The sequence below is a fragment of the Actinomycetes bacterium genome (assembly GCA_036000965.1).
Lineage (GTDB): Bacteria > Actinomycetota > CALGFH01 > CALGFH01 > CALGFH01 > DASYUT01.
Genome location: DASYUT010000124.1, coordinates 54,346 through 112,016, shown reverse-complemented (window position 1 = coordinate 112,016; position 57,671 = coordinate 54,346). Strand labels below are relative to the sequence as shown.

At 73.5% G+C, this 57,671-nt stretch carries 44 protein-coding genes and 2 pseudogenes (2 of these 46 only partly in view); 17 read left to right on the top strand and 29 right to left on the bottom strand.

Annotated features, from left to right (window positions below; translation table 11 throughout):
- On the bottom strand, positions 1-890 hold the 5' portion of the coding sequence (locus VG276_10700) for an alpha/beta hydrolase (protein ID HEV8649849.1). The gene continues 169 nt to the left of window position 1, outside the view; the window shows 890 of its 1,059 coding nt (coding positions 1-890); it begins with the start codon at positions 888-890; its stop codon lies beyond the left edge, outside the window.
- A gap of 239 nt (positions 891-1,129) precedes the next feature.
- Here VG276_10700 and VG276_10695 point away from each other — a divergent pair, with 239 nt between their 5' ends.
- On the top strand, positions 1,130-1,861 hold the full coding sequence (locus tag VG276_10695; protein HEV8649848.1) for an MBL fold metallo-hydrolase: 732 nt from the start codon (positions 1,130-1,132) through the stop codon (positions 1,859-1,861).
- Positions 1,862-1,988: 127 nt separating this feature from the next.
- On the opposite strand, the gene VG276_10690 is transcribed toward VG276_10695, so the two are convergent.
- Complete coding sequence (locus tag VG276_10690) at positions 1,989-2,759, bottom strand: dihydrodipicolinate synthase family protein (protein HEV8649847.1); 771 nt, start codon at positions 2,757-2,759, stop codon at positions 1,989-1,991.
- Positions 2,760-3,712: 953 nt separating this feature from the next.
- Here VG276_10690 and VG276_10685 point away from each other — a divergent pair.
- From VG276_10685 to VG276_10665, 5 genes are all read left to right on the top strand, one after another.
- Complete coding sequence (locus VG276_10685; protein HEV8649846.1) at positions 3,713-4,327, top strand: glycosyltransferase family 4 protein; 615 nt, start codon at positions 3,713-3,715, stop codon at positions 4,325-4,327.
- A 234-nt stretch (positions 4,328-4,561) separates the two neighbouring features.
- The gene (locus tag VG276_10680; protein HEV8649845.1) at positions 4,562-5,356 is read left to right on the top strand and encodes a ParA family protein; all 795 of its coding nucleotides are present in this window, start codon (positions 4,562-4,564) and stop codon (positions 5,354-5,356) included.
- Positions 5,316-6,056, top strand: a complete 741-nt coding sequence (locus tag VG276_10675; GenBank protein HEV8649844.1) for a hypothetical protein — start codon at positions 5,316-5,318, stop codon at positions 6,054-6,056. The genes VG276_10680 and VG276_10675 overlap by 41 nt, the downstream gene beginning before the upstream one ends.
- A gap of 927 nt (positions 6,057-6,983) precedes the next feature.
- Positions 6,984-7,541 carry a rhodanese-like domain-containing protein gene (locus VG276_10670; protein HEV8649843.1) on the top strand — a complete coding sequence of 186 codons (558 nt, stop codon included), beginning with the start codon at positions 6,984-6,986 and terminating at the stop codon, positions 7,539-7,541.
- 688 nt (positions 7,542-8,229) lie between these two features.
- Positions 8,230-9,189 (top strand): CapA family protein, encoded by a 960-nt coding sequence (locus VG276_10665; GenBank protein ID HEV8649842.1) that lies wholly within the window; start codon positions 8,230-8,232, stop codon positions 9,187-9,189.
- Between the two features lie 14 nt (positions 9,190-9,203).
- Here VG276_10665 and VG276_10660 read toward each other — a convergent pair whose 3' ends face one another.
- Both VG276_10660 and VG276_10655 read right to left on the bottom strand, forming a co-directional pair.
- Positions 9,204-9,923 (bottom strand): polysaccharide deacetylase family protein, encoded by a 720-nt coding sequence (locus VG276_10660; protein HEV8649841.1) that lies wholly within the window; start codon positions 9,921-9,923, stop codon positions 9,204-9,206.
- Between the two features lie 169 nt (positions 9,924-10,092).
- The gene (locus VG276_10655) at positions 10,093-11,961 is read right to left on the bottom strand and encodes a hypothetical protein (protein ID HEV8649840.1); all 1,869 of its coding nucleotides are present in this window, start codon (positions 11,959-11,961) and stop codon (positions 10,093-10,095) included.
- Positions 11,962-12,258: 297 nt separating this feature from the next.
- Between VG276_10655 and VG276_10650 the strand changes: the two genes are divergently transcribed.
- Together VG276_10650 and VG276_10645 are read left to right on the top strand one after the other, a co-directional pair.
- Positions 12,259-13,347: a Glu/Leu/Phe/Val dehydrogenase dimerization domain-containing protein gene (locus VG276_10650; protein HEV8649839.1), complete on the top strand. Its 1,089-nt coding sequence runs from the start codon at positions 12,259-12,261 to the stop codon at positions 13,345-13,347.
- Between the two features lie 110 nt (positions 13,348-13,457).
- Positions 13,458-14,486, top strand: coding sequence for a patatin-like phospholipase family protein (locus tag VG276_10645; GenBank protein HEV8649838.1), 1,029 nt, complete (start codon positions 13,458-13,460; stop codon positions 14,484-14,486).
- A gap of 187 nt (positions 14,487-14,673) precedes the next feature.
- On the opposite strand, the gene VG276_10640 is transcribed toward VG276_10645, so the two are convergent.
- Together VG276_10640 and VG276_10635 are read right to left on the bottom strand one after the other, a co-directional pair.
- Complete coding sequence (locus VG276_10640; GenBank protein HEV8649837.1) at positions 14,674-16,500, bottom strand: ABC transporter ATP-binding protein; 1,827 nt, start codon at positions 16,498-16,500, stop codon at positions 14,674-14,676.
- Entirely contained in the window at positions 16,497-18,371 is a 1,875-nt protein-coding gene (locus tag VG276_10635) for an ABC transporter ATP-binding protein (protein ID HEV8649836.1), read from the bottom strand. The genes VG276_10640 and VG276_10635 overlap by 4 nt, the downstream gene beginning before the upstream one ends.
- Positions 18,372-18,775: 404 nt before the next feature.
- Between VG276_10635 and VG276_10630 the strand changes: the two genes are divergently transcribed.
- Positions 18,776-21,304, top strand: coding sequence for a hypothetical protein (locus VG276_10630; GenBank protein HEV8649835.1), 2,529 nt, complete (start codon positions 18,776-18,778; stop codon positions 21,302-21,304).
- A 244-nt stretch (positions 21,305-21,548) separates the two neighbouring features.
- A complete protein-coding gene (locus tag VG276_10625; GenBank protein ID HEV8649834.1) occupies positions 21,549-21,923 on the top strand; it encodes a PaaI family thioesterase in 375 nt (124 codons plus the stop codon).
- A gap of 204 nt (positions 21,924-22,127) precedes the next feature.
- Here the strand turns inward: VG276_10625 and argS are convergent, their stop codons facing one another.
- From argS to VG276_10590, 7 genes are all read right to left on the bottom strand, one after another.
- Positions 22,128-23,867, bottom strand: coding sequence for an arginine--tRNA ligase (gene argS / locus VG276_10620; GenBank protein HEV8649833.1), 1,740 nt, complete (start codon positions 23,865-23,867; stop codon positions 22,128-22,130).
- Positions 23,860-24,846, bottom strand: coding sequence for a glucokinase (gene glk, locus VG276_10615; protein HEV8649832.1), 987 nt, complete (start codon positions 24,844-24,846; stop codon positions 23,860-23,862). Before glk ends, argS begins: the two co-directional genes overlap by 8 nt.
- 419 nt (positions 24,847-25,265) lie before the next feature.
- Positions 25,266-26,168 (bottom strand): sucrase ferredoxin, encoded by a 903-nt coding sequence (locus VG276_10610; GenBank protein HEV8649831.1) that lies wholly within the window; start codon positions 26,166-26,168, stop codon positions 25,266-25,268.
- On the bottom strand, positions 26,161-27,375 hold the full coding sequence (locus tag VG276_10605; GenBank protein HEV8649830.1) for a cupin domain-containing protein: 1,215 nt from the start codon (positions 27,373-27,375) through the stop codon (positions 26,161-26,163). Before VG276_10605 ends, VG276_10610 begins: the two co-directional genes overlap by 8 nt.
- Positions 27,376-27,404: 29 nt before the next feature.
- Positions 27,405-27,644 carry a hypothetical protein gene (locus VG276_10600; GenBank protein HEV8649829.1) on the bottom strand — a complete coding sequence of 80 codons (240 nt, stop codon included), beginning with the start codon at positions 27,642-27,644 and terminating at the stop codon, positions 27,405-27,407.
- Between the two features lie 83 nt (positions 27,645-27,727).
- Positions 27,728-28,384, bottom strand: coding sequence for a cysteine hydrolase (locus VG276_10595; protein ID HEV8649828.1), 657 nt, complete (start codon positions 28,382-28,384; stop codon positions 27,728-27,730).
- Positions 28,381-29,862 (bottom strand): cytosine permease, encoded by a 1,482-nt coding sequence (locus VG276_10590; protein ID HEV8649827.1) that lies wholly within the window; start codon positions 29,860-29,862, stop codon positions 28,381-28,383. Before VG276_10590 ends, VG276_10595 begins: the two co-directional genes overlap by 4 nt.
- Positions 29,863-29,981: 119 nt before the next feature.
- On the opposite strand from VG276_10590, the gene VG276_10585 reads away from it, so the two are divergent.
- On the top strand, positions 29,982-32,255 hold the full coding sequence (locus VG276_10585) for a trehalase family glycosidase (GenBank protein ID HEV8649826.1): 2,274 nt from the start codon (positions 29,982-29,984) through the stop codon (positions 32,253-32,255).
- 1 nt (position 32,256) lies between these two features.
- Positions 32,257-32,970: a GntR family transcriptional regulator gene (locus tag VG276_10580; protein HEV8649825.1), complete on the top strand. Its 714-nt coding sequence runs from the start codon at positions 32,257-32,259 to the stop codon at positions 32,968-32,970.
- Positions 32,971-33,134: 164 nt separating this feature from the next.
- Here the strand turns inward: VG276_10580 and VG276_10575 are convergent, their stop codons facing one another.
- The 8 genes from VG276_10575 to VG276_10540 form a co-directional block, all read right to left on the bottom strand.
- The gene (locus VG276_10575) at positions 33,135-34,295 is read right to left on the bottom strand and encodes a M20/M25/M40 family metallo-hydrolase (GenBank protein HEV8649824.1); all 1,161 of its coding nucleotides are present in this window, start codon (positions 34,293-34,295) and stop codon (positions 33,135-33,137) included.
- 130 nt (positions 34,296-34,425) lie between these two features.
- Complete coding sequence (gene menC / locus VG276_10570; GenBank protein HEV8649823.1) at positions 34,426-35,538, bottom strand: o-succinylbenzoate synthase; 1,113 nt, start codon at positions 35,536-35,538, stop codon at positions 34,426-34,428.
- On the bottom strand, positions 35,535-36,503 hold the full coding sequence (locus VG276_10565) for a GNAT family N-acetyltransferase (GenBank protein HEV8649822.1): 969 nt from the start codon (positions 36,501-36,503) through the stop codon (positions 35,535-35,537). Before VG276_10565 ends, menC begins: the two co-directional genes overlap by 4 nt.
- A 137-nt stretch (positions 36,504-36,640) precedes the next feature.
- On the bottom strand, positions 36,641-37,891 hold the full coding sequence (locus VG276_10560; protein HEV8649821.1) for an ABC transporter substrate-binding protein: 1,251 nt from the start codon (positions 37,889-37,891) through the stop codon (positions 36,641-36,643).
- Positions 37,892-37,912: 21 nt separating this feature from the next.
- On the bottom strand, positions 37,913-38,986 hold the full coding sequence (locus VG276_10555) for a branched-chain amino acid ABC transporter permease (protein ID HEV8649820.1): 1,074 nt from the start codon (positions 38,984-38,986) through the stop codon (positions 37,913-37,915).
- A 118-nt stretch (positions 38,987-39,104) separates the two neighbouring features.
- Positions 39,105-39,986 carry a branched-chain amino acid ABC transporter permease gene (locus VG276_10550; protein ID HEV8649819.1) on the bottom strand — a complete coding sequence of 294 codons (882 nt, stop codon included), beginning with the start codon at positions 39,984-39,986 and terminating at the stop codon, positions 39,105-39,107.
- Positions 39,987-39,996: 10 nt separating this feature from the next.
- Positions 39,997-40,710, bottom strand: a complete 714-nt coding sequence (locus VG276_10545) for an ABC transporter ATP-binding protein (GenBank protein HEV8649818.1) — start codon at positions 40,708-40,710, stop codon at positions 39,997-39,999.
- A gap of 144 nt (positions 40,711-40,854) precedes the next feature.
- On the bottom strand, positions 40,855-41,619 hold the full coding sequence (locus VG276_10540) for an ABC transporter ATP-binding protein (protein ID HEV8649817.1): 765 nt from the start codon (positions 41,617-41,619) through the stop codon (positions 40,855-40,857).
- Between the two features lie 273 nt (positions 41,620-41,892).
- On the opposite strand from VG276_10540, the gene VG276_10535 reads away from it, so the two are divergent.
- Complete coding sequence (locus VG276_10535; protein HEV8649816.1) at positions 41,893-42,378, top strand: hypothetical protein; 486 nt, start codon at positions 41,893-41,895, stop codon at positions 42,376-42,378.
- A gap of 28 nt (positions 42,379-42,406) precedes the next feature.
- Here VG276_10535 and VG276_10530 read toward each other — a convergent pair whose 3' ends face one another.
- The gene (locus tag VG276_10530) at positions 42,407-43,342 is read right to left on the bottom strand and encodes a sigma-70 family RNA polymerase sigma factor (protein ID HEV8649815.1); all 936 of its coding nucleotides are present in this window, start codon (positions 43,340-43,342) and stop codon (positions 42,407-42,409) included.
- Between the two features lie 84 nt (positions 43,343-43,426).
- Here VG276_10530 and VG276_10525 point away from each other — a divergent pair.
- Positions 43,427-43,647, top strand: a pseudogene (locus tag VG276_10525) (glyoxalase).
- A 5-nt stretch (positions 43,648-43,652) separates the two neighbouring features.
- Here the strand turns inward: VG276_10525 and VG276_10520 are convergent.
- Positions 43,653-45,044 (bottom strand): NAD(P)/FAD-dependent oxidoreductase, encoded by a 1,392-nt coding sequence (locus VG276_10520; protein HEV8649814.1) that lies wholly within the window; start codon positions 45,042-45,044, stop codon positions 43,653-43,655.
- 67 nt (positions 45,045-45,111) lie between these two features.
- Positions 45,112-45,513 carry a nitroreductase family deazaflavin-dependent oxidoreductase gene (locus VG276_10515; protein HEV8649813.1) on the bottom strand — a complete coding sequence of 134 codons (402 nt, stop codon included), beginning with the start codon at positions 45,511-45,513 and terminating at the stop codon, positions 45,112-45,114.
- Between the two features lie 184 nt (positions 45,514-45,697).
- Here VG276_10515 and hrpA point away from each other — a divergent pair, with 184 nt between their 5' ends.
- Both hrpA and VG276_10505 read left to right on the top strand, forming a co-directional pair.
- Positions 45,698-49,609 carry an ATP-dependent RNA helicase HrpA gene (hrpA, locus tag VG276_10510; GenBank protein ID HEV8649812.1) on the top strand — a complete coding sequence of 1,304 codons (3,912 nt, stop codon included), beginning with the start codon at positions 45,698-45,700 and terminating at the stop codon, positions 49,607-49,609.
- Positions 49,610-49,637: 28 nt separating this feature from the next.
- A complete protein-coding gene (locus VG276_10505; protein HEV8649811.1) occupies positions 49,638-49,934 on the top strand; it encodes a DUF6069 family protein in 297 nt (98 codons plus the stop codon).
- A gap of 221 nt (positions 49,935-50,155) precedes the next feature.
- Here VG276_10505 and VG276_10500 read toward each other — a convergent pair.
- The 5 genes and pseudogenes from VG276_10500 to VG276_10480 all read right to left on the bottom strand — a co-directional run bounded on the left by VG276_10500 (position 50,156) and on the right by VG276_10480 (position 56,166).
- A pseudogene (locus tag VG276_10500) lies at positions 50,156-51,170 on the bottom strand (acetamidase/formamidase family protein).
- Positions 51,171-51,186: 16 nt separating this feature from the next.
- A complete protein-coding gene (locus tag VG276_10495; protein HEV8649810.1) occupies positions 51,187-52,245 on the bottom strand; it encodes an APC family permease in 1,059 nt (352 codons plus the stop codon).
- 158 nt (positions 52,246-52,403) lie between these two features.
- Positions 52,404-53,714: a Na+/H+ antiporter NhaA gene (nhaA, locus tag VG276_10490; protein HEV8649809.1), complete on the bottom strand. Its 1,311-nt coding sequence runs from the start codon at positions 53,712-53,714 to the stop codon at positions 52,404-52,406.
- A 251-nt stretch (positions 53,715-53,965) separates the two neighbouring features.
- Complete coding sequence (locus tag VG276_10485; protein ID HEV8649808.1) at positions 53,966-54,814, bottom strand: SPFH domain-containing protein; 849 nt, start codon at positions 54,812-54,814, stop codon at positions 53,966-53,968.
- Positions 54,811-56,166 carry a nodulation protein NfeD gene (locus tag VG276_10480; protein ID HEV8649807.1) on the bottom strand — a complete coding sequence of 452 codons (1,356 nt, stop codon included), beginning with the start codon at positions 56,164-56,166 and terminating at the stop codon, positions 54,811-54,813. The genes VG276_10485 and VG276_10480 overlap by 4 nt, the downstream gene beginning before the upstream one ends.
- 411 nt (positions 56,167-56,577) lie before the next feature.
- On the opposite strand from VG276_10480, the gene nhaA (VG276_10475) reads away from it, so the two are divergent.
- Positions 56,578-57,671, top strand: partial view of a Na+/H+ antiporter NhaA gene (gene nhaA / locus VG276_10475; GenBank protein ID HEV8649806.1) — the 5' portion only. 268 nt of this gene lie beyond the right edge of the window; 1,094 of the gene's 1,362 nt are visible here — the first part of the coding sequence; it begins with the start codon at positions 56,578-56,580; its stop codon lies beyond the right edge, outside the window.

The window sequence follows — 57,671 nt, the reverse complement described above, 5'->3', positions numbered from 1 at the left end:
GGCTGGGGCGGGAACACGTCCGGCCCGGGCCATCCGGGCACCGCGCCGAGCGACCCGAGCGTGCCGAAGTCGAACATGGACTGGTCGGAGATCACCTGGTCGGCGTCGCCGCGCAGCCACAGCACGGGCGGCTTGTCCGCGATCCCGGCGAAGGCGCTGGTGTCGCACCACCTGGCCGAGAAGGCGTTGTTCACCCCGCTGACGCCAGGCGCCACCCCCGGCCAGTTCGGGGAGGTGGCCAGGTCGCCGGGGTAAGCGGTGTCCCCCACCGCGGTGAGCAGCACCTCGGCGATCAACTCGTCCTCGTCGGGCGCCTTGTACGCCGGTGACCAGAAGAACGTGCGCATCACCACCCGCGGGCTGGAGACTGGCTCCTCCTCGGAGTCGTCGCCGGCCGCCAGGCGGCGCACGAAGTCCGGCGCGGCCGTGCCCGCCCCGCTACCGGCGTAGTCGTCGTAGCAGGGGGTTCCCTCGACGTCCTTGGTGCCGCCGAACCCGTACGGCGACAGCGGCGCCACCAGGAGGATGCTGGCCAGCTCCTGGCCGTGGTCGATGGCGTACTGCTGCAGGACGCCGCCGCCGTTGGACCAGCCGGCGGCGTGGACCCGGCCGCTCCCGGCCCAGCCGAGCGCCTCCACCAGCGCGTGGAGGTCGTCGCTCCAGTCGCGCAGCCCCCGGGTCGCGTCGATCGGCTTTGCCTCGGTCCGCCCGAAGCCCCGCAGGTCCGGCGCGACCACCCGGTAGCCACCGGGGAGCCCCGTGGTCACGTCCTGCCAGAAGCGGCCGGTCGTGAGGTTGCCGTGGATGAGCAGCACCGGGATGCCGTCCTCTGGGCCCTGCACGAAGCAGTGCGTCCGGATCCGGGCGGTGTCCACGACGACACGCTCCATCCCCGCACCTCCTGACCGACTCCGCCCTGCGCTCGCGCGATACCTTACGGCAGATCGCGACGGCAGATCGCGGGACGCTCGCCCCGCCGAGACCCTTGCGGACCCTCGCCCCCCGCAGGCCCAGGCTCGCAACCAGCACTGGCTGTGGCTGCACCCAGCGGCTTCCCCCGACCGGCGCGCCCTTCACTCGTCTGGAATATGCTCGCCTCGGTCTGGGCGCTCGGTCGGGAGGGGATGACATGGAGGTCGCCGAAGGCGTGCACCGGCTCACGCAGGGCGTGGTGAACTTCTACCTGGTCGAGGACGGGGGGAAGCTCGTGCTGGTCGACGCCGGGGCGCCCCGCGACTGGGACCTTCTGGTGCGCACCGTGGCCGCCCTCGGCCGCGGGCTGGACGACCTGGAGGCCGTGCTCCTCACCCACGCCCACCCCGACCACATCGGGTGTGCCGAGCGCGCCCGCACGACGGCCGGCGCACCGGTCTGGGTCCATGACGCGGACGCCGAGGTGGCCAAGGGCGCAACGCCCGGGAAGAACGACGGCAAGGCCAGGTCGTACCTGCTGCGGGTCGAGTTCTACCGGACCCTGTTCTCGCTCGTGCGCCGCGGGGCCGCCAGGATCGTCCCTGTCCAGGAGGTGTCCACGTTCGCCGACGGGGAGACGCTGGAGGTGCCGGGACGCCCCCGTGCCGTGCACGCGCCCGGGCACACCCCCGGCAGCGCCGCCCTGTTCCTGGAGGGACGGCGCGTGCTGCTGACCGGAGACGTGCTGGCGACCAGGAACCCCCTCACCGGCCGGATCGGCCCGCAGATCATGCCGTCGGGCCTCAACCGCGACACCCCGCAGGCGCTCAGGTCGCTCGACGTCCTGGACAGTGTCCCGGCCGCCGTGCTCCTCCCCGGCCATGGCGAGCCCTGGACCCAGGGCGCGGCCGAGGCCGCGCGCCTGGCCAGGGCGGCCGGTCCCTCGTAACCCGGCGGAGAAGGCGCGCAGCTCCTGGCCGGTCTGGCCCGGCGCCTCCCGGGGCGGGAAGCGGCAGCGGTCCAGGCCCCGAGGTCCGGTCTCGGCCTCCTCCCAGCCGCGTGGTCCGCCTCGGGCCTCATGCCAGCCGTGCGGTCCGGGAGGTCCCGAACCGCTTGGCGACCAGGTCCTTGAGGCCGTGGGGGAAGTCGCGGCGCGCGGCGACGTGGCTGCTGACCAGCTCGAGCTGGGCGCTGGTGTCCCCGGCGAACGCGGTCGCGCACAGCTCGGGCACGACGTTGGCGAGCGCGACCACGGCGCCCGGGCAGCCCAGCGGCCCGGCGTAGGCCAGCAGCGCGGATGAACCGACGTAGACCCAGCCCTGGAACCCGTTCAGCTCCGCGAGCAGGCGCTCCGGGTCACCCGAGGAGTCCTTGACGCCCTGGACGGCCAGCTCCGGCAGCAGGTCGACGGGGACGCCGGGCGACGACGCCTCGGGGAAATGGTAGGCGAGCACCGGACGGCCCGCGGCGGCGCCCGCCACCGCCTCGTAGTAGGAGCGCGGGTCCCTGACCCGCGAAGGCGAGAGCGCGAGCACCGCGTCGGCGCCGTGCTCGACGGCCGCCCTGGTCAGCGCCACGGCCTGGCGGGTGGCCGGGGCGCCGGTGCCGGCGACCACCGGGATCGTGGCCGGCACGGCCCGCCGGACCTCGGCGAGCAGCTTGGTGCGCTCGTCGAAGGTGAGTGCGGCGGCCTCGCCGGTCGAGCCCGCAACCACGATGGCGCGCACGCCGAGCTCGGCGACCCGGGCGGCGTGGTCGGCGGTGGCCTTGGCGTCGACCTCGCCGATGGCGTCGAACAGGGTGACCAGGGCGACGGCGACGCCGGTGAACAGCGGGGGCGCGGTCATGCCCGTCCGTCCGGGCAGAAGCGGCGCCGGGCGGCGCCGGCGGGCGCCTTCGTCTCGGGTCGCGGCACCGGAGACCTCCTTGCGGTGGGTGAGGGCGCGACAGCGCTAGGAGAATACCGCTCGCTGCCATGGTGGCTTTGCGCCCGCACCCGGGCTTGGGTAGGTTGCGCCCATGAGCCCCGCACGCCAGCCCGCTGCCCGCAGGGTGGCCATGGCGCTGTTCTTCTTCCCGCGGGGCGGCTCCGCCTACGTCGCCCGCCACCTGGCCCGGCTGCTGCCCGCCGCCGGCTGGGACGTGACGCTGGTCGCCGGCTCGCTCGGCGCCCCAGGCGACCCCACCCACGCGCCCGACTTCTTCGCCGGGACCCGCGTCCGGCCGGTCGACTACACCGCCGCGGCCGACCTCCCCGACCCGGTCGAGGCGGACGTGCCGTTCCAGCCCTCCTACGAGGACCGCCCGGGCGCGCCCGACCGCGTGTTCGCCCCGGTCGGCGACGGCGCCTACGAGCGGCTGGTCTCGGCCTGGGAGAAGGAGCTCGGGCAGGCCGGCGCGGCCAGCGCCGACGTGCTCCACCTGCACCACCTCACCCCGGCCAACGAGGCAGCGGCGCGCTCGCTTCCCACCGTCCCGGTCGTCGGCCACCTGCACGGCACCGAGCTGCTCATGCTCAGGGAGATCGAGGCCGGCCCGCCGCCCCACTGGACCTACGCCCGGTCCTGGGCCGAGCGGATGGGCCGGTGGGCCCGGGACTGCGACCGGGTCATCGTCCAGTCCCCCGACGCCGCCGCGCAGGCCAGGAGCCTGCTCGGGGTCGACCCCGCCCGGGTGACCTGCGTGCCCAACGGGGTGGAGGTGGCCCGCTTCGACCGCCGCCCCGCGCGCGGCGACGACCGGGTGGCGTTCTGGCGCCACTGGCTGGTGGAGGACCCACACGGGGTGGGACGGGTCGGGCGTGCCTGGCAGCGTCCGCTACGCAGAACGCGACCTGGACGCCTTCCGGGAGGACGGGCCGGTGCTGCTCTACGTCGGCCGGTTCACCGCCGTCAAACGCGTCGGCCTGCTGATCCGCGCCTACGCCCTGGCCCGGCACCAGCTCCGCGTCCGGGCGCCGCTGGTGCTGCTCGGCGGCCACCCCGGCGAGCTGGAAGGACGGCACCCCCTCGACGAGGTCCGCGACGCCGGCGTGCCCGACGTGTTCCTGGCCGGCTGGCGGCCCCAGGACACCCTGCCCGGCGCCCTCAACGCTGCCGACCTGCTGGTCCTGCCGTCGGTGCGGGAGCAGTTCGGCCAGGTGCTGGTGGAGGCGATGGCGTGCGGGCTGCCGGTCGTCGCGGTGGACGCGCACGGCCCGGCCACCATCGTCGAGCCGGGCCAGACGGGTTGGCTGGTGCCTCCCGACGACCTGGAGGCCCTCGCCGCCGCGCTGGTCGCGGCGGCGAACGACCCAGCCGGGCGGGCCCGGATGGGCGAGGCCGGCTGGCACGTGAGCCGGGCCCGCTACTCCCTGGAAGCGGTGGTAGCCGGCGTGACCGGCGCCTACCAGGAGACGCGCCCGGCCAGGCCATGAGGGCGCGCCGGCCGTCAGGCCCCCGCCAGTACCCGCGGCCGGCCAGGCCGTCAGGCCCTCGCCAGTCCCCCGCGGCCGGCCACGCGCCGGGCCGTCAGTGTCGAACGCCTGCGGGTACCCTGACCCTCGATCCTCCAGCACGCTTGGCAGAAAGCCACGGTTCCGGCCACGCGACGGCATCGTCGTGTTGTAGGCTGCCGACCCGTAGGAAGCCTCTCCACAGGTGGTAGCCCCGTGCGGCGAGTCGCTGTCGCGAACCAGAAGGGCGGAGTCGGGAAGACGACCACGGTGGTCAACCTCGGCGCCGCGCTCGCCGAGCTCGGCCGCCGGGTCCTCGTGGTCGACCTCGATCCGCAGGCCAACGCGAGCACCTGGCTCGGCACCGTCGACGCCCGAGCCCTCTACGAAGTCTTCGAGAACGGCGCGCCCCTGGACGGCGCCGTCCGGCCCACCGAAGTCAAAGGCCTCGACCTCGTCCCCTCCTCATCCTGGATGACCAGAGCCGAACGCAACGCCGCCACCCAGGCCGGCGCCGAGATGATCCTGCGCCAAGCCGTGGAAGAGCTCCCAGCCGGCGCCTGGGACGTCATCCTCATGGACTGCCCCCCAGCGCTCGGGCTGCTCTCCTACTCCGCCCTCGCCGCCTGCGACGAGGTCCTCATCCCCGTCCAGACGCGGGTCATGCCACTCGGCGGCCTGGTCGCCCTCAACCAGACCATCGACACCGTCAAGGTCCGGCTCAACCGGCGGCTGCGCCTGTCGGCCGTCCTCCCCTGCCAGGTCGACCGCACCACCCTGTCCCGGGAAATCGGCGACGCGCTCCGCCAGCGGTTCGGCGACATCGTCATGCAGACCAGCATCCGCGACAGCGTCCGCGTCGCCGAAGCACCCGGCCACCGGCAGCCGGTCACCACCTACGCCCCCGACAGCGCCGCGGCAGCCGACTACCGCGCCGCCGCAGTCGAGTTCGACGCGAGGAGCGCTGCGCATGGTCAGGCGCAAGCGGATGGGCGCGTACAACGCGCTTGACGACCTGCTACCCGGACCGCCAGCAGCACGGCCCGGCGCCGAGCGGACCCCCCATCCCGCGCCAGGCCCGCCCAAGCGGACCACCAGGCCCAAGCGGATGGGCCTGTACAACGCGCTCGACGACCTCCTTCCCGGACCCGGGTCCGGACCGGAGCCAACCGGGCTCGACTGGTCCTCACTCGACTGGGCCGGGCCCGACCGGGGCGAGCCCGACCGGGGCGAGCCCGACCGGAGCGGCGCCGCCCCACCGGCACCATCCGCCCCGCCAGCCCGTCCGGGAACCACCCGCGCCCGCCGCAGCAGCAGCCCCGAGCCGTTCCACGACCTGCTCCCCGGCCCCCCGGCTCCGCCCGCACGCGCGGCCGGTGCCGGCGGGCCGGGGACCGGCACCGGCGCCCGGGGGACCGGCGCCCGCGGGACCGGCACCGCCGGGACCGGGGGAACCGCGATCTTCGACGCGCTCGACGACCTGCTCCCCGGCCCACCGGCCCCGGCCGCGCGGCCAGCCCGCGTGCGGGCCAGCTTCTCGCTGCCCCCCGACGTCCTCGACGCCCTCCGGGACGCCGCCGCCCACCTGTCATCCGGCCCAGGCCGGATGACCCTGGCCGAACTGGCCGAGCAGGCCCTGCGCACCGAGGTCGACCGGCTCGCCGACCAGCACAACCGCGGCCGCCCCTTCCCCCGCCGCCCCGGCCGATAGCGCCCCGGGCTGAGGGCGGCGCACCAGTCCGGACCGGTGTGCTCCAGGTCGACGCGGCCTCCGGTCCACCCTGGCCGGGCGGTCAGCCGCGCCGGCAGCGTCACAACTGGCGTCAAGGGTCCGTGCGTAGCAGAATGCCTCGACCAGCACGGCCGGGAGCCCCGGACGTTAGGTGCCCGGGGCGAGAGTTGCAGCTCTCCCCCGGGCGTGGCCGACCTCTCGCAGGAGGCCGACCTATGAACTCTAGCCTGCTCTGGATGGGTGTGGCAGCCGCGTTGCTCGCCATCCCGCCACTGCTCCTGATGGAGCGACCCAGGCGAAGGCCTGGACGATGACCGCCAGGCACGGCGAGATCAGCATCCTCGACCTGGCGGTGACCGCCAAGGCGGCCGCCCAGCTCCTGTTGCGCTGGAGTACGGCGGCCGCTTGGTCAGGGTCCCGCCCCCACCCGAGGTCCGATCGGCGTCCTGGGCGCTGCTCTTCTGGTCGATGGACCTGGCCGCAGTCGCTCGCGCCTAGGCGAGAAGCCGGGGGGCGGGTGTCGCAGCGCCGCCTCCCGGTCAGGGGAGGGACCACCCCGGCCGGCCGGTGCTTGCAGCCCGGCCGGCCGGGGCCTCCCCGACCTGGGGTTCCAACGGCGACCAGGACGGCGGCCTGCGACGCGATCGGCGCTGCGGGCCAGCTTCACCTGCCGCCGACGTATCAGGGCAAGGCGTCCTGGCTCTTCCTGGCAGGCGGGGATCCACGACGGGTCCTCGATCTCGATACCGACAAGGCCGGCGGCTGCTGCACCGATGTTGCGTGGTCGGCGCGACAGGGATGTTGCGTGGACCACGCGACAGGACAGGGCCCACCGACGTCGAGCGGCCCGGACGACAGGACCGGACACGACAGGACAGGAACAGGACAGGAACAGGACAGGACCCGATGCAGCTGATCACCCGAGAGGAACTCAAGGGCAGGCTGGACGCGAACCAGGACGTGAAGCTGGTCATGGCCGTTGGCCCCTGGGAGTTCCGCGCCAAGCACATTCCCGGCTCGCTCGGCTTTCCCAGCCCCCGGTGCGCACTCCGCGAGCTCCAGCGCGACGACGAGATCATCGTCTACGCCAACAACCATCATCGCATCAACACCACCGCCGCCTACCACGCCCTCAGCGCCCACGGCTACCGCAATGTCTGGTGCTACGCGGGTGGGCTGGTCGACTGGGAGGACGCCGGGTACCCAGTCGAGGGCAACACCGTGGGCGCCGCTGCCGACCGTCGCTGGCCACACGGGCACAGCCCGCGCGGGCGGGAGCTGAACGGTGCCTGTCCTCACTGCGACAACGGCTGGTCCGGGCACGGCTGGCCCCCAGCGCCAGGCCAGCTCAGCCAGCCAGACGACCAGCACAGCACGGCCAGTGGCCCGCCAGCCACGCCATCCGCTCCCGTTCCAGCCGGCGGTGGATCCTTCCCGGTCGAGGCCGCGCTCATCGGCCGATAGCCCACCGTCGCTGACGACCTCACCCGGCGGCGGCTGCGGGCGGCCTCGGGGTGCGGGCCCGAGCTCGATGTCCAGCCGCGCCCTCATGCCGCTGGTCGTTCAGGGCTGGCCTTGGCGACCGCCTTCGGCGACGGCGTCGCCAGCGTCCACCAGCCGGACATCGCCAGCGTCTACCAACCGGGCGACGTGATCTTCTCGGCCACCTGGTACCGCAGGGAGACCGACCTGGCCGTGTACGCTCGACCGTGTCGTCGCGTCAGCGCCGGTAGCGGTAGGAACGGGGAGGGCCGACGAGCACGAAGGCGCGCGCAAGCAGATAGGCGAGCGTCGCCACGAACAGCAGCGTGCCGAGCAGCGTCACGACGTCCATCTCGACCTCCCTTGCTGGGTCTACTGGTTGTCTGCGCGTGTTCGCGTCGTGACCTACCCATGGCCACATCGGCCCACACCGAGCTGCGCAGTTCTACTGATCTTCGTCCCGCGGCGTTTACCCTGTCCCATCGGTCGGCGCCCACCGCGCCGCGTCACGGGCGCCTTCACCTCCCGTCCTCAGATTCCCGGTTCGTGCCGCCCTGGCTACACTTCGACGTGGCGCCGGTACTCGTCGAGGCGGGGGCGCACAGCGCGAGCCTCAGTCCTGACCGCAGCGACCTCGGACCGGAGCGGGTCGCCCTGGGGAGGTACCGGCTTGCTTCTCGCCCTGGCCGGGGACACGATGCTCGGCCGCAAGGTCGCGGCGGCCCTGGCTGGGACGCCGCCGGAGGTGCTCGTGGCACCCGAGGTGGCCGAGATCGCGCGGTCGGCCGACCTGTTCGTGCTCAACCTCGAGTGCTGCGTGTCGGAGCGGGGCAGCCCCTGGCCGGCGCCTGGCAAGCCGTTCTTCTTCCGGGCCCCGCCGCGGGCGGTCGAGACGCTGGTGGGGCTGGGCGTGGACTGCGTGACCTTGGCCAACAACCACGCGCTCGACTTCGGCGTCGAGGCCCTGCTCGACACGCTCGACCACCTGGGCCAGGCCGGCATCGCGGTGGTCGGGGCCGGGCCCGACGCCGACCGGGCCAGGCGCCCGGCGGTGCTGGAGGCAGGCGGGTTCCGCCTGGCGGTGGTCGGCGTGACCGACCACCCGGCCGACTTCGCGGCCGGGCCTGGTCGGCCCGGAGTGGCCTGGGCCGACCTCGCCCGAGGGGTGCCAGGGTGGCTCGCGGGCGCGGTCCGGCACGCCGACGCGGACGCCGACGCGGTGCTGGTCACCCCGCACTGGGGCCCGAACATGACCACGGCGCCGCTCCCATACGTCCGCCGCTGCGCCGCGGAGCTGCTCAGGGCGGGCGCGGCGCTGGTCGCGGGCCACTCCGCGCACGTGTTCCATGGGGTGGCGGGGCCGGTGCTCTACGACCTGGGGGACTTCCTCGACGACTACGCGGTCGACGCCCGGCTCCGCAACGACCTGGGGTTGCTGTTCCTGGTCACGGTCGACCAACGCGGCCCGGTCCGTCTGGAGGCGGTCCCGCTCCGCCTCGGCTACTGCCGCACGACCCTGGCCAGCGGTCGGGACGCGGCATGGGTGCGGCGGCGGTTCCACCAGGCGTGCGCGGCCTTGGGTACCGAGGTGGCCGAGTCGGGCGGCCGCCTGGTGGTGAGCTGGCGCTGAGGCCGGCGCCGGCGTCAGCCCGGCCGGGCGAGCCCGTGGTCGGCGAGCGGCCCGGCGACCAGGCCCCGGCGGTGGAGCAGTTCGGCCAGGCGGGGCAGGGCTTCCAGGGTGGCCCGCCACGACCCGCTCCTCGCGTAGTCGTGGAGCAGGATCGTGGCGCCTGGGGCGAGGTGGGCGGCCACGTCGGCGATGATGCTGGTGGCGGTCGCCTCGGCCCGCCAGTCGCGTCCCTCGGTGGTCCACAGGACCGGCTGGAGGCCGAGCAGGCGGGCCGCGAGGGCGGCTGTCCCGGACAGCAGGCCGTAGGGCGGGCGGAACCAGGCCGGTTCGGTGCCGGTGGCCGAGGCGACGGCGTCGCAGGCCCGGCGGAGGTCTTCGAAGGTGGCGGCCGGTGGCCGCCGGAGCAGGTTGCGGTGCTGGTCGCCGTGGACGGCGGCCTCGTGGCCGGCGGCGACCACCTCGGCGGCCAGGCCTGGCGACCGCCGTACCTCCTCGCCGAGCATGAAGAAGGTGGCGCGCCAGCCCAGGTCGCCCAGGACGCGCAGGAAGGCGGGGGTCGATGCTGGGACGGGACCGTCGTCGAAGGTCAGCGCGACATGGCCGGGTGTGCCGCTGCCGGCCAGCCTGGGGGTTGCCCGCCGCCGCACGGGCTCGAAGGCGGTGAGCGCCGGCGCAAGGTGCGCCGCCGCTGCCGCCAGACCGGCCCCGGCGAGCAGCGCGACCGCCCGCGCCATGTCCACCTCCCCGCTGGCGCATCCCTGTTGGCGCATCCCTGCCGGGCCCAGCATAGGAGAAGCGGCCGGGCCTTCCACCCGGGTCCCGGCCGCCCGCCGTGAGCAGCCGGCGCCCACCTGCCCGTCGGCACCACCGGCCGGCTACCACCGCCGGTGCGGTTCGCGCTGGTCAGAGCTGGTTGAGCTGCTGGAGGGCGGGCCAGAACGAGGGTGCGGTGGTGCGGTAGTCGTACAGGCTGCCGCCGTGGGCGCGGGCGTCGCGGGCGCCGCGGACGAAGTCGCTCACGCCGGTGGTGCTGACGGCGTCGCCGATCCCGCCGATGACGTGCACGGGCAGGCCGGTGGAGCGCGCCGCGGCGGCGACGTTGCCAGTGGTGTACTGGTAGGGGCAGTGCCGAGGGTTGGCCGGGCAGTCCCTGCGGTAGGACCAGTAGCCCATCGGCTGGACGACGTCGGCGTAGCGTCCGACCGCCGCCCACGGGAACCCGGACCAGGCGGCCGGGTTGAGGGCCATGCCGAGCGGCGCGGGCACGATCGCCCCGATGGGGTAGCTGCCGCCGAGGTTGGCCCGGACCCGGGCCAGATGGGTGGTGACGCCGGCGTTGAACTCGGCCGGGCCGCTGCTGGCCGCCTGGTACTCGATGTCGACGGCGAGGGCGTCGAACCGCTGCCCGGTGGGGCTGCGGAAGCGGGCCACGGCCAGGGTGCGGCGCACGTCGAGGTCGAGGTACTCGCTGTAGGCCGGGAAGTACCAGCCGACGACCTTGATCCCGGCGGCGTGAGCCCGCTCGATCCACTCCCCCACCTTGGCCGGGAAGAGGATGTCGCTGGTGCTGTTGTAGCGGGCGGTCTCGAGGTAGAGGGTGCGCACGCCGTTGGCGGCCATGTCGCGCACGGCGGCGGCCGGGTCGAGGCTGTAGTCGAGGTAGTCGACCCAGGCGCCGAGGCGCCGGAACGAGGCGGTGCCCGGCCGGGCCTGGGTCTTGGCCCACAGGCGCGCCGTTTCGGCGCCGAGGACGGTGGCGGTGCCGGCGGAGGAGGCCACGGCCAGCGCGGTCTCGGGGGTGCCGGCCGCCGGGGTGACGTCGCTGCCGACCCAGTTGCTGCCGCTCCGCTCGGCCAGGAAGACGTGCGGCGGCTTGCCGGTGCGGGCCATCGTCCAGGCCAGGTGCACCCGGCTGGCGGAGACGGCCAGGCTCGGTCCGGCGCCCGGGGTGGCGAACGTGTGGGTCCGGAAGGTCCCGGTGCCGTTGTCGGTGTGGACGATCCGGGTGCCGCGCTGCCAGGCGACGTGGGTGGTCTGCCCGGCCATGGCCAGCGAGGGGCTCCGCGAGGCCCCGTCGGTGGTGAGCGAGCGCCACTGCCACGCGCTGCCGGGGTTGCGGCCGATGATCAGGTCGGAGCGCCGGGTCGCCGGGTTGGTGCGGTCGAACACCAGCACGGCGGTGCCGCTGGCCGCCCTGGCCAGGCTCGGATGGCCGTCGACCGTGGCGGAGACGGTGACGCGCTGCCGCGCCACCGCGGCGCCGAGCGTCCTGGCCTGGAACAGGGAGACAAGGCCGCTGGCGCTGGTGCGCTCGGTCCACACCGCCCACCAGCGCCCGCCGGCCGCGACCAGGTCGCCGGCCAAGGCGGCGGTGGCCGACAGCTTGGTGCTGGGGCCGAACGCGCCCGCGCGGGTGGCGGCGGCCAGGCGGGTGCCGTCCGCGGCGGCGTAGAGCACCCAGGTGGAGGCGCCGTCGTCGGCGGCCGCGAGGACCCGGCCCTGGTAGGGCGCGACCCGCTGCCGCCAGTGCCCGCCGGGCCCCTCGAACCAGCGCAGACCGGCCGCGCCGGGGCAGGTGCCGCCCTGGAAGCTGGCGAAGCCGCGGACCACGCCGTCGGGGCCGGCGGCGGCGTCGCCGGCTGTCCGGGCCGGGCGGCACCCGGACGGCGCCACCGTGGCGGCCGGGCCGACCGTCCAGCTCGCCTGGGCGGGCAGGGCGAACGCCGCGACCAGGCCGAGCGCCATGACCACGACGAGCGTTCGGCGCGCCATCCCCGCATCCTCCCTCCGCGATTCGGAGCAAGCTATCACCCCGGTCGAGCCGGTGACCACCGGCTGTGGGCGAGCCGGGGCTCCGGCATGGCCTGCCCGTCGATGCCGGTCGTGCGGCGCCCCTGCCGGCGCCTGGCCACGGCCGCGCCCCCGGCCGGCGTCTGAGCCAGGGGCGGAGGGTCCGCCGGGGACCGCTGCCGGTTTGCCTCCGGCTCGGGCCGGGCCCGAGAATCAGTGGTCGTGCCGGAGCACCGGCGCCCTGGACGCGACGAGAGGCGAAGGAGCACGCGCGTGACGGTGTTCGATCGGCAGACCGGGCACGAGCAGGTCGTCTTCTGCCAGGACCCCACGACCGGCCTGCGGGCGATCGTCGCGATCTTCTCGACGGCGCTGGGGCCGGCGCTGGGCGGCACCCGCTTCCACCCCTACCGGTCGGAGGCTGACGCCCTCGCCGACGTCCTGGACCTGTCCCGGGCCATGGCCTACAAGGCGGCGTGCTCAGGGCTGGACCTGGGCGGCGGCAAGGCGGTGATCCTCGGGGACCCCGCGACCGACAAGTCCGAGGCGCTGCTCGAGTCCTACGGGCGCTTCGTGCAGTCGCTCGGGGGACGCTACCTCACCGCCTGCGACGTCGGCACCTACGTTGAGGACATGGACGTGGTCGCGCGCGAGTGCGCGTTCGTCACCGGCCGCTCCCCGGCGGCCGGGGGTGCGGGCGACTCCTCGATCCTCACCGCCCTGGGGGTGTTCCAGGGCATGCGGGCGGCCGCCGAGGCGGTTTGGGGCACGCCGACGCTTGCGGGCCGGCGGGTCGGGGTGTCCGGCGTCGGCAAGGTCGGCCGCCGCCTGGTCGGGCATCTGCTCGCCGGCGGCGCGTCGGTGGTGGTCGCCGACGTCAGCGCCGCGGCCGTGGCGCGCGTTCGGGCGGCCTGCCCCGAGGTCGACGCGGTGGCCGTGGACGCGCTGCCGGGGCTCGCGCTCGACGTGTTCTCGCCCTGCGCGCTCGGCGGCGCGCTCGACGACCAGACCGTGGCCGCGCTTCAGGCCCGGGTGGTCTGTGGCGGGGCCAACAACCAGCTCGCCGCCCCGGGCGTGGAGAAGCTGCTCGAGGACCGGGGCGTGCTCTACGCGCCCGACTACGTGGTGAACGCCGGGGGGTTGATCCAGGTGGCCGACGAGATCGGCGGCTACTCCGAGCCACGGGCCCGGGCCCGGGCGGCCGGGATCCTCGACACCACCCGCCGGGTGCTGCGGCTGGCCGCCGACGAGGGGGTCCCCCCGGCGGTCGCCGCCGACCGGCTCGCCGAGCGCCGCATCGCCGAGGCCCGGGCCCGCGCCGGCGGGCGCATCCACCTGCCCGCGCCGACCCCGAGACGCGCACGCTGACCCGTGGTCGGGTGCCGCGGGCGCCGGCCCGGCCGGTCGTGTGTATCAGGGCGGCGCCGTCAGCCTCTCTCCACCCAGGACAGACTGTCCACGCACGATGGGAGGCTGGCATGGAACGGGCGGACCTCGTCCTCGAGGGTGGCGGTGTCAAGGGGATCGGGTTGGTCGGCGCGATCAGCACGCTGCGCGAGGCCGGGTACGAGTTCCCGCGGGTGGCCGGGACGTCGGCCGGTGCCGTGGCCGGGTGCCTGGTCGCCGCAGGGATCGAGGTCGACGAGCTCGAGCGGCTGATGCGCGAGCTCGACTACCGGAAGTTCCGCGACGAGACCCTTCTGAGCCGCTTCGGGGTCCTTGGCAAGGGCGCGAACCTGCTGCTCAGGAAGGGCATCTACAAGGGAGACTGGCTCCACGACTGGGTCTCGGCCCAGCTCGCCGCCGCCGGCAGGCGCACCTGGGGCGACCTCCGGATCACCCCCGAGGAGGACCCGCGGAGCGCGCTCCGGCCCGAGCAGGCCTACAAGCTGGTCGTCATCGTCTCCGACGTCTCCGACAACAGGCTGCTGCGGCTGCCCTGGGACTATCACCTGATCGGGACGCCGCAGGACCAGGTCGACGAGCTGCCGGTCGCCGACGCGGTGCGGGCGTCGGCGTCGATCCCGTTCTTCTTCCAGCCCTGCAAGCTGCAGGTGGCCGGCCGCAACGGCCCGGTCTACCTCACCGACGGCGGCATGCTCTCCAACTTCCCGATCGACGTGTTCGACCGGCGGGACGGCCAGGATCCGCGCTGGCCGACCTTCGGGGTGAAGCTGTCGGCCAGGCCGGACGCCAACCTGCGCGCTGACCCGCCGCACATCGACGGTCCCCTCGAGCTGGCCATGGCCCTGGTGGGCACGATGTCCACCGCTCACGACCAGATGCACCTGGACGACCCGGCGGTCGTGGACCGGACGATGTTCGTTGACAGTCTCGGCGTCAAGGCGACTGACTTCGACATCGACGAGGACACCCAGGACCGGTTGTACGAGCAGGGCCGCAAGGCCGGCACCAAGTTCCTGGACCGCTGGAAGTTCACCGACTACTTGCAGAAGCACCGGCGGGCGGCTACTGGCGACCAGGCGGGGGCCGCGATCCCCGCCTGAGCGGCCGACCAGGTCAGGCGGTCGCCAGGCTGGTCGTGGTCAGGTCAGGCCGGACGGTGGCCAGGCCAGGCGGTGTTCAGGCCAGGCCAGGCGGTGTTCAGGCCAGGCGGTGTTCAGGCCAGGCGGGACGGTGGCCAGGCCGGGCGGTCGCCAGGCCAGGCCGTGGTGAGGTCAGGCGGTCGCCAGGTCACGCCAGGCTGTCCAGCCAGGCACGGCGCAGGTCGGCGTAGCGGCCCGGGCCGGCGAGCAGGCCGGCCGGGGTGCCGTCCTCGACCACGCGACCGCCGTGGACGACCAGCACCCGGTCGGCGATCTCGACCGTGGACAGGCGGTGGGCGATGATCACGGCGGTCCGGTCGGCCAGGATCGTGCGCAGGGCGCGCTGCACCAGCCGCTCGCTCGGCACGTCCAGCGAGGAGGTCGCCTCGTCGAGGACGAGCACGGCCGGGTCGGCCAGGAAGGCGCGCGCGAACGCGACGAGCTGGCGCTGGCCGGCGGAGAGGCGGCCGCCGCGCTTGCGCACGTCGGTGTCGTAGCCGTCGGGGAGGGCCGCGATGAAGCCGTGGGCGCCGATCGCGCGGGCCGCCCGCTCGACCTCGGCCCGGGAGGCGCCCGGGCGGCCGAAGGAGACGTTGTCGGCGACCGTGCCCGAGAACAGGAAGCTCTCCTGGGTGACGATCACCACCGCCCGCCGCAGCTCCTCCTCGGCCAGGTCGCGCAGGTCGACGCCGTCGAGGGTGACGCGGCCGGCCTGGGGGTCGTAGAAGCGGGCGAGCAGCCGGGCGACGGTCGTCTTGCCCGCCCCGGTCTCCCCCACCAGGGCGACCGTCTGCCCGGCCGGGATGTCGAGGTCGAGGTGGGGCAGGACCGGCCGGTCGCGGTAGCCGAAGCGCACGCCTTCGAAGCGGACGGCACCCCGGGCCGCCCTCGACCTGGACACCGGCTGCGGCGGCTCCGGCACCGACGGGGGCTCGTCGAGCACGCCGGCGAGCTTCTCGAGCGCGGCCGCGCCTGACTGCAGCGAGTTGTAGAACTGGCTCAGCTCCTGCATCGGCTCGAAGAAGCGCCGCAGGTAGAGCAGGAACGCCGCCAGCACCCCGACGGTCATCTGCTGGTCGAGCGCGCGGACGCCGCCGTACAGGAGCACGACCGCGACGGTGGTGTTGCCGAGCAGCTTGATGGTCGGCCCGTAGACGGCCAGGAGCCGGAACGACCGCATGGTGGCGGCCTGGTAGTCGCGGTTCAGCCCGTCGAAGATCTCCTGGTTGCGCGGCTCGCGCCGGAACGCCTGCACCGCCCGGATGCCCCCGAGGGACTCGGTGAACCACACGATCACGAGCGCGACGGCCTCGCGGGTGCGCCGGTAGGCCGCGGCGGACCTGCGCCGGAACCAGCGGGTGAGCAGCAGGAGCAGCGGGAACACGCAGAGGGTGACCAGGCCGAGGGGCCAGTCGAGGAGCAGGATGATCACGCCGATGCTGGCGACCGACAGCACGGCGGTGACGACCTCCTCGAGGCCGCCGTCGAGCACCTCCGCGATGGCGTCCATGTCGGAGGTCAGGCGCGAGATCACCCGCCCGGAGGTGTACCGCTCGTGGAACGAGAGGCTGAGGCGCTGGAAGTGGTCGAACACCCGGGTGCGCAGGTCGTACAGGAGCTGCTGGCCGAGCCGGCCGGCCTGCACCAGGAAGACCCGCAGGGTCACCGCCTGCACCACCGCGGCCAGCACCAGCAGCGCCACGATGGCGGCCAGCGGGCCGGCGCCGCCGCCCCGGGTGACCGGGGGGATGCCCCGGTCGATGCCGAGCTTGACCAGGTAGGGGCCGGCCATGGCGGCGGCGTTCTCGACCAGCACGACCGCCAGGAGCAGCCCGAGCCGCCGCCGGTGGGGGCGGAGCAGGGAGCCGAGCAGCCGCCTGCTGCGCGAGCGCAGCAGCGCCGAGACGCCGCTTGGCACCTCATCGGCCTGCTCGGCGGCGACCCCCCGCCACTGGCCCAGGCCCTGGGCGCTCACGAGGCCCGCGCCCCGGTGTCGCCGGGCACCCGGGCCCCGGTGTCCCCTGGCACCCACGCCCCGGTGTCCCCTGGCACCCGCGCCTCGGTGTCGCCTGGCACCCGCGCCCGGCCTGGGCCCGGCGTCCCGGCCTCCTGGGAGAGGATGGCGCGGTAGGACGGCACGGACGCCATCAGCTCGCCGTGGGTGCCGACCGAGGCGATGGTGCCGCCCTCGAGCAGCGCGACCCGGTCGGCCAGGGCCAGCGTGGACGGCCGGTGCACCACCACCAGCCCGGTCGTGCCGTGCAGGACGCGGGCCAGGGCCTGCTCGACGAGCGCCTCGGTGTGCACGTCGAGGGCGGAGAGCGGGTCGTCCAGGACCAGGACGCGGGGGCGGGCGATCACCGCGCGGGCGAGCGCGAGCCGCTGCCGCTGCCCGCCGGACAGGCTGAGGCCCTGCTCGCCGATGCGGGTGTCCAGCCCCCAGGGCAGGTCGAGCACGAACTCGGCCCGGGCCACGGCGAGCGCCTCGGCGACCGCGTCCTCGCTCGCGCCGGGCGCGCCGAGGAGCAGGTTCTCCCGGACGCTGGCCGAGAACAGGATCGGCTCCTCGAATGCGGCCGCCACGTGGGCGCGGAGCGAGGACAGCCGCAGGTCGCGCAGGTCGACGCCGTCGAGGGTGATGCGGCCCTGGCTGGCGTCGTACAGGCGGGGCACCAGCGAGGCCAGCGTGGTCTTGCCCGACCCGGTCACGCCGACCAGCGCCACGGTCTCCCCCGGGCGCACGTCGAGGGTGACGTCGTGGAGCACCGGGCGGTCGGCGCCCGGGTAGCGGAACCCGACCCGCTCGAAGCGCAGGTGCCCGCGGGCCCGGGCCAGGGCGGCCGCGCCGGGCCGGTCGACGATGTCGGACCGGGTGTCCAGCACCTCGTAGACGCGCTCGGCCGCGGTGGCCGCCTCCTGGCCGTTGGCCAGCAGCCAGCCGAGCGCCTCGACCGGCCAGACCAGCAGCAGCTGGAGCGACATGAAGGCGATCAGCCCGCCCAGGCTGAGGCTGCCCTGGGCGACGGCCAGCGCCCCGACGCACAGCACCACGGCCAGGGTGAGGCTCGGGACGAGGTCGAGCACCGCCCAGAACCGGGCCCGCAGGCGGACGCTCTCCAGGGCCGAGTCGTGGAGGCGCCGGGCGCTCCGGCCGAACCGCTCGCCGACCAGCCCGCGGCGGCCGAACGCCTTGATGACCCGGATGCCGGTGGCCGACTCCTCGACCAGGGTGGTGAGGTCGCCGAGCTGGTCCTGGACCCGGCGGGAGACGCCGATGTAGGCCCGCTGGAAGCGGGCGGACAGCCACACGATGGGCAGGGCCGAGGCGAGCACGAGCAGCCCCAGCGGCGGGTACAGGCGCACCAGCAGGACGATCACGGTGACGAAGGTGAGCGCGTTGACCACCATGAAGATCACGCCGAAGCCGATGAACCGGCGGATGACCGAGAGGTCGGCGACCGCGCGGGACAGCAGCTGGCCGGACTGCCAGCGGTCGTGGAAGGAGACCGGGAGCCGCTGCAGGTGCCGGTACAGGTCACTGCGCATCGCAGCCTCCACGCCGAGCGCGGCCGACGACTGCGCCCAGCGGCGCACGAACGTGAGCAGCGCCTCGGCGGCGCCCAGGCCAAGCGCGAGCAGGCTGAGGGGCAGCAGGCGGGGCCGGTCACCACGGGCGATCGGCCCGTCGATCACCGACTTGGTCACCAGCGGGATGGCGATCCCGGCTCCGACCCCGAGCAGTGCGGCCGCGGCCATGGTGACCATCTGGGCCGCGTAGGGCCGCACGTAGGAGCGCACCCGCCACAGCGAGCGCAGCCGTGCGAAGCCCCCCGGTCCTGACGCCATCCCCCGACCATAGCGGCGCGCCCTGCCAGCCGCATCCGAATTACCTGCCTTGCCCGCTCTGCCAGGTCTGCCGCGACTCGGGGTGCCGGCCGGCACCCCGACCCGGACGGCGGAAGGCGCCCCGGGCCCGGACGCCGGAAGGCACCCAGCCGCTGGATCTGCTGGACCGTGGCGCCCGAGCGCTCCACGAGCTCCAGCTCGGACAACTCGTTCATCGTGGCGGGCGCGCTGGATATGGGGTACGGCCCCATGCAACAGCGCCCCCAGGGGACCCGAAGATGCGGGAAGTACCCAGTCATCGCTGGGCGCTTTTCGGCGCCGAAGATGAGCACAAGACCGGCTGGTGAGGGCGCCCGGCGATGATCATCCTGTGGAGCAGGGATGGCCGAGCGAAAGGACCGGGCATGACTGATGCGGAGCATGCAGCCACAACACGATGGTGCCCGCGTTGCCTGCGCCTCACCGGTGAGTCCGCCCGCTGTCCCTGGTGTGGGCTGCAGCAGCTCGGCGCCGACGCCGCACGTCTGCGCGTGGTGGTGCACCGCCTCGACGGGATCGGTGAGCAGCAGCGGGCGCTGGCGGCGGAGGCCGCCTCCCTGCGGCTCGAGCAGAGCCGTCTGCTCCAGGTGCTGGCTTCCGAGACCGCCCGGGCCGCACCCGGCCCTCCGCGCGAGTGGCGTCCGGAGCTGGTGCGCGGTGTCCTGCTGTGGCTCGGGTCGGTCCTGGTGGCGCTGGCGGCGCTCATCTTCGCCGTGGTGGCGTGGATCCGCCTTGGCGACGCGGGCCGCGCCGGGCTGCTCGCCGGCGTCACCCTTGTGGCGGCGGTGGGCGCCACAGCCACCCGTCGTCGCCTGCCCGCCACTGCCGAGGCGCTCGGCGGGCTGGCTCTGGCGCTCTGGCTGGTCGACTGGTACGCGGTCCGGCGCGCCGGGGTGGCGGCCGCCTGGTCGGTGCCGGCGTGGTGGGCGCTTGGCACCGGGATCGGCGCGGCGGTCGCGGCGGCTGCGGCGCGGTGGCTGCGGGTGCAGCGCCTCGCCGCGGCGGTGCTCGCCCAGGCGTGCGCGGTGCTGGTCGTCGCGACGGTCGCCGACGCCCCTTGGACGGTCGGCGTCGGGCTGGCGCTGGTGGCCGCCGCGTCCGCCGCGGGGGGTGCCACGCTGGCTGAGAACAGGGCGTGGCGCTTGGCCGCGGTTGCGCTCGGCGTCGGCGCCGTCGTGCTCGAGTTCGCCGCCCTCGGCGCCGTCTTGCAGTCCCCGCCCATTGGGGACGCCGCAAGCGCGGCCGGGCCCGCGGCGGCCCTTGCCACAATGGCGCTGGCGCCTGCCGCGGCCCGCGCCATGCTCATCGGGCGGGTGGGCCGTGCCGCGCTGGACGGGCTGGTGGCGGTCGCGGCAGGGGCGCTGCTCGCCAGCGGCGGCATCCTTCTTGCGGCGGAGTGGAGGTCGTGGGCGCTGCTGGCGGCGGTGGCCGTGCTCGGGGCTGCCGCCGTCGGCCTGGGTCGCATGCTGCCGCGGGCGCTTGAGCGTGGTAACACGCTGGCGGCTGGCGCCACCCTCGCCGTGGGCGTGGTGGGCCTGCTCGGACCGCTGCTTGAGGCGCTGGTCGCCCCGCTGGCGTGGGCCACTGACCCGTGGACGGCGCGGCTCACCTCGGACGCCTCCGACGCGGTCGAACGCCTCTGGTCCGCCGAGGGCGGTCTCGGCGGGGGCTACCCGGCCGTCATCACACTGCTGGCTTGCGCCGGCGCAGCTGGCCTCGCAGCCGCGCCGGCACGCGGGTCGCGGGTCATCGCGCCCCGACTGGCCGGCATGGTCGTGTCGGCCGCGGCCGTGGGCATCGTGGCCGTGCTCCCGCTGGCGGCCGGATGGCCGCTGTGGACGGCACTGCTCCTCACGGCATCCGCCTCGCTCGCGGGAGGAGCTGGGGCGGTGCTGGTTGACCGGGGTGAGGGGAGCCCGGCGGCCCACACCCTTGCAGGCTGCGCAGCCGTGCTGGTGGTTCTGGCCACCTCGTGGGCGCTCGCCACCGAGGCCGGCACGCTCGGGTTTCTTGGTGTGCTCGCTCCCGCGGCGGCGATCGCTGCCGGGGCGTCCCGAACCCCGTGGCTGCGCCGCGGCTACGCCGCTGTCGCAGCCGGCGCCGTGCTCGGCGAGAGCGCGGCCACGGTCGTGAGCGCGGGCGGGGGAGCACCCGAGGCGGGCTTGGCGGTAGCCGTCGCGGCGGGCGCCGTGCTCGTGGCCGGAGCACTCTGGCGGCAGGGCACGGGGGAAGGTCCGGTCGCCGAATCGCTCGGCCTTGCCGGCCTCGTCCTGGGCGTCCTGCTCACGGCTGGGAAGGAGCGCTGGCTGGCCAGTGCGCTGACCGCGGCCGTCCCGATGCTGCTTGTCGCCGCGGTGCGGCCTGCCCGCCGCGGCTACCTGTGGTGCGGCGCGGCGGCGGCGGTGGCCGCGACCTGGGCATGGTTGTCCGTCGCCGACGTGACCCTCCTGGAGGCGTACACGCTGCCGGCGGCCGCCGTCGCCCTCGTCGCGGGTGTGGTGGCGCGCCGAGGTCGGACGCAGCTCAGTTCGTGGCTTGCCTTTGGGCCTGGGCTCGCGGTGGCGCTCCTGCCCAGTCTCGACCTGGTGATCGACCGGGGCGGCGTGGCCCGCCCGCTGCTGCTCACCGGTGGCGCGCTGCTGGTCGTGCTGGTCGGCGCCCGCGCCAGGCTCCAGGCGCCGCTGGTGCTCGGCGCGGTCACGCTCGTCGGGCTGGGTGTGGACACCGTTGCGCCGGTCGCCGCCCAGCTCCCACGCTGGGTCACGATCGGCGCCGCCGGCCTGCTGCTGCTGTGGCTCGGGGCGACCACAGAGCGTCGGCTCACCCAGCTCCGCGAACTCCGCAGGCGGCTCCAGGACCTGGAGCAGGACGGCACCTTCGACGCCCCCCATTAGCACGCTGGTGGCGCTGTCGCAGTGGTGGCCACGGGAGGAGCCGGCGAGATGACGAAACGAACGGGGTGCGCGGAGCTGGCGGCGGGGCCGCAGCCCTTCGTCGCGACCAGGACTCGGTCAGGCCGGCACCCAGGGTTCACCCAGGGTAGCCTCGGTGACAGGCGACAAGCATTCGAAACGTAAGGAGCCGATAGTGGCAGCATCGTCGGTCACCACGACGGAGCCGGAGGGACAAAGCGCGTTCATGCGCCTGCTCGGTGCGCACTTTGACGAGGAGCGCGGAGATTACGTGACTGGCTGGTTCGAGGTCGGGGCCGACCATCACCAGCCATGGGGCTTGGTGCACGGCGGTGTGTACACCGCGATCATCGAGACCTTTGCCACCACCGGGGCCTACCAGGCGATCAAGGATCGCGGGCAGCTCGCTGTCGGCGTCACCAATGTGACCGACTTCCTGCGTCCCGCACGTGAGGGACGCCTCAACGTTGTTGCCGAACCGATCCAGCAAGGCCGCACCCAGCAGCTCTGGCAGGTCGTCATCACCCGCGCGCAGGACGGCAAGGCTGTGGCTCGCGGTCAGGTGCGTCTGCAGAACGTTGACGCACCTGGCCAGGCCTGAGAGTCCTACGAATCACTTGCAAAGCAGTGCGTGGCACTCCGGAACGACGTACCAGAGATCAACGGGGTCTCTTTGGTTTCGTATTCTTGGGCCAGTGGACGATCATCGGGTCGGCCATGCCGCTCTGGCGCACCTCACGCTCCATTTCTTCAGCGGGTGTTGCCGGCCCACGTCCAGCCGATCTTGGTTCATGAGGATGCCGGGCTACATCTCTTGCGGAGCTTCGATGCCCAGCAGGTCAAGACCCTTTTCGAGAATTCTGGAGGTCAGGGCGCACAGCCCCAGGCGGGAGCGGGTGACAGATTCCTGCTCGGCGCCGAGCACCGGACAGCGCTCGTAGAACCCGGTGAAGTCGGTAGCCAGCTCGTGGAGATAGGTGCACAGCCGGTGCGGCTCGAGGGTGTCGGCCGTATTCCACACGGCATTGTCGAAGCCGAGCAGCCTGAGGGCGAGCGCCCGCTCGGCCGGGTGACCAGGCACGAGCTGGGTGCTTGCGATCTCGCCTGGGTCGCTGCCAGCCCGGCGGAAGATCGAGTGAATCCTGGCGTTGGCATACTGGAGATAGGGAGCCGTGTTGCCGTCGAGGGAGAGCATGCGCTCCCAGTCGAAGACGTAGTCACGTTCGCGGTGGTAGGACAGGTCGGCGTACTTGATGGCCCCGATGCCGGCTGCCCGTGCCACAGCGGCCTGGGTCTCGGAGCTCAGCTCCGCGCGTGCAGCGAGGAACTCGGCGGCCCGCTCGACCGCCTCGTCCAGCAGGGCGGCAAGCTTGACCGGCCGACCGCTCCGGGTTCGCAGCATCTTCCCGTCAGTACCAAGAACTGAACCGCAAGCGACATGTTCGGCGCGGCCGCGCTCGGAGTCCAGCCACCCGGCCTGGCGTGCGACCGCGAACACCATAGCGAAGTGCAGAGCCTGGGGCGCGCCGACGACATAGACGAGCCTGCCCGCGCCCAGCTCACGGACTCGGAAGCGCACGGCGGCGAGGTCAGTTGCGCTGTAGCCATACCCGCCGTCGCGCTTCTGGATGATGAGGGGCAGCGGCCTGCCGTCACGGCTCGAGAAGCCAGGAGGAAACGCGCACAACGCCCCCTCGCTGACGGTGGCCAGCCCGGCTGCTTGGAGCTCGGCGGCGACCTCCGGCAGCGCGGGGTTGTAGAAGCTCTCCGGGTCGCTGTCGGCTCGCGTGAGCAGCACTCCAAGCCGCTCGTACACCGTGGTGAAGTACCGCTCGGAGCCCTTCACAAGGACCAGCCAGAGCCGGAGCGTCGCTGGCTCACCCCGCTGCAGCGCCACGACACGGCGCCTGGCACGGTCGGCAAAGGCCTCGTCGGCTTTGAACTTGGCGCTCGCCTGCTGGTAGAAGGCAGTGAGCTCGCCGGTGGACAGCTCGGCGGCCGCCTGCCCCTCGCCGACGTCGACGAGATGCTCGATGAGCATGCCAAACGGCGTCCCCCAGTCACCGATGTGGTTCTGGCGAATGACCCGGTGGCCGAGGAAGCCGAGCACGCGCGTGAGGGCATCGCCGATGATCGTGGTGCGAAGGTGGCCAACATGCATTTCCTTGGCCACATTGGGAGCGGAGTAGTCCACGACAATTGTCTCCGGCCTCGTGGCCGGCGAGACTCCGAGGCGAACGTCGGCGAGCAGCTCGCTCGCCCTGCTGGCGATCCAGTCATCTCGCAGCGTCAGGTTCACGAAGCCCGGGCCACTCACCTGCGCGGTCTCACAGATGTCGCCGACATCCACGTGGGCCACGATCTGGGCGGCCACGTCCCTCGGAGCCCGTCCAAGCGTCTTCCCGAGCCCCATCGCAACGTTCGCCTGGTAGTCGCCGAAGTCCGATTGGCGGACGACCGGGTCGACGCCGGCCCATTCGTCTCCGAACGCGTCCACGATCGCGGCGGCAAGGCGAGCTCCAAGCTCGACCTGCGGATCAGCCATCGCGCAGGCCCGCGGTGGCGGCGCCGACGAGCGCGGCGTGGCCGGTCACGACATGGACCGGCATGGCCGCCACCACCTGGGTCAGCCGTCCCTTGGCGTGCAGGCGGGGCAGGAACGGGCCGTTGCGGAGCAGCGGCAGGATGGCCGGGGGGATGCCGCCGGCGAGGTAGATCCCGCCCCGGGCCAGCACGGTGAGGGCCAGGTTGCCCGCCTCCGCCCCAAGGATGCCGGCGAACATCCGCAGGGTCTCGGCGCACAGCGCCGACCCCGACCCCGGGTCCATGCCAGCCTCCACGATGGCGCGGGTGCGGTCCGGGGCGGTCGCGAGCCTGCCGGCCACAGGTTCGGCCTCCCGCGCGAACCCGGTGCCGGCGAGGAAGTCGTAGAGGTTGGGGATGCCAAGGCCCGAGCAGACCAGCTCCCAGCTGACGTGGCCATACCGCCGGCGCAGGTGGCGGAGGAGGTCGGCCTCGCGCTCGTCGGCGGGCGCGAAGTCGCAGTGGCCACCCTCGGACGGGTGGGGGACGTAGCGGTCGGCCTCCCAGGTCAGGAACGCCTCGCCGAGCCCGGTACCCGGGGCGACGACCGCGATCGCGCCGCCCGGGCTGGGCTTGCGCCGATGCAGCGTGCGCAGGTCGCGGGGGGGCAGCTCGGTGATGCCCAGCGCGATCGCCTGGAGGTCGTTGAGCAGCCTGACCCGGCGCAGCTCGAGCACCCCCGCCAGGGCGGGCTCCGACAGGGGCGTCCAGGGAAGGTTGGTCAGCTCCGCGCGGCCGGCCGTGACCGGACCGGCCACGTCGAAGCAGGCCCGGTCGACCCGTACGTGGACGGTGGCGAGGAACTCCCGGACGATCGCGTCCAGTGATGGGTACTTGGCGGACGGATAGGTCTTGATGGCCAGCGGCCGTTGCGGCCCACGGTCCTCGGCATAGATCCCAAGGACCGTCTTGGTGCCACCCACGTCGCCGGCGAGCAGCATGCTGTCACCCGCGGGCTGTGGCGCCCGCCCTGCCGTCATGCGCCACCGGTGACGGTGGTGTGGCTGGTTGGCCGGTTCGTCATGGCCTGTTGCCTCTGCTTCGACGTCCTCGAGCAGCTCCACGCAGCATGCACTTTATTTGGTTCTGCACGTGCTGGTGGTCCGCCTCCATGATCATGTGCCGTTCCACAGGGCCTGAGCAGGGGGCACGGTGGCCTGGGGGCGTCGAAACACCTCGGAGACGGACCACGGAGACGGACCTCGGAGACGGACCTCGGAGACGGACCACGGAGACGGACCACGGAGACGGACCACGGACACGGACCACGGACACGGACCACCAGGTATTGAAGGGGCGTGAGCACGCAAAGGCTGGACTTCCTCCAGCGGTTACCGGGAAACTCGGGCTACGTCCTTGCTCAGGGGGTCGTTTCCAGGCCTACCAGGCGGTACCGGGGCGGGTGGGACCAGGTAGAGGCACTGCAGGAGAGGAGCTGGCCCTCCGGGTCGGGGCGGACCTCGACGGTGGCGGTGAGCCGCCGGCCGGACCGGTCGGTGAACGGGACCACCGCGTTGCCCGCGTCGAGCCCGACGCGCCGCTCCCAGACCAGGTCGTCCAGCCCGAGCAGACCCTCCCGCTCGCGCACGAAGAAGTCGGCCGCCTGGACCACGAACGGGTGGCAGGAGCGGCCGCGGTAGTGCTCCAGGTCGATGCGCCCCTCGGCGTAGGCGGCGGCGACCCCCGGCCCTCGCTCGGGCTCCACCTGCCCGTAGTACAGCCCATGGTGCAGGCAGATTAGGCTGCCGGCGAAGCGGTCGCCGCCGAAGTGGGAGGACTCCCAGAGGCCGTCGCCGACCGCTGGCGCGAGCGCGGCGGCCAGCCGGCGGCCCCGCTCGGCGCAGCACAGGTCGTGGCGCCCGTTGGTGCACACCAGGTACACGGGCCGGCTGACCGGGTCGCCGCCGACCGGCCCGTCACGTACCAGCGGGGCCCAGTCGAGGTCGAGCAGGTCGGCGGCGGTGCGGAAGACGAACCGCTCGACCCGGCTGGTGTCCACCGTGGTGCAGGCGACCAGGCAGGTCCGCTCGGCCGGGTCCGACCGTCCGTGCCTGCGGATGAGCAGGACCCGGGCGCCGAGGGCCTGCGCGAGCGCCTTCAGGGCCGGCCCCGCCCCGCCGAGCAGGCGGCTGTCGCGCACGGCGTCCCGGCCCCACGGACCGGGCTCCTCCACCAGGATCCAGCGCCGGACGGTCGAGGCGGTCCCGTAGCGCGGCTCGTTCTTGGCCCGTGACACCTCGGAGCAGCGGAACCGCTCAGCCACCGGCGACCGTCAGCAACCCCTCGCGGACGAGCCGGCGGACCAGCACCAGCCTGCCTTGCAGGTCGAGGTAGGGTGCCAGCTCGCCCACGCGGAAGCTGTCCCGGCTGGCCACGACCCGCATGGCCGGCTCCAGCGTCGACGGCATGCGCAGCTCGCGGTCGCCGAGCAGCACGGTGAGCCGGCCGTTGCCCGCCATCAGCTCGCACGCCGACCCGGCGCGGCGCGCGAGCCGGGCACCGTCGTCGATCCGGTCGAGCTCGAGGAGCTGCTGCAGGTGCCCGGTGAGCACCGGCGCCCGGCCCGACCAGAACCGGCGCGACTCCGCGCGGGCAGCAGCGCCCGCGTCGGCGCGGGCGACCGCCTCGGCCAGCGCGGGCAGCCGGGCAGCGGCCAGGCCTGCCAGGGCCGCGGGGTCGTGCGCGAACCCGGCCGGGAGTGGCTCGTCCAGGTCCGGGTCGTCGAGCGCCTGGTCGAGCAGCCGCCGGGCCACGTCCCGCCAGACCACGGTACGGATCCCGATGGTCAGGTGCACCGAGGCCACGTCCACGGTGCGGGCGGCGTGGGACGTGCCCTTGGGCAGGTAGAGCGCGTCCCCCGGGACCAGCTCGACGTCCAGCGCCGGGGCGGCGCCGGCCGCCGCACGCGGCCCTGCCTCATGGGTCACGCCTGCCTCATGGGTCACGCCTGCCTCGTAGGTCACGCCTGCCTCGTAGGTCACCCACTGCTTGCGGCCGAAGGTCTGCAGCGCGAAGACGTCGTGGGGGTCGTGGTGCACCTTCAGCCCGGTGGCGACGGGCGGGGTGATGTAGGCGTTGGCCTGCACCGGGTGGGTGAGCGCGAGCTCCAGGTCGCGGCAGAAGCGGGTCACCGGCTCCCAGTAGCGGTGCAGGCCTTGCAGGACGATGGTGGCGCCGTCGTCGAAGTGCCGGTAGACCCGGCCCACGTCAATCAGGTCGTCGATCGACCGTGAGCCGACCCGGGCGGTCTTGGTGTAGGAGGCCCGCTCGAGGGTCTGCCCCTGCTTGACCAGCCGGAAGGCCGGCGCCCGGAGCGCCATGGTGGCGACGATGTGGTCGACGTGCTCGAGCGAGAGCAGGTCGGAGAAGTCCTCGCCGCGGTGGTGGTGAACGCGCCGGGCCCAGCGCTCACCAACGAAGCGGTCGACGTCCCCGACGCAGCGCCGCAGCGCCGCGGGGCTGTTCGGCACGGGGCGCCGTGGGGTGGGGGACCGGATCGCTACGCGTCCCGGCCGTCGGCGTCGCCAGCGTCGCCAGCGTCGCCGTCGGTACCGTCGGTCGCGTCGCCGTCGGTGCCGTCGGCGGCGTCGCCGTCGGTGCCGTCCGCGTCCTGCGCATCGTCGGCGTCGGTGCCGTCCGCGTCCTGGGGGTCGGCGACCGTGGCCACGGTGCCGGTGCCGCCGGTCCAGACGGTCTCGATGTCCTCGTCGACGACCCGTGTGGTGCTCTCCTCGTCCATAGTGACCTCCATGCTCGACCCGGGGTGGGACCATAGCGCGGCTCACCCGGCCAGGCAATCGGAAGCAGCGACCCTTCGAAGCGTCACCCGCTTCCTGGCGGGCCAGGCGACAGCTCCCCTTCGACCGTGGTCAGCTCCCGCTCGACCGTGGTCAGCTCGATCTGGGGCGGGAATCCGGCCATCACGGCCAGGGCACGCTCGTGGGCGGCGGCGTCGACCCCACGGCAGGCGTCGGCGACCACGCGCACGTACATGCCGGCGTCGGCCGCGGCCATGGCGGTGGCGATCACGCAGCAGTCGGTGGCCACCCCGCACAACACGAGTGTGCCCGACTCCCCCGCCAGGGCGCGCAGCTCCGGGCCCCACTTGGAGAAGGTCGGCTTCTCGACCAGCGGGTGCGGGGCGCCGGCGAACGGCGGCACCAGGTCGAGCAGCGGCGCTGCCGCGGCCTCGCGGGCGAACGGCCACAGCTCGTAGTAGCCGGTCCAGCTTCCCTCGGGGACCTCGGGGACCAGGAAGCGGGTGAACGCGACCCGGTGCTCGAAGACGGCCACGAGCTGGCGCACCGGCTTCACGACCGAGTCGAACCCGGGCGTGTACCAGGGGCTTGACGGCTCGCCGAACACCCGCTGCATGTCGACCACCACGAGCAGCGGGCCAGCCCCGCCGGGCGCGCCCGCCGTGGGGCCTGGCGCCCCCGCCGGCCCGAGCCCCTCCCCGGATGCGCCCGCCGTGGTCATCGGGGGGTGGCGGCGGCGCTGCGGCGGCTGCGGGCCGCGAGCGGGCTGAGCACGGCGTAGAGGATCCCGGCGACCACGAAGCCCACGAACAGGCCGATGCTCGAGCCGCCGAGGGCGCCGTCCCGGCCGCCCACGAAGCGGAGCAGGTAGCCCACCCACGAGAAGACCGGGCTGGTGGAGTTGACCAGGCCGAGCCCGACGAAGGTCGCGACCAGGAAGGCGCCGATGCCGGCCGGGTTGAACGCGCCGTGCCGGCCGTTCGGGTCGTAGAGGTCCCGCTCGTCGTAGCCGACCCGGCGCCGGATCGTCCACACGTCGACCAGGAAGATCGCGGCCCAGGCGGCCAGGGGCACGCCAAGGGTGACCAGGAACCCGATGAACGGGGTGACGAAGTCGTTGGCCCGGAACAGGATGTAGACGCAGCCAATGACCATGAGGATGCCGTCGATGGCCACCGACTTGTAGCGCTCGAGCCGCACGCCGAGGGTGAGCAGGTTGAGCCCGCTGGAGTAGATGTCGAGCAGGGCGCCGCCGACCAGCCCGCCCACCGCGACCAGCAGGTAGGGCACGAGGAACCAGGTCGGCAGGGGCTCGGCCAGGTCGCCGATGGGGTTGGAGGAGCTGGCCAGGTCGGCGTTGTTGGCCGCGAGCAGCACTCCGAACGCGATCAGCAGCACCGGCGCGACGCTGGCGCCGAAGGTGGTCCACCACACCACCGACCGGGAGCTCGACGACCGGGGCAGGTAGCGGCTGTAGTCGGCGGCGGCGTTGACCCAGCCGATGCCGAGGCCGGCCATCACCACCGACATCCCGCCCACGAACCCCGACCACAGGTCGCCCGAGGGCAGGGAGGTCACCTTGCCCCAGTCGATCTCGGGGAGCTGGAGGATCATGAACACCACCGTGAGCGCGGCGAACGCCCAGGTGAACCAGGTCTGGATGCGCACGATCGTGGCGTGGCCGAGCAGGCCGACGGCGATGGTGACGGCCGCGATGATCACGAACGAGATCGCCAGGGTGGCGGTCCCGGTCTCGACCCCGAGCCGGCCGAGCAGGGTGTCGGCGGCCAGGGTGGCCAGGGCGACCAGGATCGTTTCCCAGCCGACCAGCGAGATGTAGCTGATGAGCGTGGGGATGGCGTTGCCGACGACCCCGAACGCCGCCCGGGACAGCACCAGGGTGGGCGCGCCGCCGAGCTTGCCGGCCAGGCTGACGTAGCCGACCAGCAGGAACGACAGGACCGCACCGAGGGTGCCTGCGAGCAGCGCCTGCGGCAGGTTGAGGCCGTAGAAGGTGACCAGGTAGGTCCCGTAGGTGACCCCGAGGATGCTGATGTTGGCGGCGCACCAGACCCAGAACAGCTCGACGGGCCGGCCGTGACGCTCGCTGTCGGAGATGGCGTTGATCCCGTTGGTCTCGATACTCCAGACGCGGTCGCTCTGCGGCTGGCTGGTGCCCTGTCCCTCGACCGTCTGCATGACCTGCTCCCCTTCTGCTGGGCCGGACCTGCGCGGCGAGCGGCCCACCCGACGTCGGGACCCGACGAACACGGATGGTATATCATCTGAGGTTGGGCTGGTAAAGGCGGGAGGGTCCGGTGGCACCCGAGCTGGCATGGAACACCTGGGACGCGGACCATCCTGCGTGCTGGATGCACCTGCCGAGCGGGCTGGCCGTGCGCGTCTCGGCCTTCAGCACCCGCACCGGGCGTGCCACCGAGTTCCCGTTCGGCCCCGGGACTCGCCTCGGCCCGCATCTGGCCGGCGGCCAGGGCTACGCCGAGGCCGAGCTGTCCCACGACGGCGCCCGCCTGCGGGTGCGGTTCGCCGGGACCCGGGGCGGCGGCGCGGCCGGGGACGTCGAGGTGCTCGAGACCCGCGAGTGGGGGCTGCGGTTCTGGTTCCTGGTCGAGGTCGGCTTCGGCGCGGACGCACCCGGTGGCGGGCGCGCACCCGCAGGCGGGGTGGTCCGCCTCCGCGAGCCGGAGGGGGCCGCCCGGTACGCGGACCCGCCTGTGGCCGTGGCCGAGTGGCCGGGCGGTGCGCTCGCGTTCGCCCCGTCGACCCGGCCGGTCGCCGCCCACCTCTACGACGACCGGCGCGAGGCAGCCGCCGAGCTGGAGGCGCACGGCTACTACCACCGGCCGCCGGCCCGGCCCGAGGGGCGCTGGGCGGTCTACCGGTTCAACGCGGTCACCCCCAAGGTCGCGTTCGCCGTGGCCCCCGGCCCGGACGCGGGCGCGGCAGCGGCGGAGCTGGGCGCGCGGGCCGAAGGCGCGCCCGGGGTCCTGGCCGAGCGGGCGGCCGTGGCCGGGGAGCGGACCCGCGCGGCGGCCATCCGCGACGTGGTCGCCTGGAACACCGTCTGGGACCCGGTCAACGCCCGGCCCTACACGGCGGCCACCCGGGCCTGGGTCAGCGGGAAGTTCGGCGGCTGGGTCGTGTGGCAGCTCGACGCCTTCTTCAACGTGCTCCTGGCCGCCCGCGCCGGCGACCAGGCCACGGCCCACGCCAACCTCGACGCGGCGCTCGCCCTGGCCACCGACCGGGGCAACCTGGCCGCCCTGCGCAGCGGGCGCACCGACTGGGTGGACCGCTCCCACCCCCCGATCGGGGCCCTGGCCGCCTGGTCGCTGCATGAGGCCACCGGCGACCGCTCGGTGCTCGAGCGCGCCTACCCGGTGCTGGCCCGCGCCCACCGCTGGTGGTTCGAGGCCCGGGACGGCAACCGCAACGGCCTGCTCGAGTACGGCTCCTCCCCGGTCGGCGACGGCCACTTCGTGCACACCAAGCTCGCGGCCATGGACGAGTCCGCGATGGACAACTCCCCCGTCCACGACGAGGCCGGCTTCGACCCGGGCAGCCACACCCTGGACACCGAGGACGTCGGGCTGAACAGCCTGCTGGTGCTCGACGGGGAGCTGCTGGCCCGGATCGCCGCCCTGCTCGGCCGGCCCGGGGAGTCGGCGGCGCTCGCCGCCGGCGCCGCCGACCTCGCCGCCAGGGTCCGGGCCACCCTGTGGGACGCCGGGCGGGGCATCTACGCCAACCGGCGCTGGGACGGCCGCTTCGCCCGCAGCCTCGCCCCGACCAGCTTCTACCCGCTGCTGGCCGGCATCGCCACCCCCGAGCAGGCGGCCGCGATGGTGCGCGGGCACCTGCTCGACCCGGGCCGGTTCGGCGGCCCCTGGCCGGTCGCCGGCACCTCCCACGACGACCCGGCCTCGCTGGACAACGTGTACTGGCGTGGCCGGGTCTGGCCCTGCTTCAACTTCCTCGTCTACCGCGGGCTGCGCCGCTACCGGTTCGACGAGGCCGCCGCCGGGCTGGCCGCGCGCAGCGTGGCACTGTTCGAGCGGGGCTGGGCCGAGCGGCGCTCGTTCGAGAACTTCAACCAGCGCACCGGGGAGGGCGGCGACTCGGTGGACGCCGACCCCTTCTACAGCTGGGGGGCGCTGCTGCCCCTGCTCGGCGAGCTGGACCTGCTCGACCAGGACCCGTGGGACGGGCTGGTGGCCGGCAGCGCCGGGGCCGGGCCGGGACGGGCCGAGCTGCCCGCCCCTGCCGGCACCTGGCGGGTCGAGCTGGCCGAGGACGCCACCTGCCTGCGGCTGGACGGGGAGGTGGTGCTGGAGGCGGGCTTCCGGGGCCGGCTCCGGCACCTCCGGCTGGCCGGCGGCGACGCCCGCCTGACCGTCCCGCCCCTGCCCCGCCCGGGGGTCCTCCGGGTCCGGGTACGGGGCGAGCTGGCCGAGGCGACGCTCCCGCCCAGCCCGGTCGAGCGGCAGCTGCGGCTGGGTCGCGACGCCGGCTCGACCCGGCTCGAGGTCGTCGACGAGGCCCGGCTCGAGGTCGTCGAGGAGGCGCGCTGACATGCCGGACGGGGAGGCGGTCACGCCCGGTGGTGAGACAGTCACGCCCGGTGGAGAGACGGTCACGCCCGGCGGGGAGACGGTCACGCGGCCCGGGGAGCTCGGCCGGTGCGGCAGCAAGGCCGACGAGGTCGCGGCCGCCCTCCGGGAGCTGATCGTCCGGGGCGACATCGCCCCGGGCGCGCCGCTGCGCCAGCGCCACCTGGCCGAGCGGTTCGGCGTCAGCCCGACCCCGGTCCGGGAGGCGCTGCGCCGGCTCGAGTCCGAGGGGCTGGTCCACAACGACGTCAACCGCGGCTCGACCGTTGCCAAGCTCGACCCGAAGACCGTGGAGGAGAGCTACCAGATCCGCGCGGAGCTGGAGGGGCTCGCGGTCCGGCTGGCCGCCAGCAAGCTGACCGCCACCGACCTGCGCGACGCCCGGGCGATCCACCTCGAGCTGGGCGCGAGCCGCGACCTCGACCCGAGAAGGCACGGGCTCAACCGCCGGTTCCACTTCCGCATCTACGAGTGCGCCGGCTCGCCCCTGCTGATGTCGATGCTGAGGCTGCTCTGGCGCTCGTTCCCGGGCGGCCCGCGGGTGTCCCGCCCCCACCAGGAGTCGACGGCGCAGCACGCCGCGATCCTCGACGCCCTGGAGGCGGGCGACGCCGACCTGGCCGCTGCCCGAACCCGCGACCACATCCTGCGCGCCCTCCCCTACGTCGTCAGGTAGGCCGCCCGGTCGCGGGGCGCCTCGGCCCGCTTGGACGGCGCCGACCTCGGGTCTGGGTGAACCCGGGGCCGGCCGGATTCGTCACGGGTCACCGCGATCGGCGGGACCACACGCGCAGTCTGCCATCCGTCGGCCGCGACTCCAGGCCCCGTCTCGCCGGGGCGTCACCCGGGCCGGTCCGGGCACTCCTCGACCAGGGCGGCGAGCAGGGCCGCCCGCTCGGCCATGGCAGGGACGACCACGTACTCGCCCTCGGCGTGGATGTGGTCGCCGACCGCGCCCAGGCCGTCGAGCACGGGCGCGCCGGCGGCCGCGGCCCGGTTGCCGTCCGACCCCCCGCCCACGGTCACCCCGTCGAGCGTGCCCAGGCCGAGCGCCTCCCCGAGCCGGCGCGCCACCGGGTAGAGCTGGCGCGACGCGGCCGGGGGGAGGGGCGGGCTGCTCGGCCCGGGCACCAGCTCGAGCCGGGCGCCGGGCAGCTCGGGCCGGAGCGCGCCGAGGTCGCGGGCGACCCGCTCGTGCTCGCCGGGGTCAAGGAAGCGGACGTCGAGGTGGACCTCGGCCTCGGCCGGGACCGTGTTGGTGGTGGTGCCGGCCGTGGCCACGGTGGGGGTGACGGTCGTGCCCAGTCCGGGCCGGGCCAGCCGCTCCACGGCGGGCACCTGGCGGGCCAGCTCCACCAGCGCGTTCACGCCCAGCTCGGGCTCGTTGCCGGCGTGGGCGGCGCGGCCGTGGACGCGCAGCCGGTACACCGCGAAGCCCTTGCGCGCGGTCTTCAGCGCGCCGGTGCCGCCCTGGCTGGGCTCGAGCACCAGCACCGCCCTGGCCTCCTGGCTGGCCGCCTCGATGAGCTCCGAGGAGGTCGGCGACCCGACCTCCTCGTCGGAGTTGACCAGCAGCTCCACGCGGTCGAGCCGGTCCAGCGCAGCCAGGGCGTGCAGGGCCTGCACGATGCCGGCCTTGGTGTCGAAGGCGCCCGGGCCGGTGAGCCGGTCGCCGTCCCGCTCGACCGGCCAGCGGTCGATGGTGCCGAGCGGCCAGACGGTGTCGAGGTGGGCGAGCAGCAGCACCCGCGGCGCGTCCCCGAAGCCCCAGCGGAGGTGGGGCCGGCCCTGGCGCTCGACGCGCTCGGGCGGGGTGCCGAGCAGCCGGCTGCCCAGCTCGGCCACGGCGCCCGCGCATGACGCGAGCGCGGCCGGGTCGGCCGAGGGCGACTCTGCCTCGACCAGGATGGCCAAGTCGCCGGCCATCTCCTCGACCCGCCCGCGCAACCCCTCCAGGCGCCGCAGGTGGCGGCCGGTGCCGGCACCCGGGGTCTCACCCACAGGGGATCAGCTCCCCGCGGCGGCCGGCGCCGGCTCCCGGCGGCTCAGCCATCGGGCTCAGCTCCTCGAGCCGCTCGGGGAGGGGTCGACCCAGCGTCGCGCGTGGCGCCGGCCGCCCGCCGGGACGGGCTCACCCATCGGGGGTCACCTCCTCGACCGAGACGGTGAACTCCTCGAGCCGCTCGGGGAGGGGGTCGACGCCGAGGCCGGGCCCGGCCGGCACGCGCAGGCGGCCGTCGTCGAGCACGAACGGCGGGGTGAGGTCGGCGTGGTAGTAGCGGTCGGACGCCGACGTGTCGCCCGGGAGGATGAAGTTGGGCAGCGCGGCCAGGGCGACGTTGGCGGCCCGGCCGAGCCCTGTCTCGAGCATCCCGCCGCACCAGACCGGGATGCCGTGGGCGGCGCAGACGTCGTGGACCCGGCGGGCCTCGAGGTAGCCGCCGACCCTGCCCGCCTTGACGTTGACGACCGCGCAGGCCCCGAGCGCGATCGCGTCGGCCGCGGCCCGGGCCGAGGTGATCGACTCGTCCAGGCAGATCGGGGTGCGCAGCGACCGGGCCAGGGTGGCGTGGGCGCGCACCGCGTCCTCGGGCAGCGGCTGCTCGATCAGCAGCAGGTCGAACGGGTCGAGGCGGGCCAGCCGGGGGGTGTCCGCGAGCGTGTAGGCGGTGTTGGCGTCGACCTGCAGGAGCACGTCGGGGCCGAAGCGCTCGCGCACCGCCCGCACCGGCTCGACGTCCCAGCCCGGCTCGATCTTCAGCTTGACGCGGCGGTAGCCCTGGGCGAGGTAGCTGCCCACGGCGTCGAGCAGCTCGCCGACCGACCCCATGATGCCGACGGACACGCCGCAGTCGACCGCCTCGCGGACCGCGCCCAGGTGCGCGCCGAGCGGGATCCCGGCGGCCCGCAGCTCGGCGTCGAGCACGGCCATCTCGAGCGCGGCCTTGGCCATCGGGTGGCCTTTGACCTCGGCCAGCGCCGGCCCGACCAGGTGCGCGCCCACCTCGGGCAGGGCGAACAGGCGGGGCAGCAGGTGCCGCCGCATGACGTGCTGGGCGCCGTCGGCGTACTCGGGCGAGTAGAGCGGCTCGGCCCCGGCCACGCACTCCCCCCACCCGTCGCCGGCGTCGGCGCGGACCCGGACCAGCAGCACGTCCCGCTCGGTCTCGGTCCCGAACGAGGTGCGGAACGGCGACACCAGCGGCATCCGCACCCGGCGCAGCTCCACGCAGCCCAGCTTCACCGCCGCCCCTCCTCGCGTTCGAGCACGCACCAGCCTGAGCGGCTGGCCGCGGTGGCCACCCAGCCGGCGGCCAGGGCCCGGCCCAGGGTCTCCCGCACGGCCAGGCGCCAGGCCCGGGCCAGCTCGGGCTGGGTCGTCCGCAGCGCCACGACGTCCTCGGGCACCTGGCAGAGCAGGACGCGGGCGGCCAGGCCTGGGCTGGCCAGCGGCTCGCCCTCCCCACCCTCGGCCAGCAGCACGGCGGCGCCGCCGGCGAGCAGCGCGTCCCGGTCGGGCTCGGGGACGGCCCCGGCCGCAGCCGCCCGGGCCGCAGCCGCCCCGGTCGTGGCCGCCGCAGCCGCCCCTGCCGCAGCCGTCCGGGCTGTGGCCGCCCCGGCTGCGGCGGCCACGACCCGCGGGGCGGCCAGGTCCCACAGCGCGACGCACCGGTCGGTGGGCTCGCCCGCGTTGATCGCGTCGTCCATGCCGCCGTAGAAGTCGGTGTGGTAGGCGACCGCGGTCGCGCCCAGCTTGGTGAGGTTGAAGTAGGCGTTGCGGCGCACCAGCGGGTCGTAGGTCCACTCGGCCTGCCCGATGCCGCGGGCCAGCGCCCAGGCCCGCTGGTGCAGCTTGAGGGCGAGCCCGACCGAGCGGCCCTGGGCCCGGGGCACCACCCCGGCGACGTGGGAGTGCAGGTGGACGCGGCCGTGGTGGAGGCCGAGGAAGCCGACGACGGCGCCGACCAGCTCCTCGCCGTCGTAGGCGCCGGCCACGTAGTTGCCCGCGTGGGCGAGCGCCCGCACCAGCTCGGCGGGCATGGCCGCCGGCGAGGAGACCCCCCAGATCGCGCCGAACACGGCGCTGACCGCGGCCGTCTCGGCCACGCCGCCGAGCTCGACGACGACGACCCCGGCGGCCCGGGCGGCCGCCTCGGCCGTCCGGCGCGGCTCGACCTGGCCGGTCGGCGCGGGCGCTGGCGTGGTCATGGCCGTCACTATCCCACCTCCGCGCCCATGCCGGCAGCTCGCGGGGTAGGTCTTCGTCGCCAGCGGCGGCCGGGCTCGACGAGACGCCGAGGCGCCCCGGCCCTACGGCCGGGGCGCATGGCGGCGGCGCGGCGGCGCTACTGCGCCCCGGCCTGGATCACGCTGCCGACCAGCTCGAAGTTCTCGCCCTGGAAGCGCTGGACCTGCATGGCCTCGATCGGGTAGCCGTCGCCGGTCCCGCCAGTCTGCACCTTGATGCCCGGCAGCAGCAGCGGGTTCTCCACGTCGAGGTTGCGCACGGCCTCCATCAGCGAGGCGCGGGTCGGCTCCTTCATCTGCCCGAGTGCCCTGACCATGGTGTTGCCGACCGCCCAGCCGTAGGCGTTGTACGGGTCGTTGGCGTCAGCGCCCGGCTCGTACTTGGCCAGGCTGGTCTTGTACTCGGTCATCGCCGCGTCGCCGGCCCACTTCGGGTCCTCGGGGTTCTTGAAGTAGGCAGTGGAGACGATCCCCTGCGCGTTGTCCAGCCCGACCGGCTTGAGCACCTGCGCCTTGGACGCGGCCACGTTGTTGAGGATGTGCAGCGGCTTCCACCTCGTCTGGGCCACGGTGGCGATCGCCTGGGCGCCGAACTTCGGCGTGGTGACGTCGAGGAACACGTCAGCGCCGGAGCCGGCCAGCTTCTTGACCTGCGAGGCGACCGACGGGTCGGTGACCTCGTAGCTCTGCTCGTCCACGACCTGGACACCCGAGCCGGCGATGCCCTCCTTGAACCCCCCGAGCAGGTCCTTGCCGTAGGCGTCGTTCTGGTACAGCACCGCCACCTTGGCGTTCGGCTTGCTCTGCTTCAGGTACTCGGCGTAGACCTTCGCCTCGGTCACGTAGTTGGGCTGCCAGCCGATCGTGTACGGGTGCTTGGCGACGTCCTTGCCCCAGTTGGAGGCGCCGGTGGCCACGAACAGCTGAGGCACCTTCTGCTGGTTGGCGTAGTCCCAGATGGCGAGGTTGTTGGCGGTGCCCAAGGTGTTGAACAGGGCGAACACCTTGTCCTGCTCGACCAGCTTCTTGGCGTTGGTGAGCGCGCGCTGCGGCTCGTAGCCGTCGTCGTAGGTGACGAACTCGATCCTGCGGCCGTTCACCCCGCCCTTGTCGTTGGTGAAGTTGAAGTAGGCGTTGACCCCCTTGGCGATCGTGCCGTACGCCGACGCCGGGCCGCTGAACGGGTAGCTGCTGCCGAGCTTGACGGACTTGGCCGTGATGCCGGGGTCGGTCGCGCCCGCCTGGTCGCCGCCCTCGTCGCGGCCGCAGCCCGCCACGAGCAGGGCCAGCACCACCAGCAGCAGCAGCGGGACGCTCTTTCGCGCCGTCGCCGTCCTCCCTCCCACCATGGGGATCCCTCCTTACAGGGCCTACACGGCCGGCAGGCCACCACCTTGCGAGGACGAGACGGTGCCGGCCTCCATGGCCGTCTCGCCGGTGGGCCGCCCTCCGGGCGGCGGCGTCTCGACCACCTCGACCAGGCGCCGGCGCAGGCGCCCCAGCAGCCCGGCGGCGCCTCCCGGCAGCAGGTACATGACCGCGATCAGGGTCGCGCCGTAGAGCATCCCGGTGAGCGCCTGGTCGACGCTGCCCGCGTACTGGGGCACGAGCTCGATGAACACCGCGCCGAGCAGGGCGCCGGCCACGGTGCCGAGCCCACCGATCACGGCCGCGGCGAGGAAGCTGAACGACAGCAGCGGGGTGAACGACTCCGGCGCGACGAACCCGAGCGCGAAGGTGAACAGCGCCCCGGCCACCCCGGCGTAGGCCGCGCTGCAGGCGAACGCGCGGGTCTTCACCCCGGCCCGGTCCACGCCCATGGTGATGGCGGCACGCTCGTCGTCGCGGATCGACACGAGCGCGCGGCCCAGCCCGCCCCGGGTGAGGTTGGCGGCGAGCAGGAACAGCACCGCGGCGACCCCGAGCACCAGCAGGTAGAGGTACTGGTCGGGGTCGAGCGGCAGCCAGCCGGGCGCCGTGGGCTGGGGCACGGCGAGGCCCTGCACCCCTCCGGTGAGCCCCTCGAAGCGCTTGATCAGCGGTGGGGTCGCGACCGACATCGCCAGCGTGACCAGGGCCAGGTACAGGCCGCGCAGGCGCAGCGCGGGCACGCCGAAGGCGAAGCCGAGCACGAAGGTGACCAGCGCCGCGGCGGGCACGGTGAGCAGGTGGGGCAGGTGCGCCTTGGCGATCAGGACGGCCGCGGTGTACGCGCCGATGGCGAAGAACGCGCCGTGGCCGAGCGAGATCTGCCCGCAGTAGCCGACCAGCAGGTTCAGGCCGAGCGCGGCGACCGCGTAGACCAGCACCAGGGTCAGCTCGCCGTTGACCACCGGGTCGGAGTTGAATGGCAGGCCCACCGCGGCCAGCCCGGCCCCGGCCAGCGCGGCGGCGCGGAGCGCCCGGTGGCGCCGGCTGCCCGCCTCGACCGTCAGCGGGCTCATCGGCGCCCCCTGCTTCGAGGCAGGGCTTGCCGTGCGCCCACCTGGCTCGGCCGGCTCCCCGCCGAGCCCGACCGGGCCGCCCCTCTTCCAGGCAAGGCTCGCAGTGCGCCCGCCGGGCTCATGCCCGCGTCACCTCAGGCACGCCGAACAGCCCGGACGGGCGCACCAGGAGCACGACGAAGATGATGGCGAGCGGCACGAGCACCTTCAGGTCGGCGCCGATGGCGCTCACATAGGTGCCGGCCAGGGTCTCGGTCACGCCGATGATCCAGCTCCCCACGACCGCCCCGAGCGGGGAGTCGAAGCCGCCCAGGGCCGCGCCCGCGAACGCGTAGATGAGCACGCCGCCCATCAGGTTCACGTCGAGGAACAGCCGGGGTGCGACCAGCACTCCGGCCAGCGCGCCGAGCAGCGCGGCGAGCCCCCAGCCGAGCATCAGCAGCCGCCCCACGCGGATGCCGACCAGGCGGCTCGAGTCGGGGTTCTGGGCGGCCGCGCGCATGGCCAGGCCCAGCTTGGTGCGCTGGAACAGCAGCCACAGGAGCCCGACCACGCCGAGCAGCACCGCGATGATCCCGAGCGACTCGATCGACAGCGCCACCCCGCCAAGCCCCACGGTGCCGCTGGGGAAGATCCGCGGGAAGCCGCGGTTGGTGAACCCCCAGATCCACCCGGCCGCGGCGTTCACCACGATGAACAGGCCGAGGGTGACGATCACCACGGTGAGCGGGCGGCCGCCCTCGACCGGGCGGATGACCACCCGCTCGACCGCCATGCCGCCGAGGAACGACAGCACGAACGCGCCGAGCAGCGCCAGCCACAGCGGCCGGCCGCTGTCGTGCAGCCCCCAGGCGATGAAGGTGGAGAACATCGCCATCTCGCCTTGGGCGAAGTTCACGATCCCGGTCGAGCGGAAGATCAGCACCAGCGCCAGCGCGAGCGCCCCGTAGACCGACCCGTCGGCGATCCCATCGACCACGACCTGCAGGAACTGTCCCATGCCCGCTCCTTCAGTAGCCGAGGTAGGCCCGGCGCACCTTCTCGTCGGTCTTGACCTCGCTGGCCGGGCCGGCGAGCACCATGCGGCCCGCCTCCAGCACGTAGGCGCGGTCGGCCAGCTCGAGCGCGAGGTTGGCGTTCTGCTCGACCAGCAGCATGGTGGTGTGCTGCTCCCGCTTGACCCGGCCGAGCACCTCGAACAGCTCGCGGACGACCAGCGGCGCCAGCCCCAGCGACGGCTCGTCGAGCAGCAGCAGCCGGGGTCGCAGCATCAGCGCCCGGGCGATCGAGAGCATCCGCTGCTCGCCGCCGGAGAGGCTGCCAGCCGCCTGGCCGCGTCGGTCCGCGAGCCGGGGGAACACCCTGTACCAGCGGTCGAGGTCGGCCCGCACCCCGACGGCGTCGCGGCGGAGGTAGGCGCCGAGCCGCAGGTTCTCGTCGACGGTGAGGGCGGGGAAGGTGCCGCGCCCCTCGGGCACGTGGGCCACGCCCAGCCGCACGATCCGCTCGGTCGCCAGCCCTGCCAGGCGGTGGCCGTCGAAGGTGATCCTGCCGGTGGCCCGCACCATGCCGGTGAGTGCCCGCAGGGTGGTGGTCTTGCCGGCGCCGTTGGGGCCGAGGACCGCGACCACCCCGCCCTCCTCGACGGCGACGTCGACGCCGTGCAGCGCCCGCACCGGCCCGTAGCTGGCACGCAGGCCCTCGACCTCGAGCAGGGTCGTCACCGGCGCCCCATCCTCACGAGCGAGGCCTCCGGTGCGCCCGCCGGGCTCGCGGGCGCCTCCGCTTCACGAGCGAGGCCCCTGGTGCGCCCGCCGGGCTCATGCCGGCACCCCGAGGCGGGCTCACGCCGGCACCCCGAGGCGGGCTCACGCCGGCACCCCGAGGTAGGCCTGGACCACCGCGGGGTCCTCGCGCACCGCCCCAGGCGCCCCCTCGGCGAGCTTGCGGCCGAAGTCGAGCACCACGACCTTGTCGGACATGCGCATGACCATGCCCATGTGGTGCTCGACCAGCAGCACGGTGAGTTCGCCGTCCCCCCGGGCGGCGCCGATCACCCCGGCCAGCTCGTCGACCTCGCCGTGGGTCAGGCCGCTGGCGGGCTCGTCGAGCAGCAGCAGCCGGGGCGCGGCGCCGAGCGCGCGGGCCAGCTCGATGCGCTTGAGCGTGCCGTAGGGCAGCCCGGCCGCCGGGCGGCCGGCCAGGTGGGCGAGGCCGAGGCGCTCGAGCACCTCGTCGGCGCGGCGGCGCAGGGCGCGCTCCTCGCGGCGGACCGGGGGCAGGCGCAGCGCGGTCGCGGCGAACCCTGCCCGGCAGGCGTGGTGGCCGCCCAGCATCACGTTCTCGCGGACGGTGAGCGAGCCGAACAGCCCGAGGTGCTGGAAGGTGCGGGCGATGCCGAGCCTGGCCACCTGGTGGGGCTCGAGCGCCAGCAGGTCGTGCCCGTCGAGCTCGACCCGCCCGCCCTGGGGTCGGGTCAGTCTGCTGATGCAGTTGAACAGGGTGGTCTTGCCGGCGCCGTTGGGGCCGATGAGGCCGCACACCTGCCCTGGCTCCAGCTCGAACGACACCGCGTCCAGGGCGGTCACGCCGCCGAACCGGACCGTGAGCCGATCCACCCGCAGCAACGGCATTGCAGCCCCTTCTCGGGCTGTGGTTGATTTATCTCAGATGCCTGGAACGCCAAGTATGCTCAAAGGCGTTCGGCAACGTAACCCATCGATCGGGATGGGGCGACCGCCGCGACCGCCGCGACGCTGCGGGCGGTCCGTCAGCCCGCGCCGATGCAGACGAACCGGCCGACGCCGCCATCGCCGACGCGGCCGCGGCGCCGCGCCGGATGAGAGGCGGCCGGGGCTGCTCGTCCACGACCCTCCGCTACCATATGAGGGCAGGAGGTGAGGGACATGTCCGGCGAGCCGTGGAGCGATGACGACGAGCTCCTCGCCCTGCTCGGCCGGGCGCTGCGGGTCGCTCCCGGTGCCTCTCGCGAGGCTCCCGGTGCCCCTCGCGAGGTCGTCGAGGCGGGCAAGGCGGCGTGGGCGTGGCGCAACATCGACGCCGAGCTGGCCGCCCTCACCCATGACTCGGTGCTCGACGACGAGCTCGCCACGGTGGCCACCCGGTCCGAGCGGGCCCCACTCCGAACTATGACGTTCCAGTCCGCGGAGCTGACGATCGAGGTCGAGGTCACCGACGACGCGCTGCTCGGGCAGTTCGTGCCGGCGCAACCCGGCCAGGTCGAGGTCGTGGTCCAGCAGGGCGGCAGCACGGCGCTGACCGTCGACGAGGTCGGCTTCTTCGTGGTCCGTCCGATCCCGTCGGGTCCGTTCCGCCTGCACTGCCGGACCGCCGAAGGCACCAGCGTGGTGACCGACTGGACGACGCTCTGACCGCCTGCCTGGCGGCCTGTTCCACGCCTTACTCATCCATCCGCCTCTCGCCCGTTTGCGGCACCTCAGGTCCGTAGCCGGCTTGGCGCGTCAGTCGTCGAGGACCGCCAGGTCGAGCTGGCGCAGGCGCGCGAGGATCGAGGATGTCGATTTCGGCGATCTTCCCGTGCGTGACCGTGAAGCCGAAGACCACACGCGGCCGTCCGCCCGGCGCCCACACGGCTCCCACGGCTCCGTTCACCAGCGCCGGTCGTGCGAACCGGGCACGCCCCGAGAACTGCTCGGCCACGGCCGCCGCACCGCGGACCCCCCTCGACGCGCCCGCAGCCACGGCCGCGCGGTCGGCTCGGACCACCACGTCGGGGTCGAGCAGCGCGACCAGCGCGTCGAAGTCGCCGCCGCGCGCGGCAGCCAGGAAGGCGTCGACCACCGCCCGCTGGCGGGCGCGATCGGCGTCGGGGACGGTGGCAGCGCCCTGGACCCGGCGGCGTGCCCGGCTGGCGAGCATCCTGGCCGCGTTCGGGGAGCGCCCCAGGATGGCGGCGATCTCGTCGAAGGGCACGGCGAAGGTGTCGTGCAGCACGAACGCCAGCCGCTCGGCCGGCGCCAGCGTGTCCAGGACCACCAGCAGCGCCAGCCCGACCCCCTCGGCCAGCAGCGCCTGCTGCTCGGGGTCGGTCCCGTCCTGGCGGCGCACGACCGGGTCGGGCAGGTGCACGCCCAGCGGCTCCTCGCGCCGCGACGTGCGCGCGCGCAGCACGTCCAGGCACACCCGCGCGACCACCGTGGTCAGCCAGCCGCCGAGGTTGGCGACGCCGCTGGTGTCGGCGCGGCCGAGCCGCAGCCAGGCCTCCTGCACGGCGTCGTCGGCGTCGCTCGCCGAGCCGAGCATCCGGTAGGCCACCGCCCGCAGGTGGGTCCGGTGCGCCTCGAACCGCTCCGCCAGCCAGTCGTGCTCGTCCACCGTTACCTTCTTCTGTCGCCATCCGTCATCGCAGTGACGGACCAGACCCAGCCGGTGTACCACAACGAGTGTGGGGAGCTCTTCATGACGTCAGGTCTCCGGACGGTCATCTGTCCTGTCAAGGACCTGGCTCAAGCGAGACGCTGTACGGCAAGCTCCTGGGTGTAGCGCCCTCCATGGACCAGGCGTACTACGTCCAGTTCGATGTCGCAGACCAGAACGTCGGTCTGGATCCCGATGGCCACCGCAAGGGCATGACGGGGCCTGTCGGCTACTGGCACGTTGACGACATCAAGGAGAGTCTCAAGGGTCACAGGCCGTACGACTCGAGCAGGCGCAGCCAGACCTCGCTCACCGTCGGGAACGACGGCACCGCATGCCACAGCCGCTCCAGCGGCACCTCGCCGACGACCGCGACCGTCGCCGAGTGCAGCAGTTCCGCGATGCTGTAGCCGGTGAACGTGGCGCCCACGACCACCTTGCGATCCTCGTCGACGACGAGCTGGCTCGTGCCGGCGGGCCGCTGGCCGGCCACGGCCGAGCCGGCCACGTTCCCGGTCGGGTAGGTCACCACCTTGACCTTGATCCCCTGGTCGCGGGCCTGCTGCTCGGTCAGCCCGACGGCGGCGACCTGCGGGTCGGTGAACATGACCCGCGGCACGGCCCGGTGGTCGGCGAACGCCTCGACGTGCTTGCCCAGGATGTGGTCGGCGCACAGGCGCGCCTGGTACTTCCCCTGGTGGGTGAGGAGCGCGCGGCCGTTGGCGTCACCGATCGCGTAGAGCCAGCCACCGGGCACGCCGCTGGCCCGGAGCTGGTCGTCGACGTCGACGAACCCGCCGGGCTCGAGGCCGACGGTGTCCAGGCCGAGGTCGCCGGTGCGGGGCCGCCGCCCGGCCGCGACCAGCAGCTCGTCGCCGTGCAGCGCCGAGCCGTCGTCGAGCGTGAGCGTGACCGGGCCGTCCTTGCCCGCACGGCGGCAGGCGGCCACGGTGGTGCCGCAGCGCACCTCGATCCCCTCGGCCTCGAACACCTGCCGCAGCTCGACGCCGGCGAACGGCTCCTCCCTGGACAGCAGCCTGCCCTCGCGGGAGACGATGGTGACCGCCTCGGCGCCCAGGCGCTTCCAGGCCTGGCCCAGCTCGACGGCCACGACCCCGTCGCCGAGCACCAGCAGCCGCCGCGGCACCTGCTTGGCCGCGGTCGCGGCCCGGCTGTCCCAGACCCGCATGTCGCGCAGCCCAGGGATCGGGGGGATGCTCGCGGCCGACCCGGTGGCGACCACCACGGCGCGGCGGGCGGTGAGACGCCGGGTCCCGTCCTTCCCTTCGGCGTGGACGACCCGCTCCCCGGCCAGGCGGCCGTGGCCCCGGACGAGCTCGGCGCCGACCTCCTCGACCCACTTGACCTGGTCCTCGTCGTCGTAGTGGTGGACGATCCGGTCGCGCCGGGCCAGGGCGGCGTCCACGTCCAGCTCGCCGGTGACCGCCTCGCGGGCGCCGGGCACGCGCCGGGCGGCGGCCAGCACCTCTCCCGGGCGCAGCAAGGCCTTGGAGGGCATGCAGGCCCAGTAGGAGCACTCGCCGCCGACCAGCTCGGCCTCGACCAGCGCCGTGCTCAGCCCCCCCTCGCTGCACCGCCCGGCGGCGTTCTCGCCCGCCGGTCCGGCGCCGATCACGATGACGTCGAACTCCTCTGCCATGGCGTCCTTCCTTGGTCGGGGCGGCCGCGAGCCGGTGGATGCGGCGAAACCAGGTCCACCCAGCGCGTCAGACGCGCTCGAGGACGACCACCGGAATCTGCCGGTCGGTCTTCTGCTGGTACTGGTCGTAGGCGGGCCAGATGTCGGTCATCAGCTTCCACAGGCGCGACCGCTCCTCCGGGCCGGCCGTGCGGGCGCGGGCGCGGAACCGGTCGCCTTTCACCTGCACGTCGACCTCAGGATGGTCGACGAGGTTGCGGTACCAGTCGGGATGGCGTGGAGCGCCGCCCTTGGAGGCCACGACCACGTAGTCGTCGCCGTCCCGACCGAGGATGAGCGGCGTCGAGAACGGCTTGCCGCTGCGGCGGCCGGTAGTGGTCAGGATCAACGTCGGGACGCCGTTCCAGAGGTAGCCGACGTCACCGTCGGTCTCGCGGTAGCGGCGGACGTGTTCTTGCCCGAAGAGCATGGAACCCCCTCGGCATCGCTGGATGGACGGTTGAAGGATGCACCGTGAGCTGTACCTTGACACACGGCGACACACGCGGCGCACACCTTGGCCCGGAATATCCACCGGCTGAAACGCGCTTGAACCGCGGGGTCGAGCCGTTCGACCCTATGCCGACTCCTGCCACCATCTGAGAACGCCGCTCGTGACATCGCCACTCGCCGACCTGCAGGCACGCCTGCCCGCCCTGATGCTGCGCGACCAGCGCCGCCTGCAACGCCGGATCGACGTCGCCCGCAAGCTCCGGGACCCCGAGGCCCGGCTGGCCAGCACCAGCACGATCGCCGCCGACGTCGACGCGGCCGAGCTACGCGTCGCGCGGCGACGCGCGCGCGTGCCCACGGTCGGGTATCCCGAAGCTCTGCCGGTCAGCCAGAAGAAGGACGAGATCCTGGCCGCGGTGCGCGACCATCAGGTCGTGATCGTCGCCGGCGAGACTGGCTCCGGCAAGACCACCCAGCTGCCGAAGATCTGCCTGGAGCTCGGACGGGGCGTGCAGGGGCTGATCGGGCACACCCAGCCGCGTCGGCTGGCGGCCCGGACGGTGGCCGAGCGCATCGCCGAGGAGCTGGGGACGCCGCTGGACGGCGCGGTCGGCTACGGCGCCGTCGGCAGCGTCGGCTACAAGGTGCGGTTCACCGACCAGGTCGGCGACGGCACGATGGTCAAGCTGATGACCGACGGCATCCTGCTCGCCGAGATCCAGCAGGACCGCCTGCTGTGGCAGTACGACACGCTGATCGTCGACGAGGCACACGAGCGCAGCCTCAACGTCGACTTCATCCTCGGCTACCTCAAGCGGCTGCTCCCCCGCCGGCCAGACCTCAAGGTGATCATCACCTCGGCGACCATCGACCCGGAGCGGTTCTCCCGCCACTTCGACGACGCGCCGGTGCTCGAGGTCTCCGGCCGGACCTACCCGGTGGAGGTCCGCTACCGGCCCGTCGTCGACGACGCCGACGACACCGACCGCGACCAGATCCAGGCGGTCTGCGACGCGGTGGACGAGCTGCGCGCCGAAGGGCCAGGGGACGTCCTGGTCTTCCTGAGCGGCGAGCGGGAGATCCGCGACACCGCCGACGCGCTCAGGCAGCAGCACCTCCCCGACACCCAGATCCTGCCGCTGTACGCGCGGCTGTCAGCGGCCGAACAGCACCGGGTGTTCCAGCCGCACGCCGGGCGCCGGATCGTGCTGGCCACCAACGTCGCGGAGACCTCGTTGACGGTCCCGGGCATCAGGTACGTGATCGACCCGGGGACCGCACGCATCTCCCGCTACAGCCACCGGACCAAGGTGCAGCGCCTGCCGATCGAGCCGATCTCGCAGGCGTCGGCGAACCAGCGCAAGGGACGCTGCGGGCGCACGTCGGATGGGGTCTGCATCCGCCTGTACGCCGAGCAGGACTTCGTGTCACGCCCCGAGTTCACCGACCCGGAGGTCCTGCGCACCAACCTCGCCTCGGTCATCCTGCAGATGACCGCGCTCGGACTGGGCGACATCGCCGCCTTCCCGTTCATCGACGCGCCCGACCGGCGCAGCGTCAAGGACGGCGTCCAGCTGCTGCACGAGCTGGGCGCGCTCGACCCGGCCGAGAAGGACGCTGGCAGGCGCCTGACGCCGCTGGGCCGCAAGCTGGCGCAGCTGCCGGTCGACCCGCGACTGGCGCGCATGGTGGTGGAGGCCGACCGGAACGGCTGTGTCCGGGAGGTCATGGTCGTCGTCGCCGCGCTGTCCATCCAGGACCCGCGCGAGCGACCCGCGGACAGGCAGCAGGCGGCCGCCGAGAAGCACGGCCGCTTCGCCGACAAGGACTCCGACCTCCTGGCCTACCTCAACCTGTGGCAGTATCTGCGCGAGCAGCAGAAGGAACTGTCGTCCAGCCAGTTCCGCAAGCTGTGCAAGGCGGAGTTCCTGCACTACCTGCGGGTGCGCGAGTGGCAGGACCTCTACGGGCAGCTCCGGCAGGTGGCCAAGGCCCTCGGGCTGTCGCTGAACAGCACGCCCGGCGACCGGCAGGCGATCCACCTGTCGCTCCTGGCCGGCCTGCTGTCCCACATCGGCCTCAAGGACGGCGAGAAGCAGGAATACCAGGGAGCGCGCGGCGCCCGGTTCGCCATCTCCCCGGGCTCGGCGCTGTTCAAGAGGACCCAGCCCCGGTGGGTGATGGCGGCCGAGCTGGTGGAGACGTCCCGGCTGTGGGGGCGCACCGTCGCGCGCATCGAACCGGAGTGGGTCGAGGCGCTCGCCGGGCACCTGGTCAAGCGGAGCTACAGCGAGCCGCGCTGGGAGAAAACCCGGGGCGCGGTGATGGCCGACGAGAAGGTGACGCTGTACGGGGTGCCGATCGTGGCGGCGCGGCGGGTGAGCTACGGCCGGGTCGACCCGGCGCTGTCGCGGGAGCTGTTCATCCGCCATGCCCTGGTCGAGGGTGACTGGCAGACCCAGCACCGCTTCTTCCACGAGAACCGCGAGCTGCTGGAGGAGGTCGAGGAGCTGGAGCACCGGGCGCGCCGGCGCGACATCCTGGTCGACGACCAGACGTTGTTCGACTTCTACGACCGGCGCGTCGGCCGGGACGTGGTCTCCGCCCGCCACTTCGACAGCTGGTGGAAGAAGGCCCGCGCGACCCAGCCGGACCTGCTCAGCTTCGAGAAGTCGATGCTGATCAAGCAGGGGGCGGACGGCGTCGACGAGCGCGACTACCCGGACGCCTGGCAGCAGGGCGGCCTTGCGCTGCGGCTCTCCTACCAGTTCGAACCGGGTGCCGACGCCGACGGGGTGACCGTGCACGTCCCCCTGCCGGTCCTGAACCAGGTGACCGGCGACGGCTTCGACTGGCAGGTCCCGGGCCTGCGCGAGGAGCTGCTGACCGCCCTGATCAGGTCGCTCCCCAAGCCGGTGCGCCGCAACTTCGTGCCGGCGCCCGACTACGCCAGGGCGGTCCTTCAGCGGGTGGCGCCGCGGGAAGGACCCCTGCTGGACGTGCTGGCGCGCGAGCTCGAACGCATGAGCGGCGTGGCCGTGCCGCCGGGCAGCTGGCAGCTGGACCGGGTGCCGGATCACCTGAAGGTCACGTTCCGGGTGGTGGACGAGCGGCACCGCACCCTTGCCGAAGGCAAGGACCTGGAGGGATTGAAGCTGCGGCTGAGGGAGAAGCTCCGGGCCGCGCTCGCCGTGGCCGTGGACGGCATCGAACAGCAGGGGCTGCGCACCTGGAGCCTTGGCAGGCTGCCGCGGTCGGTCGAGCAGCGGCGCGGCGGCCGGGTGGTGCGGGCCTACCCGGCGCTGGTGGACGAGGGAGGCAGCGTCGCCGTCCGCATGCTCGAGAGCGAGGCCGAGCAGCAGCGCGCCATGTGGCAGGGCACGCGCCGCCTGCTGCTGTTGCAGGTCCCCTCCCCGGTCAGGTTCGTCCTGGGACGCCTGTCCGGCAGGGCCAAGCTGACCCTCAGCCAGTACCCGCACGGGAGCCCGGCGGAGCTGTTCGATGACTGCGTCAGCTGCGCCGTCGACGCGTTGACGGCCGAGTGCGGCGGGCCGGCCTGGGACGAGGACGGGTTCGCCACGCTGCACGACAAGGTCCGCGCCGAGTTGGCCGACACCACCCTCGACGTCGTCACCGACGTCGAGCGCATCCTCGCCGTCGCCGACGACGTCGACGAGCGGCTGAAGGGCACGGCCAGCCCCGCGCTGACGCCGGCCCTGGCCGATGTCAGGGCGCAGCTGTCGGAGCTGGTCTACCCGGGCTTCGTGACCGCAACCGGACGCCGGCGGCTGCCGGACGTGCTGCGCTACCTGCGCGCCGCCGGCCACCGTCTCGAGAAGCTGCCGCACGACCCCCACCGCGACCGGGAGCAGATGCTGCGCGTCCGGCAGCTGCAGCAGGCCTACGAGCGGCTGCTGGACGAGCTGCCGATCGACAGGCCTGCCGGGGAGCCGCTGCAGCACATCCGCTGGATGCTCGAAGAGCTGCGGGTGAGCTACTTCGCCCAGACGCTGGGGACCCCGTACCCGGTGTCCGACAAGCGGATCCGCCGGGCGATGGAGTCGAGCCGCTGACCCGCTCGCCCGCCTGCCAGAGGAGGGCATGCTTGGCAATGCGAACACGGCCAGGCTGGCCGGGGTGGCAGCTGGCGCCGCCCTGGTCGCAACGGGACTGATGCACCTGCTGCTGCTCTTCATCCCCCGTCCGTGGCAGTTCTTCACCTGGATCATGTCGCTGGCGACGCTCGCCGCAGTGCTCCTGCCCTTCACGACCGGTGCCCGCACCGGCACGAAGATCGCCACCGCGGCGATCTACCTCGCCATCGGCGCCGCGATCGGGTCGCTGGTCTCCGGGGTCGCGGCGAGCGCCGTCCGCGTGGGCAGGGAGGACCGACCGTAAGCCGGATGATCCTTGAAGGCTTCCCGCCATGTCAGCACTCATCATCGCCACGGTCGCGCTCGTCCCCGCCTGCATGTTCGGCATCCTCGCGCTGAGCTTCTGGCTCGAGGACTGGCTCGCCCGCCGCCGCTGACCGTTCTCCCTGCTCAGGCCCCTGTGGAACGGCGAATGATCATGGAGACGGACCACCAGGGCCGACGGTCAACGACTGGGCCGACGTGTCAGCGCCGCTCGGCCAGGTAGGCCCGGCCCAGCTCGCGCAGGCGCCGGTGGGCACCGCCGTAGACCTCCCGGACCGGCAGCAGGTCCTTGCGGAGCTTGGACACGAACGTGTAGTTGGGGTCGACCACGTTGGCCACCGGCGCCTCCACGGCCTGGGTGATGAGCTGGTAGGCGTCGAGCTGGTCCAGGCCCCAGGCCTGGCCGAGCCACTGCACGAGATCGACCTGGGAGATCCGGAAGGCGTCCTCCAGGGGACGGGCCGACCCCGTGCTCATCAGGTGGCTGTCGCTCTCCAGCCGGGGCCAGGGCGTGGCCGCCCCCTTGACCAGGTCGACGGCGACCACCGTGTCCATGGCCGCCTCGACCGCCACCCCACAGCTCTCGCCCTCGCCCTGCCGGCAGTGGCCGTCGCCGATCGAGAACAGCGCCCCCTCCACGTTCACGCCCAGGTAGCAGGTCGTGCCGGCCCGCATCTCGGGCGTGTCCATGTTGCCGCCGTGGGCGTCGGGCACCAGCGACGAGCGGGCCTCGAAGGAGGCCGGGGCGACCCCGACCGTCCCGTGCATCGGGTCGAGCGGCAGCTCGACGGCGAGGTCGCCGCGCCGGGCCCGGAAGGTGACCGTGCGCCGCTTGCGGGTCCACCTCGTAGATCCAGACCACCTCGGGCAGCGGCTCGGCGAGCAGGGCGGTGGCGTGGGTGCCGGTCAGCGCCCCGAACAGCGGCACGGTGGTGGAGGCGGCCCAGTCCCTGGACGGCTCGATGGACACGAAGTGGAGGGCGAGCGTGTCCCCGGGCTCGGCCCCCTCCACGTAGAAGGGCCCGGTCTGCGGGTTCACGAAGGGGAACTCGACCACCCGGGAGACGAGGTCGTCGGGGCCCCGCACCCGGCCGGCAAAGCAGTCCTCGGTCCACAGCTCCAGGACGGTGCCGGGCCTGACCCTGCGGACCGGCGGCACGCCGCCGAACGTCCAGGCGAACTCGGCCGGCTCCGGCCGGTAGGTGAGCACCTCCATGCGGCCTCCTTCGCACTCACACGGGCGTGGTCGCGGCGGCGGGCTCCTCGACGAACACCCTGCCGGTCTCGCGCAGCCGCTCCGGCCGCCTGGTGACGAGCACCACCAGGTAGACGAGGCCGATCGCGTACCAGACGCCGACCACGGGCCCGACCAGGCTGATCGGGTACGGCAGGGCGCTGACGAAGTCGAACGCCTCGATTCCCACCGCGGTCAGGAAGGCGGGCAGGAAGGCGGCGATGCCGAGGACCGGGACCAGGCCGTGGAGCAGGGGGTTGAACTCGGCCCGCCGCTCGCGCAGGTAGAAGACCAGGCACGCCAGGTTCACCACCATGTAGATGGCGATGATCACCGCGGTGACGATCGTGCCGACGATCGCGAAGGCGGTCAGCGGGTCGTACTGCAACCCCAGCCACAGGGCCACGCCCACCCCGACCACGAACTGGACGACGACGGCGACGTCGGGGGACCGCCAGTGCGGGTTGACGTGCTCGAGGGGCCGCGGCAGCAGCCGGATCCGGCCCATGGCGAACCAGGTGCGGGTAGCCGCGTTGGCGTTGGCGATGGCCGAGTTGGCGATGGCCAGGAACACCAGCACCCAGCCGGCGCCCCAGGCGCTGCGGGCCAGGAAGTCCCATGGGTTGCCGCTGCCTGCCTTGGGAAACCCGGCGAACTTCTCCGGGCCGAAGAACACCGTGGCCGCATAGGTGGTGAGGACGTAGAACAGCCCGATCGACAGGCACGAGTAGACGACGGCGAGCCGGATGGTGCGCTGCGGGTCCTTGGCCTCCTCGGCCAGCGGTGCCGCGGCCTCGAAGCCGATGAAGGCCAGGATGGTGTAGACCGAGCCGGCGATCACGCCCGACAGGCCCTCGAAGCCCTCGGCGTTGGCGAAGTCGGTGCCGAACACCCGCAGGGTGTTGGCGTCGCCCGCCTTGACGATCAGGGTGACGGCGAGGGCCGCGAACACCAGGATCTCGAACAGGCCGAGGACCGTGCCCGCGCCGGTGCTCAGGCGGATCCCGAAGTACCCGAGGACGAACACCACCACGGCGGCGGCAAGGGCCGCCACCACCCACGCAGGTGTCGTAGCTCCAGCCGAGCTCCTGGTTGAGGGTGCTGGCGACCACGTTCCCGAAGATCAGGAACAGCAGGGGCGCGACCAGCGGCTCGACGAAGGCATAGCCCCTGAGCGATCCGCCGTGAGCATGCGGGATTACCCCGCCTCGACTGCTATCGGCGCTGGGTACGAGCGAGGAGCAGCGCGCCGAGCAGGCCTGCCAGCAGCGATGCCGCGAGAATACCGACCTTGGCCGCCTCCTGGCCCGACTCGGTCTGGAACGCGAGACCGGTGATGAACAGCGAGACCGTGAACCCGATCCCGGCGAGCGCGGCGACCCCGATCAGCTGGCTCCAGCGGACGCCCTCCGGGAGCAGGGTGATCCCGATCCTGGTCGCCATCCAGGTGAAGACGGTGACGCCGACTGTCTTCCCGACGACCAGGCCCGCCACGATCCCCAGGGTGACGCCGCTGGTGACGGCATCGGCCAGGCTCGACCCGCCGATGGCGACGCCGGCGTTGGCCAGGGCGAAGACGGGGATGACGGCGTAGCTGGTCCACGGGTGGAGCAGCTGCTCCAGCCGTGCCAGGGGGGAGACCGCCTCGCGCGACAGGCGTGCCAGGTGGAGCCAGTGGTGGGCGTCGGCGTCGGGCGGGACGGGGTGGTCCACCGTCTGATCGGCGACCCGATGCGCCTCCAGGCTCACCGCCTTCGGACGCTGGAAGGCGACCGCGGGCGTCGCCAGGCCCAGCGCGACTCCGGCGATGGTCGCGTGGATGCCCGACTCGAGCGTGGCCAGCCACACGCCCACGCCGAGCGCCACGTACACCACCGCCCAGCGCACGTGCAGCAGCTGGAGGACGAGGATCAGCGCGAGCAGACCGCCGGCCGCCAGCAGCGCTCCGACCGCGATGGTCCCGGCGTAGAAGACGGCGATGACGAGGATCGCGCCGATGTCGTCGACGATGGCCAGGGCGAGCAGGTACGACCTGAGCGCCGCCGGCAGCCCCCGACCGACGATCGCCAGCACGCCGAGGGCGAAGGCGATGTCGGTGGCCATCGGGATGCCCCAGCCGCGTGCCGCCTCACCGCTTGGGTTGATGGCGAGGTACAGCAGGGCGGGGACGACCATGCCACCCAGCGCGGCGATGGCGGGCAGGACCGCCGCCCTGGGCTCGCGAAGCTCACCTGTGCGTAGCTCCCGCTTGATCTCCAGGCCGACCACCAGGAAGAACAGGGTCATGAGCGCGTCGTTGACCCAGTGCCGCAGGTCCTCCGACAACGACCAGCCGCCAAGTCGGAGGGTGAGCTCGGTGTGCCAGAAGGCGTCGTAGGAGCCACGCCACGGGGAGTTCGCCCAGATCAGGGCGGTGACGGCCGCCACGAGCAGCAGGATGCCGCCGGCCTCCTCGGTGTGCAGGAAGGCCTGCAGGGGTCGGAGGACCAGGCGTGGGACCGGGCCGGCGCTGCCGGACCAAGGCACCCGGATCCTCTCCTCTGCCGAGAGGCTCCGCTCGTCATCCGGATCCATCTTGCCCCCGTGAAGCTAGGAAGAGGTGATCCTGAGGCCGCTCCGCCAGCAGCCATGCCCCACGGGCCAGAGTCCGTACGCGCGCATGACGCTGAACGTGCTTGGTGCCGGCCCGTGGTCGGCAAGGGCGGCGTTCTGCTGCGATCAGGCCTGGCCTGGCTGGCGCAGATTCCTGGAGGCGCCGAGCATGCGAGGCTGGCGGATCATTCTTCCTTGTCTCCTGACGCCGATGGTGCGCTGGTGGCTGGGTCCTGGCCGCCTCCGGCTGTGGGGTGGGAGCCGACGGCGGGCTGAGGGATGCCGCGTAGGGTGTCGACCAGCCGCAGGAGCTCGACCGGCAGCGGGAAGATGAGGGTGGAGTTCCGCTCGGCCGACACCTCGACCATGGTCGACAGCACCCGCAGCTGCATCGCCGCCGGGTGGTTCTCCAGCACGACGGCCGCCTCACCGAGCGCGCCGGCGGCCTCGCGCTCGCCGAGGGCGTGGATGACCTTGGCGCGCCGGTCGCGTTCGGCCTCGGCCTGGCTGGCCATGGCCCGGCGCATGGTCTCGGGCAGCTCGACGTCTTTGACCTCGACCAGGGTGACCTTGATCCCCCAGGCGTCGGTCAGCTGGTCGATGATCTGTTGCAGCCGCTGGTTGATCTCGTCGCGGTTGATCAGCAGCTCGTCCAGGTCGACCTGGCCGAGGATGCTGCGCAGGGTCGTCTGGGCGATCTGGGAGGTGCCGAACAGGTAGTTCTCGATCGCGACCACCGAGCGGACCGGGTCGACCACGTTGAAGTAGGTGACGGCGTTGACCTTGACGGTGACGTTGTCGCGGGTGATGACGTCCTGGGGTGGAATGTCCATCGTCACGGTGCGCAGCGAGACCTTCACCATGCGGTCCACGACCGGGATGATGAAGAACAGCCCCGGGCCCTTGGCGCCGATCACCCGGCCCAGCCGGAAGATCACCCCGCGTTCGTACTCGTTGACGATCCGCACCGACATCGCCAGCAGAACCAGCACGACGGCAAGCGCCAGTGCCAGGCCGATGGTCAGGCCGCTCATGAGGTTCCCTCCTCAGGGTCGACGATCAGTTCCAGGCCCTCCAGGTCAACGACCCGAACGGTTTGCCCCGGTGTCAGCGGGGCGCCGCGGCTGCGGACGGTCCACCAGGCACCGTCCAGCAGCACCTGCCCGGTGGGACCCTCAGCGGTCCGCACGGTGACCTGGCGGCCGACCAGGGCTTCCCGGCCGCTGATGCTGGGGGCATGCCGCGCCCGCCAGGCCAGCCGGCCCGCCAGCACCGACCCGCCACCGACGACCAGCGCCACCGGGACCAGCACGGCCGGGTCGATCCCGACCGCGCCGTCGAACAGGAACAGCCCACCAAGCACCAGGGCGACGGTGCCGCCGGCGGCGAACACCCCCACCCCGGGGACGAACAGCTCGGCGACGAACAGCGCGGCCGCCAGCGCCAGCAGCAGCAGCCCGACCAGGTTGATCGGCAGCACCGACAGCGCGAAGAAGCCAAGCAGCAGGAAGATCGCCCCGGCGATGCCGCCGAAGCCGACTCCCGGGTTGGCCAGCTCGTAGATGATCGCCAGCGTGCCAAGCGACAGGAACAGAAACGCCAGGTTGGGATCGGCCAGCAGCTGCAGCAACCGGCGAAACACCCCGAAGCCCTGCTCGACCACGGTGGCACCGGCCGTCTCCAGGGTGACGGTGTTCCCGGAGGCGACCCGGACGCTGCGGCCGTCCAGCTCCTGGAGCAGCTCGGCGCGGCTGGCGGCGAGCAGGTCGACCGCGTCCAGCCGCACGGCCTCCTCGGCCGTGACCGCGCGGCCCTTGCGGACGGTGTCGATGGCGAACTGTTTGTTGCGGCCACGTTGGGCGGCGACGGTCTCGGCGAAGGCGGCGGCGTCGTTGAGCACCTTGTCGGAGATCTCGCCGCCCTGCAGGTCGACCGGGGTGGCCGCGCCGATTGTGGTGCCTGGGGCCATGGCGGCGAGGTTGGCCGCGAAGGTGATCAGCGCCCCGGCCGAGGCGGCCCGCGCCCCCGATGGGGTGACGTAGACGACCACCGGGACGTCGGCGCCGAGGAACGCTTTGATGATCTCCCGCATGGAGGTGTCCAGCCCACCGGGGGTGTCCAGCTCGACCAGGTAGGCGGCATGCCTGTCCCGCTCGGCAGCGGCGACGCCGTCCACGAGGTGATCGGCGATCACTGGGGTGATCGTCCCGTCGACGCGGGTCACCAGCACGGTCGATGCTTGAGCGGTAGCCCCGCCGGGGAAGCCGACCGACCAGGCCAGGGCGGCGGCGAGCAGGAACGCCGCCGCGAGCCGGCTGGGACGCGGACCGCGCTCGGCCGGCATGGCATCGGCTGCGCTGGCGACCCATGCCGCCGCACGAACCACCGTGCACTCCTGACCTGTCGACGATGTCAACTGCCGACCAGGCTTCCCGGCGCACCACCGCAAGTCTAGCAGCAACCCGCCGGCGCCCGCGTGGGCAGCCGCTGGCCTGGGCCGGTGTCGCGCATCTGCGGCTTGCCTCTGGTCCCAAAGGCGGCAGGCAGACATGGACGACCGCCTCGTCGAGGTGGTGTCCGCCTGCCGCATCGCCGACGGTGACGTAAGGCGACGGAGGTCGTTGCACCAGGGCGGGCTATGCCTGCGATCCGGCCTTCCCAGGCTCGGTTCCAGACTGCTGCCGAGCGTGGCGGTGCCACGTCGGCTTGGCGCCCTCCGGCCGGGTTGTTATGCTGCTGGTGGTGCGCCGGGAAGCCTGGTCGGCAGACGTTGCTCGCTGTCGACCAGGAGCCGTGCGTGAGCACCATCCCCTCTGGATTCTTTGCTCGTGGCGTCGTCTTCGTCCTGACGCGCCCGCTCCACCTGTTTATGGGCACTGAGGCGCGCGGCGCGCTGCTGCTGCTGGTGGCGACCGTGGCCGCGCTGGTGTGGGTGAACTCGCCGTGGGCGGCCAGCTACGAGACGCTGTGGTCGACCAGGCTGTCGGTCCAGGTGGGCGAGGCCGAGCTGGCCAAGGACCTGCGCCACTGGGTCAACGACGGGCTGATGGTGCTGTTTTTCCTGGTGGTTGGCGTGGAGCTCAGCCGCCAGCTGAAGCTGGGCGAGCTGCGCGACTGGCGGGCCATGACCATGCCCGCGGTGGCCGCGGCGGGTGGCGTGGTCGTGCCGGCGCTGCTGTACCTGGCCTTCAACCCCAGCGGCCCGGCCGCGCGCGGCTGGCCGATCGCGCTGGCGGGCGATCTCGCGCTGGTGCTGGGCGTGCTGGCCCTGGTCGGGCCGCGCTGCCCCCCGCAGCTGCGCGTGCTGCTGCTGACGCTGGTGCTCGTCGGCGACATCGCCGCCATCGCGGTGATCGCGCTGCTCAACGCTGAGGTGGTGAACCTTCTGGCGGTGGCGGTGGCGCTGGAGCTGTTCGCGGTGGTCACGGTGCTGCGGCTGCTGCGGGTGCTGCGCACCTTCGCCTACCTGGTGGTCGGGGTCGCGTTGTGGGTGGCGACCTCGACGTCCGGAATCCACCCGGCTATCGCCGGGCTGCTCCTGGGCGTGGTGCTCACCGCCTACCCGCCGGTGCCAGCCGAGGTGCTCCGTGGTGTCCGGTTCGGCCGTTGGTTCGAGCCGGACCCGACCCCGGCGATGCTGTGGGAAACCCCGTTGGGTGTCGGTGAGGCGGTCCACCCGATCCAGCGGCTGCAGGACCTGTTGCATCCTTGGTCCAGCTACCTGGTGGTGCCGGTGTTTGCGCTGGCCAACGCCGGGGTGGCGCTGGATCGCGACATGCTGGCTCGGGCGGTCGGGTCGCCGATCACGCTGGGTGTTCTCGCGGGGCTGGTGGTGGGCAAGCTGGTGGGAATCGTCGGCGCCTCGCTGCTGGTGGTCCGGGTCGGGCTGGG

Excerpts from the sequence above, each read along its gene's own strand:
- VG276_10630 (HEV8649835.1), top strand. The coding sequence starts at position 18,776 with ATGACTGATGCGGAGCATGCAGCCACAACACGATGGTGCCCGCGTTGC.
- VG276_10625 (HEV8649834.1), top strand. The coding sequence starts at position 21,549 with ATGCGCCTGCTCGGTGCGCACTTTGACGAGGAGCGCGGAGATTACGTG.
- VG276_10645 (HEV8649838.1), top strand. The coding sequence starts at position 13,458 with ATGGAACGGGCGGACCTCGTCCTCGAGGGTGGCGGTGTCAAGGGGATC.
- VG276_10600 (HEV8649829.1), bottom strand. The coding sequence starts at position 27,644 with ATGGACGAGGAGAGCACCACACGGGTCGTCGACGAGGACATCGAGACC.
- glk (HEV8649832.1), bottom strand. The coding sequence starts at position 24,846 with ATGCTGCTCGCCGGCGACGTGGGTGGCACCAAGACGGTCCTTGGGATC.
- VG276_10690 (HEV8649847.1), bottom strand. The coding sequence starts at position 2,759 with ATGACCGCGCCCCCGCTGTTCACCGGCGTCGCCGTCGCCCTGGTCACC.
- VG276_10485 (HEV8649808.1), bottom strand. The coding sequence starts at position 54,814 with ATGAGCGGCCTGACCATCGGCCTGGCACTGGCGCTTGCCGTCGTGCTG.
- VG276_10590 (HEV8649827.1), bottom strand. The coding sequence starts at position 29,862 with ATGCAGACGGTCGAGGGACAGGGCACCAGCCAGCCGCAGAGCGACCGC.
- VG276_10580 (HEV8649825.1), top strand. The coding sequence starts at position 32,257 with ATGCCGGACGGGGAGGCGGTCACGCCCGGTGGTGAGACAGTCACGCCC.
- VG276_10595 (HEV8649828.1), bottom strand. The coding sequence starts at position 28,384 with ATGACCACGGCGGGCGCATCCGGGGAGGGGCTCGGGCCGGCGGGGGCG.
- VG276_10660 (HEV8649841.1), bottom strand. The coding sequence starts at position 9,923 with ATGGCGCGGGCGGTCGCGCTGCTCGCCGGGGCCGGTCTGGCGGCAGCG.
- VG276_10670 (HEV8649843.1), top strand. The coding sequence starts at position 6,984 with ATGCAGCTGATCACCCGAGAGGAACTCAAGGGCAGGCTGGACGCGAAC.
- VG276_10535 (HEV8649816.1), top strand. The coding sequence starts at position 41,893 with ATGTCCGGCGAGCCGTGGAGCGATGACGACGAGCTCCTCGCCCTGCTC.
- argS (HEV8649833.1), bottom strand. The coding sequence starts at position 23,867 with ATGGCTGATCCGCAGGTCGAGCTTGGAGCTCGCCTTGCCGCCGCGATC.
- VG276_10515 (HEV8649813.1), bottom strand. The coding sequence starts at position 45,513 with ATGCTCTTCGGGCAAGAACACGTCCGCCGCTACCGCGAGACCGACGGT.
- VG276_10635 (HEV8649836.1), bottom strand. The coding sequence starts at position 18,371 with ATGGCGTCAGGACCGGGGGGCTTCGCACGGCTGCGCTCGCTGTGGCGG.
- VG276_10560 (HEV8649821.1), bottom strand. The coding sequence starts at position 37,891 with ATGGTGGGAGGGAGGACGGCGACGGCGCGAAAGAGCGTCCCGCTGCTG.
- VG276_10520 (HEV8649814.1), bottom strand. The coding sequence starts at position 45,044 with ATGGCAGAGGAGTTCGACGTCATCGTGATCGGCGCCGGACCGGCGGGC.
- VG276_10675 (HEV8649844.1), top strand. The coding sequence starts at position 5,316 with ATGGTCAGGCGCAAGCGGATGGGCGCGTACAACGCGCTTGACGACCTG.
- VG276_10565 (HEV8649822.1), bottom strand. The coding sequence starts at position 36,503 with ATGACCACGCCAGCGCCCGCGCCGACCGGCCAGGTCGAGCCGCGCCGG.
- VG276_10555 (HEV8649820.1), bottom strand. The coding sequence starts at position 38,986 with ATGAGCCCGCTGACGGTCGAGGCGGGCAGCCGGCGCCACCGGGCGCTC.
- VG276_10655 (HEV8649840.1), bottom strand. The coding sequence starts at position 11,961 with ATGGCGCGCCGAACGCTCGTCGTGGTCATGGCGCTCGGCCTGGTCGCG.
- VG276_10550 (HEV8649819.1), bottom strand. The coding sequence starts at position 39,986 with ATGGGACAGTTCCTGCAGGTCGTGGTCGATGGGATCGCCGACGGGTCG.
- VG276_10540 (HEV8649817.1), bottom strand. The coding sequence starts at position 41,619 with ATGCCGTTGCTGCGGGTGGATCGGCTCACGGTCCGGTTCGGCGGCGTG.
- VG276_10695 (HEV8649848.1), top strand. The coding sequence starts at position 1,130 with ATGGAGGTCGCCGAAGGCGTGCACCGGCTCACGCAGGGCGTGGTGAAC.
- VG276_10505 (HEV8649811.1), top strand. The coding sequence starts at position 49,638 with ATGCTTGGCAATGCGAACACGGCCAGGCTGGCCGGGGTGGCAGCTGGC.